Genomic DNA, 55,715 nt, shown 5'->3' with positions numbered 1-55,715 from the left:
TCTCCTGCTCCTGAGCGCGCAACTGCGCCGTGCCCAACGCGATCGCCACCTGCGTCGCCAGCGTCGTCACGAGGCTGACCTCGGCGGCGTCGAACCGGTGCGGTCCGGTGCGGTATCCGTTGAGCGCACCGATCACTTCTCCCGCCCGTCGAAGCGGCACCGAGATCAGCGCGCGGTAGCCCTGCTCGTGGGCGACGCCACCCCAGGGGGTGAAGCCCGGCACCTGTTCGATGTCCTCGAGCGTGACCACCTCGCCGGTGCGGAACGCGATGCTGGTGGGTGCCTCCTGATCGCCGAGGACGCCGAGCAGAACCGGTCGGTCGGCGTTGACCTTGGCGATGTAGTCCGGCGACAGGCCGTGTGAGCCCTGAATCGTCAGCGCCCGTCGCTCGTCGTCGGGCAGGAACACCGCACAGAAGTCGTAGCTGAGCAGCGTGCACGCGGTGCGCGCGACGCGGTCGAGGAGGTCGGCGACCGGTTCGTCACCGCCGACCGCCTCGCCGATGCCGGCGAGGGCGGCCAGCCATCGCTCGAGCGGGGAACCGTCCGTTTCGTATGTCACAGACGACATAGAGACAAGCATAAGTGTGTGTCAAGAGACATTGCCCTGTGGGTTCTCGCAGGCGCATCGTGTTCTGGTGATGACCGTCACAGATTGCTTCTCAACCCACATCCCCAGGAGGCTTCCGGTGGACAGCCCACGCACCCGTCGCACGGCGAAGACCCTCGTGGCCCTCGCGTCCGCGGTGACGATCGCGATCACCACGGCCTGCTCGGCCGGCCTCGGGGGCCCGGCCTCCTCCCGGGCCGCCCAGGACGGCGTCATCCGGTTCACGTTCGCTCCGGATCCGATCTGGGACTACATGAACGAGGCCGGCATCGTCGACGAGTGGCAGCGCGACAGCGGATATGCCATCGAGTCCAGCGCCACCTGGGACGAGTTCGGCCTGTTCGCCGGTGGGCACGCCGACATCATCTCCACCGCCTCGTTCGAGGTTCCCGGACTGGAAGAGCAGACCGAACGCGAGACCGTGATCATCGGTCGCTACAACGCCGAGCGCAGCCGCATCCTGGTCCGCGCCGATGACCCGGCCCAGTCGGTGGCGGATCTGAAGGGCAGACGCGTCGGGGTGTTCACCACGGTGTCGGGCACCCTGGTGTGGAGCGCGCTGATCAAGCAGATGCACGACTTGAACCTGGTGGAGATCGACGGACGCCCGGGCGACTTCGACATCGTGGTCGCCGACATCCAGAACCTGTCCAACCTGCTCGCCCGCGGCGAGATCGACGCGTGCATCTGCTACCCGGACCTGTCCGCCCGCGAACTGCGGGACGGTTCGGTCCGCGCGCTCTACGACGGAAAATCCTCCGCCGACCTGTTCGCCGAACAGGAGGCGCCCGGCCACGACGGCCCGATGGGCAATGTCTTCGTCGCCCGTCAGGACTGGGTGCAGGAGCATCCCGGCGAGGTGTCGGCGTTCCTGGACCTGTGGGACCGCGGCCTGGCCGAGTGGCAGCAGCACCGCGACGAGATGATCGAGCGTTACCCACAGCACTTCGCGGTGTCCACACCCGAGGACATCGCCTTCATGAAAGCGTATGTAGCAGAACATGACTGGGTTGTCGACGAGGTGCGCTTCGACGATCAGTGGGCCGAGGACGAGAGTTCGATCTTCGACCTGATGCGCACCACCGGGGTGATCGGCGACGAGATCACCGATCCGAAGTTCCTGCCCACCCAAGGAGTCCACCAGTGACCCAGACAATGGCAGCGCCTGCGACGCAGCCGCGTGAACCAGTGCCACCGCGAATCCGACCGAGCCGCCCCTTGGCCACCCGACGCTGGCTGGTCTCCGGCCTCGCGATGCTGGCGGCCATCGGGATCTGGGCCGTGGCCGCCGCGCTGGTCGACGATCCGATCCTGCCGCAGCCGAGCGATGTCGCCGACCGTGTCGTCGCGATCGTCGTCTCCGGTGAGGCCCTCACCAACTTCGCCGCGAGCATCGGCAAGATCGTCGCCGGCTTCGCGATCGCGATGGTCGCCGGGCTCGTCATCGGCTTCGCAATGGGCCGCAGCAGATTCATGACGTCCTACTTCTCGCTACCGCTGTTCGTCCTCGGCAACATGCCCGGTCTGACCTACGCGGTGTTCGGCCTGCTGATCTTCGGGGTGGGCGCAGGCGGGCCGATCGTGGTGTCCGCGCTGGTGGCCACCCCGTTCATCGCGATGAACGTCGCCGAGGGGGTGCGGTCGGTGGACGGAAACCTGCTCGCCATGTGCCGGGCCTTCGAACGGGATCGCACCGACATCCTGCGTCACCTCTACCTCCCTGCGCTGACCACCTTCGTCTTCGCCGGCGTGCGATACGGGTTCGCGATGGCGTGGAAGGTGGAGGCGCTCACCGAGGTGTTCGGCGCCAGCAGCGGCGTCGGGTTCATGATCCGCAAGGCCTATCAGGAGTTCCAGGTCGACGACATGCTGGCCTGGACAGCGCTGTTCGTCGTCGCGATGGTGCTCATCGAACGTGGCTTGGCTCACCTGGAGAATCGCTTCTTCGCTTGGCGGAAGGAAATCGCATGACCACCGCGACCACCATGACGGCTTGGCGGACCCAGCTCCGCGGCCAGAGCGTTTCGGCCGCAGCAGTTCTTGCCGCCGTGCTCACGATCTTCGGTGCCTGGCAACTCGCCGTCGTGTTCGGCAACCGGGTGCCCTCGCCTGCCGAGGCCGTGGCCCGCCTGGGTTCGGAGTCGGCCGCCGGGGAACTGTGGCACAACCTCGCGATCAGCATGAACCGATTCCTGCTGGGCTTGGCGCTGGCCCTCGTCATCGGCGCCGTCATCGGTGTGGTGATGGGTCTCTCCCGGGTGGCGGACCTGGCGTTCTCCGACCTCAACGCGGCGGCGCTGGCCATTCCCGCGGTGATCTGGGCGTTGCTGACCACGATGTGGTTCGGCTTCGGCTGGCTGACCCCGGTGGTGACGGTGTTCCTGTCGGGTCTGCCGTTCGTCGTCGTCAACATCGCCAAGGCCACCCGGGCGGTGCCGGCAGATCTGATCCTGATGTCTCGGGCGTTCGGGGTTCCCAGGGAGCGGGTGCTGCGCCAGATCGTTGCCCCCGCCGTCGCCGGATCCACCGTCGCTGCAGTGCGTTTCGCGATCATGAGCGCCTGGAACGGGTTGCTGCTCGCCGAGTGGTTCGGCGCCACCTCCGGCGTCGGGTGGCGGGCGCGTTACTGGTACGACGCCAACCAGCTCGACGGCTTCCTGGCCTGGGTGCTGGTCTTCATCCTGCTGCTGGTCATCGCCGATCTGCTGATCCTCGGCCCCATCGAGCGCTACGCCACCCGCTGGCGCAACGTCTGACATCCCACCACCAACGAGAGCGAGAAGCCATGGCCTCCATCGAGATCAAGAACCTGGTGAAGGAATTCACCGACCGTCGCGGCGAGGTCACACGCGTGATCGACGGCGTCGACCTGACGATCTCCGGCGAGACGTTCGTCTCCGTCGTCGGTCCGTCGGGGAGCGGGAAGACCACCCTGCTCAACATCGTGTCGGGTATCGAGACACACACCTCGGGCAGCGTCAGCCTGAAGTCGGGATCGCGGGATGCCCGGGTCGGGTACGTCTTCCAGGACCCGCGGCTGCTGCCGTGGCGCACGGTGATCGCCAACCTCGGTTTCGTGCAGCACGAGCGCGACGGTTGGCAGGAGCGGGCCCGGCACTACCTGGATCTCGTCGGGTTGAGTCATTGCGCCGACCGCTACCCGGCCCAGTTGTCCGGGGGACAGCAGCAGCGCATCGGCATCGCGAGGGCGTTCGCCGTGGAGCCCGATGTCCTGCTGATGGACGAACCGTTCAGCCACCTCGACGCGATGACCTCGCGCACGCTGCGTGAGCACCTCGAGCGCATCTGGCTGGAGTCACGCAGAACCGTCATGTTCGTCACCCACGACGTGACCGAGGCCGTGCAACTGTCCGACCGCATCGTCGTGCTGGCACCGGGTGGGCAGATCCACGAGATCATCGACGTCGACCTGCCCCGGCCCCGCAAGGCTTCCGACCCCGCCGTCGCGGTGCTGCAGGCCGAAGTGCTCGCCCGGTTCGAGGCACTCGAGGCGATGGGTGCGGCGGTATGAGCCTGCGACCCGGTCCCATCGACGTCCATGCGCACTGGCTGCCGGAGGATCTGTTCGGCCTCGCACCGGGGTCCCCGGTGCCGCCACTTCGTGACCACGAGGGCCAACTGCACCTCGGGGAGCTACCGCTGTCCATCAGGACCGCGGCGATGAGCGACGTGGCTCAGGTGCTCGCCGACACCGATGCGGCTGGGCTGGGCGCACGGGTGCTGTCGGCCCCGCCGTTCGCGTTCCCCGTCGCCGAGGCAGACGGTGTCGACGAATTCGTCGGTTCCTTCAACGAGGCGCTGGACAAGGTCTGCCGGGACAGCGACGGCAGGCTCGTGGGACTGGGTCTGGTCTCGCTGCACGACCCGGTGGCTGCCGGTAAGCAGATGGACGCCATGGCTTCCGAGGCGATCCGGGGTATCAGCTTGCCGCCGTTGCTCGGTGCCACCTCGTTCGACGTCGCACCCATGCGGGAGATCCTCGCCGCCGCAGCCGAACACGACCTCGCCGTGCTGGTACACCCGATGCAGCTGCCCCGACCGGAGTGGACGTCCTACTACCTGGTCAACCTGATCGGCAACCCCGTGGAGTCCGCGACCGCTGCGGCCGCGCTGACCCTCGGCGGGGTGATCGACGAGTTGCCGGGGCTGCGGATCTGCCTGGTGCACGGAGGCGGCTGCGCGCCGGGGTTGGTCGGACGCTGGGAGCATGGCTGGCAGCAGCGTGCCGACGTCCGCGCCGCCGCAACCCGATCTCCACGGGAGATGTTCGCCGAACTGTGGTTCGACACCCTTACCCACGACGTCTCGGCCCTGGAACTCCTTGCTGCACAAGCAGATCCGAGCAGACTGATGTGCGGCAGCGACTATCCGTTCGACATGGGCACCGACGACCCTCTGCACCTACCGCACGCGGCGAACATCGACGACGCCGTACTGGAGACCAACGCCCGGGCATTCCTCGGGCTCGACACAGGAGAAAGCGATGAATGATCTCGCGCGACGTCAGGACTGGAGCGGCCGGCGCGCACTGGTCGTCGGGGGGTCGATCGGTGGCCTCACGACGGCGCTGCTGCTGCGCCGGCTGGGTTTCGACGTCGATGTCTACGAGCGCACGCCCACCGATCTCGACGGGCGGGGCGGTGGCATCGTCCTGCAACCGGACACGCTGCGCTGGTTCGTCGAATGCAGCGATCAGCATCCCGAGAACGTCAGCACATCGACCCATTACGTGCAGTACCTGGGGATGGACAACTCGGTGCTGCATCGCGAGGACGCGCCGTGGAGTTACACGTCGTGGGGCACGTTCTACCGGGCCCTGCTGGCCGACTTCGGTACCGATCACTATCACCTCGGTGAATACGCGTCAGGTTTCGACCAGGACGCCGACGGGGTCGACGTGCGGTTCACCTCGGGCCGCCAGGAACGCGCCGAACTGGTGGTGTTCGCCGACGGTATCGGGTCACCGAGCCGCAAGCGGATCTCACCGGACTCCGAGCTCGAGTACTCCGGGTATGTAGGGTGGCGTGGGACAGTGCCCGAAAGTCAGGTTTCGGCGGAGACCTTTGAGCTGCTGCATGATTCGATCAGTTACAGCGTCGGACCGCACACCCACATCAACGTCTACCCGATCCCCTCGACCGACGGCGGGCTGGCAGTGGGTGAGCGACTGCTGAACTACGTCTGGTACCGCAATGTCGCCGAGGGATACGAGCTCGACGAACTGATGACCGACAAGCGCGGCTTCATCGCCGGTGTGTCCCTGCACCCCGGTCAGGTCCAGGGCCGGTTCGTCGACGAAATGCGTTCGGCAGCTGCTGAAGTGCTGGCCCCCGCCGCCGCCGAGGTGGTGCTGCGCACCGAGCAGCCCTACCTGCAGGCGGTGTACGACCTGGGCGCGCAGCAGATGGCGCTGGGGCGGGTGGCACTCGTCGGTGATGCCGCCAGTGCGGCTCGCCCGCACGCTGCGGCCGGCACCGCGAAGGCCGCGGCGAACGCCTGGGCACTCTACGACGCGCTGTCCGACAGCGCCGACATCACCGAGGCGCTCGCCAAGTGGGAGCCCGGACAGCTCGAGCTCGGCCAGCGACTGCTGCGCCGGGTCAAGGAGATGGGGACCCGCTCCCAGGTCGACTGCACCTGGTGGCCGGGTGACCCGGAGAACCGGTTCGGGCTCTACGGCCCGGGCCGCTAGAGAAACGAGAGGATCGAGATGACCGATACCAGAGACTTTCTCACCGACGCACCGCTGGCGGGCAGCGTCGTCGGCACCGACTTCGACGGGTGGAGCGACGAGCTACGGGCCGAGTTCGAAACCCACTCCCACGACGGGTTCGTCGGCTCGCGACTGCTCAGTGAGAACGACAGGGTGCGGGTGTGGGAGATCCGATTGGCGCCCGGCCAGCGCTGGCATGCCCACCGGCACGTCCTGGACTACTTCTGGACGGCGGTCACGGCGGGCCGCAGCAGACAGCACACCGCTGACGGCACCACCCGGGAGGTGGCCTACGACGCCGGCGAGACACGTCATTTCACCTTCGCAGCAGGCGAGTATCTGCTGCACGACATCGAGAACGTCGGTGCGGACGACCTCGTGTTCACCACGGTCGAGCATCTCGACTCGGCCAACCCGCCCTTGGATCTGTGAGGGCGATCGGCCGCTAGTGTTGGCGCTGTGCAGGACTGGAGCGGACAGCGGGCCGTGGTCGTCGGGGGGTCGATCGGCGGCCTGACCACAGCTCTGCTGCTGCGCAGGCTCGGTTTCGACGTCGAGGTCTTCGAGCGCACCCCGACAGACCTCGACGGCCGGGGCGGAGGGATCGTCCTGCATCCCGAAACGCTGCGCTGGTTCGTCGAGTGCAGCGACCAGCACCCCGAGACCGTCAGCACCTCAACGGATTTCATGCAGTACCTGGGTGAGGGCAATACGGTCCTCTACCGTGAGCCCGCGCTGTGGAGCTTCACGTCGTGGGGCACGTTCCATCGGGCCCTGCTCGCGGATTTCGGCACCGATCACTACCACCTCGGCGAGTACGCGGCGGGGTTCGACCAGGATGCCGAAGGTGTCGAGGTGCGGTTCGCCTCAGGCCGGCGCGAGGTGGCCGACCTGGTGGTCTGCGCCGACGGCGTCGGTTCGCCGAGCCGGCGCCGGATCTCTCCCGACGCCCGCCTCGAGTACGCGGGGTACGTGGGTTGGCGGGGCATGGTTCCCGAAAGTCAGGTTTCAGCAGAAACGTTCGAGTTGTTGCACGACTCGGTCACCTACAGCGTCGCACCGCTCACCCACATGCCCGTCTATCCGATTCCGTCGCCGTCCGGCGGGTTGACCGTGGGCGAGCGATTGCTGAACTACGTGTGGTACCGCAACGTCGCCGAGGGATACGAACTCGACGAGCTGATGACCGACAAGAGCGGGGTGCCGGCCGGTGTCTCACTGCACCCCGGTCACGTCCAGGACCGCTTCATCGACGAAATGCGTTCGGCGGCAAGCGAGCTGTTGGCACCCGCGGCAGCTGAAGTGGTGCTGCGCACCGAGCAGCCGTTCCTGCAGGCTGTCTACGACGTGGGTGCGAGCCGGATGGCCATGGGGCGCGTGGTACTTCTCGGCGATGCCGCCAGCACGGTGCGGCCCCATCCCGCGGCGGGTACGGCGAAGGCGGCCGCGGACGCCTGGGCACTTCACGACGCACTGTCACAGAGTGCGGACATCACCGATGCGCTGTCCCGCTGGGAGCCTGGACAACTCGATCTCGGACAGCGGCTGCTACGGCGGGCCAGAGACATGGGCAACCGCCTGCAGGTCGATTGCACCTGGGTGCCGGGCGATCCCGAGAACAGGTTGGGGCTCGGCGAGTGAGGGACGGCTAGAAACCTCGGCCTCTAGCTCGCTTTGTCGGTGGCTGGTGGTGGTTGTGGTTGGTAGGGGTGGTACCACTTCCATTGGGCGCGTTCGCCGGTGGGTCCGGCGTAGGGAGCTACTGCGGGTGGGGGTGTGGTGGGTGGTCGGGCCAACGATCGGTTGGTCAGTGGTTGGCCGGTGTGGTCGGTGACGACCAGGCGATCGGCGGGTCCGGTGATGGTGATCAGGCCGCGGTGATGGGCGCGGTGGTGGTACGGACAGACGAGAGCCAGGTTGCACAGCTCGGTGAGGCCGCCGTCCTCCCAGTGCCGGAGATGGTGGGCGTGCAGTCCGCGGGTCGCGCCGCAGCCGGGGACCACACAGCAGCGGTCCCGGTGTTCCAGCGCGCGGCGCAACCGGCGGTTGACCGTGCGGGTGGCCCGCCCGGCACCGATTACCTGGCCGTGGCGTTGGAACCAGACTTCGCAGGTCGCATCACAGAGCAGGAATCGGCGGTCATCCTCGGACAGTAAGGGTCCGAGGTGCAGGGCGGCGACGTGGGAGTCGGCGTCGACGTGGATCACCGCGGTGGTGCGCTGCCCGTGCGGGCGGCGGGCGACCTCGGTGTCCCAGCCGGCCTCGATGACGCTCATGAACGCATCGATGGTGCTCGGGAACGGCGGCGCCTGCTCACTGACCGACTCACCGGTGTCGTGGTGGTGTTTCCAGTCGGCGACCAACCCGTCGAGGTGTGAGGCCAGCGCGGCGTCGACCGTCGCGGCCTCGGCGTGGGGGAGCCGGATCCGGTAGGTGGTGTGGGTGTCGTCGCTGGTCTTGCTGATCGACCGTTCGGGTTCGGGTGGGGGCTGCGGTTCGGGTTCACAATCGAATTCAGAATCGGCTTCGGGTTCCGGTGGGGGCTTGGGTTCGGGTCGGGGTTCGGCCTTGGCCGCAATCCGCAGCTGGGAGACCGTGGCGCTCTCGGTCAGCAGCGCGTAGTGGTCATCGGAGCCGTCGGCGGCGCGCTCGGCGATGACACCGACCTGATCCAGGGAGAACCGCCCCTCACGGAGCGCGTCGAGGCAGCGCGGGAAGGTCTCGACCCGTTCGGCGACGGTGACCAGGGTCTCGGCGTTGTGCGGGGAGGTGCCCAGTTTCCAGGCCACCAGCGCAGCGACCGTTTTAGCGCCGGTAGTCGACCACAGCCCGTCTCGGTCGATCTCGGCGACGATATCGACGATGCGCCCGTCGATCGCATTCCGCTGACCTGCCAGCTCCGCCAACTGGTCGAACAGCACCTCCAGTCGCGCCCCCCGGGGCGGGCTCGGGATGAAACACGGTGCAGCCGAAGACATGACACCATCATCACAGAAGGGTCCGACATCACATCCGGCCCGCGAGCCATGGATATTCGAAGCTAAGGAGCAGTCGCCGCGCTGGCCGGGTCGATCATGATCTTGGCGTGCTTCTCGGGGTCGCCGAGCGCCTGGAACGCCGTCTCGACGCCGTCGAGACCGACCGTTCCGGTCACCAGCGCCGAGGCGTCGAGCTTGCCGTCGGCGAGCATGTGCAGCGTGTCGCGGAACTCCAACGGGGTGTAACCGAAGACGAACCGGATGTCGATCTCCTTGCCGATCGCCATCGCCGGACGGAACTTGTCGACTCCCATGCACAATCCGACGACGACGATCCGCGACGCCAGCGGTGCCGCGCCGATAACCCCGTCGATCATTCCCGGCACGCCCACGCACTCGAAGATCACCGGCCGCTTGGGAGCGGTGGCACCGAGGCTGTCCACCGCGCGGTAGAGGTGGGACCAGCCCGGCAGCCGTCGCAGCTTCTCCATCGACCCGACACCGAGCTCGTAGAGCGCGGGCATCGTCGTCATACCCCGCTGTTTGGCCGGCACGGCGTCGTAGGGAGAGTCCACCGCCGGGTCGACGACGATGTCGGCGCCACAGCGCAGGGCCAGGGCCCGACGTCCGGGGGAGAAGTCGCTGGCGACGATCGTGCCGACGCCGCGGGCCTTCAGCTGGCAGATGACTGCCAGCCCCACCGGACCGCACCCGAGCACGACCGCGACGTCCTTGCGGCTGATCTCGCTGCGCCGGATCGCGTGGTAGGCCACCGCCATCGGCTCGGTGAGCGCAGCGGTCGCCGGATCCAGGCCGTTGGGGACCACAAACGTCATGGACGCCTCCGCCAGCACTTGTTCGGCATAGGCGCCGGGCGCCTTGGGGGACAGTCCGGTGAGGTGGACGCCGCCCTGTGCCCTCAGGAGCGGGAACGTCACCACCGTCGTGCCCGGGGCGAACTCCTTGCCGACCTTGCGCCCCCGGTCGGCGACCACGCCGCTGAACTCGTGGCCCATCACCACCGGGGTGTCGCTGCGCACGAAGTCGGTGTAGTCGACGTTGGCGAGCATCTCGGTGAGTTCGTCGGCATGATCCTTGGCGTGCAGGTCCGTTCCGCAGATACCGCAGCGCAGCACGTCGAGCACCAATTGCCCCTCGGCGGGCCTGGGGGAAGGCAGGTCGATGACCTCCAGTGTGCTGTTCAGACAGCTGACGGCTTTCATTCCGCCATCGTCGCACGGTAGAACGGCTTGGTGACCAAACGTCAGATGTGGGCCGGGCTCGCCCTGGCATTCGTGGGCGCGGCGGCCGTGCTGCCCGGCGCGCACGCCCAACCCTCGGACACCGTCCCGGTGATCGAACCGGTCGTGCTCGAGGAGCTCGCCCACGACCCGGAGGCCTTCACCCAAGGATTCGAGATCGACGGGGCGGTTCTCTACGAGGGCACGGGGCTTGCCGGCGCATCCCAGATGCGTGAGCTCGATCCGGTCACCGGCGAGGTGCGCCGGGAGTCCGCAGTCCCCAACGGGTACTTCGGTGAGGGCATCACCGTGGTGGGCGACCGGATCTGGCAGCTCACCTACCGGGACGGGGTCGCAGTCGAATGGGACACCGCGACGTTGGCCCCCGTCCGGGAAGTGCCGCTGGACGGCGAGGGCTGGGGCCTGTGCTTCGACGGCGAACGATTGATCCGCAGCGACGGCACCAACCGGCTGCGCTTCCAGAACTCCGACGATCTCACCGAAACCGGTGGCGTCGACGTGACCCGCGACGGGCGGGCGGTGGACGGCCTCAACGAGTTGGAGTGCGTCGGTGGGCAGGTCTGGGCCAACCTCTGGCCCAGCGACGACATCGTGCGCATCGACCCGCAGACCGGATCGGTCGACCTCGTCGTCAACGCCGCCGGGTTGCGGGCTCGCGGAATCCCGGCCTCGGCCCAGGTGCTCAACGGCATCGCCCACGTCCAGGGCAACGAGTTCCTGCTCACGGGCAAGGACTGGCCAAAAACCTTCCGCGTCCAACTCGGGCAGTAGGCGCCGTGCATGATCAGGCGGTGACAAAAACGCGCTCGTTGGCGATCGTCGGGATCGCCTACGCCGCGGCCATCGCAGTGGCCGCGGCCTGGCTGGTGTGGGGTCCCGGCACTGGCAGGCTGTGGCTCGACACGCTGATCGCCGACATCCTCGCGACGCTGGTGGTGTTCGCGTTCAGCCGCGGGTTCGGCAACTCGAGTTTCTACGACGCGTACTGGAGCGTCGTCCCGCCCCTGCTGCTGCTCTACTGGTGGACCCAGAGCAGCGACGTCGAGCCGTGGCGGTGCTGGCTGCTCGCGGTGGTCGTCGTCGCGTGGGCGGTGCGACTCACCGGCAACTGGCTGTACGCGTTTCCCGGCCTGCACCATGAAGATTGGCGCTACCCGATGTTCCGGGAGCGGGCGGGGCGGTTCGAGTTCGTCGCGGATCTGGTCGCCATCCACCTGATCCCCACCCTGCAGGTCTTTCTCGGCATGCTGCCCGTCTACGTCGCGGTGACGACGCCGGGCACCGGGATGGCGTGGCTGACCGTCATCGCGTTTGTCGTCGGGATGGCCGCTGTCGCACTGGAGTTCGTCGCGGATACGCAGATGCACCGGTTCGTCAGGGACAGACGCCAGGGGGAGGTGATGGACCGCGGCCTGTGGAGTTGGTCGCGGCATCCGAACTACTTCGGCGAGTTCGGCTTCTGGTTCGCGCTGGCGCTGTTCGGGGTGGCCGCATCACCTGCCGACGCGTGGTGGCTGTTCATCGGCGCGGTCGCGATGCTGGCGATGTTCCTGGGTGCGAGCATCCCGATGATGGAGACCCGCAGCCTCGAGCGCCGCCCCGACTACCAGGCGGTCGTCGACCGGGTACCGCGGTTCGTGCCCCGGCCACCCGGGAAGGTCCGCGCGTGAGGTGGAATCGGGTCCGGCGGGCAGGAGCGCAGCGACCGGGGAATCGTGTCGTCATCGCCGGGCTCGGCGACACCGGTGTGCTCACCGCGATCAAACTCGCCAAACATGCTGACGTCGTGGGAATCTCGGCCAAGCCCGGGCTGGTCAGCGGCCAGGAACTGGGATGGCGGTTGGCGCGTCCCGACGACTGGGCCCGCCACAACTGGATCCCCTTCGGCCGGTTCCGCGGCCTCGACCGGGTCCGCGCCGTACACGGCACCCTGACCGCCGTCGACCTCGTCGCCCGCACGGTGGCGGTGCAGTTGCCCGACGGCTCGACGACCGACGTCGGGTACGACACGCTCGTCATCTCCACCGGGGTCACCAACGGCTTCTGGCGGCAACCGACACTGCAGACGGAAGCAGAGATCGGCACGGACCTGCGTGCTCCGCACGAGCGGCTCGCCGCCGCGAAGTCGGTGATCGTCATCGGAGGTGGTGCCGCCGCCGTCAGCAGCGCCGCGAACATCGCGACCACCTGGCCCGACAAGCGCGTTGATCTCTACTACCCCGGCGACCGCGCGCTGGCCGAGCATCATCCCCGCACCTGGGAGAAGGTCCGGCACAGGCTCACCGAAGCCGGTGTCGGACTGCATCCGGGCCACCGGGCCGACCTGCCGCCGGGGTTCACCGGCGACGAGCTGACCGCCGACCCCGTGCAGTGGAGCACCGGTCAGCCGGCCGCCTCCGCCGATGCGGTGCTGTGGGCGATAGGGCGGGTGCGGCCCAACACCGACTGGCTGCCCGCCGTGCTGCTCGACGAGCAGGGCTTCGTCCGCGTCACCCCCGAGCTTCAGGTGCCGGGGCACCCCGAGGTCTTTGCGGTCGGTGACGTCGCCGCCACCGACGCCCTCCGCAGCTCGGCACGCAACCGTGCCGACGGGCTGATCGCTCACAACGTGCTTGCTGCATCCGCCGGGAAAAGTCTGCGTAGCTACCGCCCACCCAGGAGTCGGTGGGGGTCGGTGCTCGGCATCCAGCCCAACGGGCTCGAGGTGTTCGCGCCCAACGGCAAGGCTTTCCGCTTCCCGGCGTGGACCTTCGAGCGGGTGCTGATGCCGTGGATCGTCAAGTGGGGCATCTACCGGGGCGTGCGCGGAGACTAGGCGATCCGGGGAATCTCGGCGTTGATCCGGTCCAGCAGTTGCGGGTAGCGCTTGGCCTCGCGATGCCCGCCGGGTTTGCCGCTGCTGACCACCGCCACCGACAGCGCCCGGGTCGGATCGGCCCACACGGCGATGTCGGTCAACCCGGTGTGGCCGAAGGCGCCTGCCCCGTCACGGCCGAACGGGCCGAAGCGCTTCGATCCGAGCATGTAGCCGGTACCCCATCGCATCGGCGCGAGCCCGGTTGCCAGGTCCGGACGCAGCCGCCGGCACTCTGCGGTCGCGCCGCGCAGCGTCTGCGCGGACAGCACCCGGATGCCGTCGAGTTCTCCACCACGGCAAAGCATTTCGGCGAACCGGGACAGCTCGTTGGCGTTGGAGACGGTGTTGGACGACGGGATGACACCGGTCAGGAAGTGTGGGGTGTTCGAGAACGGGATGATCTGCTGCGGGGTGCCTCCGACCGCGGTCTTGAACGCCTTGGCGATCGGGGCGGGCAGCGGTTTGCCGGTGACGTGACTGGGCGCGACCAGCGGAACGTCAACTGCGGCAACGCCGTAGTTGGTCCACCGGAAGCCCAGCGGTTCCAGGATCTCCTCGCGCAGGATGTCGCGGATGTTGCGGCCCGTTGCGGCGTTGATGATCTCGCGCATCAGCGGACCCCACGTCACACCGTGGTAGATGTGCACCAGGCCCGGCCGGTACACCGGCTTCATCGCGCCGAGCATCTCGCGCGCGTAGTCGCTGTCGTCCATCCGCTTGAGGTCGGGTTTGGGGCCGGTGGCGAACGGGACCCCGGCGCTGTGGGTCATCACATGACGGATGGTGGTGCGGTCCTTGCCGTGGCTGGTGTAGCCGGGCAGGTAGTCGCACACCCGGTCGTCGAGCGAGAACGCGCCGCGTTCGACGAGCATGTGGGCGACGGTCGTGGTGATCGCCTTGGCGGCGGAGTACACGCAGAACGGCGTCGTGGTGGACACCACGATCTTCTCGGCATCGGCCGGATCGGAGGGCCCGTTGCCCCAGCCGTGGCCGATCGCCCGGTCGAGGATCACCCGCCCGTCGCGGCGCAGGCAGACCTGGATCGCGGGCTGCATTCCCGCTGCGTACCAGTGCCGGGCCGCCTGCCAGATCCGGTCCACCGACGCCGGGTCGACACCGGAGTGGTCCTCGTCGCCCGTCGAGGTGACCGCGTCGAGGTCGGAGGGGATGACGATCCTGCCATCGTCGGAGACGACAGTCCGGCCCGTGGTCAGCGCGGACCGCCCGAGAAGAATCCGCTGCCGACCAGGCCGGTCAGCTGGCCCAGCAGGTCGCCGGGGCCCGGTGGGGGCGGCGGGGGGGTGTTGCTGAGCTGCCAGACCTGGCAGTCGCTGGTGGAGAACGTGGTGTCGGTCGGCAGGATCTCGACGAACGCCGGCTTCTTGGTCAGTGCGTTGTCGACGAGTTCGTCGCCGGCGGTGCGCTTCCAGTAGCAGGCACCGTCGTCGACCGGTCCGGCGGACTGGTACACCCCGGGTGCGATGTCCGTGCCGACCGCGTAGGAGCCGTCGGCGTCGATGGTGGTCTTGAGCCCCTCAGCAGGGGCGGGCGCCGGTGCCGGCGGGGGTGGAGCGGGCTGGGCCTGCGCGGGCACAGCGGCGGCCCACCACGTCGTCAGCACCACCGCAGCCATCACGGCTGGTCTTGTCGGCCTCATAGGAAGTCAGTCTAAGTGCCGCGGCGGCGAGAAAGAACCCGCCGCCGCGGCCAGAGATCAGCCGGAGATCAGCCGGCCATGAAGGTGTTGTAGGCCGACACGAGCTCACCGGGGAGAACGGTGATGTTGCAGTTGCGCTGCACGTCGCCGATCGGCGCCAGAATGCCGCGCAACTCGTAGTACTCCCCCGAGTTGGCGGTGAAGTAGCCGCGCAGGTTGGCCTCGGCGTCGGGTCGCGGCTGGTTGAACGCCGCGGTGACGGCCTGGTTCGCGCCCGGGTGCGCATCGAGGTACGCGCGTGCCTGACCCGTGACCGAACTGACGGTGCCGGAGACCGCGCTGGCGCTGCACTGGTCAGCAGGCTGTGCGCCGGCCGCCGGAGCCGCAACGGTTGCGACGGCCAAGCCACCGAAAAGACAAGCCGCCCCGATGCCGGCCACGTTGCGGCGCATGGTGTTACCACTGAGATTCATGTGTTTTGGTCCTTCGAATTGTGAGTCGGTTACTTGCAACCCCGCCCGAAATCCAAGGTAGCCGCGATCCGAAGTGCCCAAACCGAGCGCGATCCGACAAATGTGAAGGGCGGCAAAACGTTACAGCCACACGCCGTGACCTTCGCCTCAGAATCGAGTGAATCGGGTCGAATGAAACGCCTCGTCACAGTGCAGAACGCGAAATCTCTCAGAATTTGCCGGCAACCCTTAATTGATCGTGATCTGCGACGTGACCGAATTGTTATCGACGGGTCTCGCTAGGTTGGCCGCATGCACTCAGAAACCCGCGATGTGTGGGAGACGATGGCCACCGCCCGCACGATCCGCCGCTTCACCGGGGACCCCGTGGACGACACCACACTGCGCCGGTGTCTGGAAGCGGCGACGTGGGCGCCGTCGGGCGCCAATGCCCAGGCGTGGCGGTTCGTCGTGCTGAGGTCGGTCGAGCAGCGCGCAGTCGTCGCGAAGGCCGCAGCGCACGCGCTGGCGGTCATCGAGCCCGTGTACGGCATGAGCCGGCCGGACCCCGACGACCACAGCCCACGGGCCCGTAACAACCGCGCCACCTACGAGCTGCACGATCGGGCCGGTGAGTTCACCTCGGTGTTGTTCACCCAGAAACGCTTTCCGACCGCCTCGGAGCTGCTGCTGGGCGGCTCGATCTTCCCGGCGATGCAGAACTTCCAGCTTGCCGCCCGCGCGCAGGGTCTCGGGGCGTGCCTGACCAGCTGGGCCTCCTACGACGGGGAGCAGGTGCTCCGCGAAGCCGTCGGGGTCCCCGACGACTGGATGCTCGCAGGGCACATCGTGGTCGGCTGGCCCAAAGGCAGGCACGGCCCGGTGCGACGCCGCCCGCTGGCATCAGCGGTCAACCTGGACCGATGGGATGCTCCGGCGACCGAACTGCTGGCGCGATAGCGTGGTGCCCGTGAAGCTCGACTTGCTGATGCCCGGCATCGAGGTGGGTCTCGTCACCACCGACCTCGACGCGATGGTGGCCTTCTACGAGGGGTTCCTCGAACTCGAACCGCAGGGTGAGATCGAGTTTCCCGGCGGCTCGCAGCGCCGGTACTCGCTGGGTAGCAGCGTGGTCAAGCTCGTCACCTACACGCCGGCTCCCGCAGCACCGGCCGCGCCGGGAGGTGGCCGGGCGCAGGCAGGTCTGAGGTACTTCACGATCGGGGTCAACAACCTGCGGGCCGTCGCCGAGGCGTTCGAGGCCTCCGGGTACGAGGTCGTCGAACCGCTGACGGAGTTCGCGCCGGTCCCCGGGATGGGCTGGATGTTCGTCGCCGACCCGGACGGAAACTGGATCGAACTGTTCGGGGTCTTGTGAGCGGGGCGAACGTGGGGCAGAAGTGAGCTACTACCCGAACCCGCCGGGAACCCCACCACAGACACCCACCTGCTACCGGCATCCCGACCGGCCGACCTACGTCCGCTGCACCCGGTGCAACCAGTTCATCTGCCCCGAGTGCATGCACAGCGCCTCGGTCGGTCACCAGTGCCCGGTGTGTTTCGGAGAGGGCGCCCGTTCGGTGCGTCAGGTGACCACGCCGTTCGGTGGCGCCCCGCCGAAGTCCGCGACGCCGCTCGTCACATACGTGCTGATCGGGCTCAACGTGCTGATGTTCGTGCTGCAGATGGCGTCGCCCGGCCTGGAACGGGCCCTGGGCCTGTGGTCACCCGCAGTCGCCGACGGCGAGGTGTACCGGCTGCTGACCTCGGCGTTCCTGCATTTCGGGACGGCCCACATCGCGTTCAACATGCTGGCGCTGTACTTCGTGGGTCCACCGCTGGAGATGGCGCTGGGTCGACTGCGCTTCGTCGGGCTGTACCTGCTCAGCGCGTTGGGCGGGTCGGTGCTGGTGTATCTGCTGACACTGAACGCGTTGACCGCCGGTGCGTCCGGCGCGGTCTTCGGCCTGTTCGGTGCGACGTTCGTGGTCGGGCGCAAATTGCGGATGGACGTCCGCGGGGTGGCCGCGATCATCGTGCTGAACATGGTCTTCACATTCGTCTACCCGTTGATCACGTCGCAGAACATCAGCTGGCAGGGGCACCTCGGCGGGCTCGTCACCGGCGCTGTGGTCGCGGCCGCGTATGTCTACGCGCCCAGACAGCAGCGCAACCTGGTGCAGGCCGGGGCGACCGTGGCGCTGCTGGTGGTCTTCGTCGGGCTGATCGTGTGGCGGACCGCCGACCTGCGGGCGATGTTCGGCGTGGCCTGACTCGGTCCGGCGCTAACCCAGTCCGGCGCCGACTGCGACCGATTCGAGTACCGCCAGATGGTCGTCGACCGAGCGAAGCCCCGCGCCCATCGTGTTCACCGAGAGGTGTGTGGCACCGTGCTCGGCCCACTCGCCGATCTCGGCCGTGACCCGCTCGATGTCGCGCTGCCAGGTCACGCGGCCTTCCATCCCGACGTGTGACGGGTTGCGGCCCGCGTCCCGGGCGGCGGCGTCGACGACGGCCCTGGCCTCGTCGAGGGCGGGTCCAGGCCGCATCATCGGGAACCATCCGTCGGCCAGCCGGCCCGCCCGCGCGTAGCCGGGCGCCGACGCGGCGCCGATCCACAGCGGAATCGGCCGTTGCGCCGGCAGCGGCGCGATACCGGCCCCGGTGACCTGGTGGTAGCGGCCGTCGAAGGTCACGGTGCGCTGCGTCCACAGCAGCCGGAGCAGCTCCATCTGTTCCTCGGAGCGACGCCCCCGGTTGGTGAACTGCTCGCCCAGCGCCTCGTATTCGACGGCGTTCCAGCCGACACCCACGCCGAATCGCAACCGCCCGCCACTGAGAAGGTCGACTTCGGCGGCCTGCTTGGCCACCAGCGCCGTCTGCCGCTGCGGAAGGATGATCACGCCGGTGACCAGCTCCAGCTTTGCCGTGACCGCGGCGAGATAGCCGAACATCACCAACGGCTCGTGAAATGTGGTGTCGATGTCATACGGACCCGACCAGCCCCGATGAACGTCCGGGTCGGCGCCGACGACGTGGTCGTAGGCCAGCACGTGGGCGAATCCGAGTTCTTCGACGCGCTGGCCGTACGCACGGACCGCACCCGGATCGCCGCCGAGTTCCGTCTGGGGAAACACCACACCGATTCGCATACTTTGCTCCAACCCGGCCTTTCCTGGCTTGCATTCCCGGCGCGACGGGGTATGAGTGGGGGATGCTCGGCCTACCCGACCGGATACGCGCCTGTCTCTTCGACCTCGACGGTGTGCTCACCGACACCGCCAGTGTGCACCGGCGGGCGTGGAAGGCGATGTTCGACGAGTACCTGCGCACCCGCAGCGATCAGACCGGTGAGCCGTTCGTGCCGTTCGACGCCGGCGCCGACTACGACTCCTACGTCGACGGGAAACCGCGTGAGGACGGGATCCGGTCGTTTCTGGGTCACCGGGACATCACCGTCGACGACGACACGGTCAGCGATCTCGGCACCCGCAAGAACGATGCGTTCCAGCACACGCTGCGCGCCGACGGGGTGACGGTGTTCGAGGGATCGCGGCGATATCTGGAGGCGACGGCGCGGGCGGGCCTGCGGCGCGCCGTCGTGTCGTCGAGCGCCAACACCGCCGAGGTGCTCGAGATGACCGGGCTGGACACCTACATCGAGCATCGGGTCGACGGCGTCACCCTGCGTACCGAGGGACTGCCGGGCAAGCCCGCGCCGGATTCGTTCCTGCGCGCCGCCCAACTCCTCGACGTCGACCCCGCCGATGCCGCGGTGTTCGAGGACGCGCTGTCCGGGGTGGCCGCCGGCCGAGCCGGGAACTTCGGCCTGGTGGTGGGTGTGGATCGGGTAGGACAGTCAGAAGCGTTGCGGGACAACGGCGCAGATATCGTCGTCACCGACCTGGGGGAGCTGCTCGAGCCATGATGATCACCGACGAGGCGTTCCCGGTCGAGCCGTGGCAGGTCCGGGAAACAGAGTTGAGACTCGACCTGCTGCCGCAGACCGAGTCGCTGTTCGCGCTGTCCAACGGCCATATCGGGTTCCGCGGCAACCTCGACGAGGGCGAGCCGTGGGGACTGCCGGGCACCTACCTCAACGGGTACTACGAGGTGCGCCCGCTGCCGTACGCCGAAGCCGGGTACGGCTATCCCGAGGACGGGCAGTCCGTAGTCAACGTCACCAACGGCAAGTTGATCCGGCTTCTGGTCGAGGACGAACCGTTCGACATCCGCTACGGCGAGTTGCTCTCGCACGAAAGAACTCTCGACATGCGTGCGGGAACCCTGATGCGTACCGCCGAATGGCGCTCGCCCGCCGGCAAGCAGATCCGGATCGTGTCGACGCGCCTGGTCTCGCTGGCGCAACGGGGGCTGGCCGCGATCGAATACGAGGTGGAGGCCGTCGACGACGTGCGGGTCACGCTGCAGTCCGAGTTGGTGGCCAACGAGGACCTGCCCACACCGTCGGACGACCCGCGGGTCGCGGCGGCGCTGGTGAATCCGCTGGAACCGGTGCAGTACGAGGTCAGTGAGCGCGGCGCACTGCTGATCCACCGCACCCGCGGGACAGGCCTGACGATGGCCGCCGCCATGGACCACGTCGTCGAAGCCCCCGGGCGGGTCGAGATCAGCGGTGATGCCGGTGATGACTGGGCCCGCACCACTGTGGTGTGCGGCCTGAAAGCCGGTGAGCGACTGCGCATCGTCAAGTACCTGGCCTATGGGTGGTCGAGTCTGCGATCCCGCCCGGCGTTGCGCGACCAGGCGGCGGCCGCCATCGCCAGCGCGCGCTACACCGGGTGGCAGGGTCTTCTCGATTCGCAGCGCGAGTATCTCGACGACTTCTGGGACTGTGCCGACGTCGAGGTCGACGGCGACCCCGACTGCCAGCAGGCGGTGCGGTTCGGGCTCTTCCACGTCATGCAGGCCACCACTCGCGCAGAACGCCGCGCGATCGCCGGCAAGGGACTCACCGGTAACGGCTATGACGGACATGCCTTCTGGGACACCGAGGGCTATGTGCTCCCGGTCCTCACCTACACCGCACCGCACGCGGCCGCCGACGCCCTGAGGTGGCGGGCGTCGACGCTGGACATGGCGCGCGACCGTGCCGCCGAGCTGGATCTCAAGGGTGCGACCTTTCCGTGGCGGACGATCCACGGCGAGGAGTGCTCGGCGTACTGGCCGGCGGGCACCGCGGCGTTCCATGTCAACGCGGCCATCGCCATGGCATTCGAGCGGTACCGGGTGGTGACCGGCGACGAGTCGCTGGAGCAGGAGTGCGGCCTGGCGGTGCTCGTCGAGACCGCGCGGATGTGGCTGTCGCTCGGGCACCACGACCGCCACGGCGCGTGGCGCATCGACGGGGTGACCGGGCCCGACGAGTACACCGGCATCGTGCGCGACAACGTGTTCACCAACATGATGGCCGCGGCGAACCTGCGCATCGCAGCCGATGCGTGTACCCGGAATCTCGATGCCGCAGCAGAATTGGGGGTGGACACCGAGGAGACCGCGGCGTGGCGCGACGCGGGCGACGCCGTCCACATCCCCTATGACGAGGAGTTGGGTGTCCACCCCCAGTGCGACGGTTTCACGACGCTGCGCGAATGGGACTTCAGTGAGAACACCAAATATCCGCTGCTGCTGCACGAGCCGTACGTGCGGCTCTACCCCGCGCAGGTCATCAAGCAGGCCGATCTGGTGCTGGCGATGCAGTGGCAGAGCCACGCCTTCACCCCGGAGCAGAAGGCCCACAACGTCGACTACTACGAACGGCGCACCACCCGGGACTCGTCGCTGTCGGCGTGCACCCAGGCGGTGATGTGTGCCGAGGTCGGCCATCTGGAACTCGCCCATGACTACGCCTACGAGGCCGCGCTGATCGATCTGCGCAACCTGCACCGCAACACCGGTGACGGCCTGCATCTGGCGTCCCTGGCGGGAAGCTGGACCGCGCTCGTCGGCGGGTTCGGGGGCCTGCGCGACGACGAAGGCCTGCTGGCGCTCGACCCGCGCCTGCCGCCGGGCATCAGCAGACTACGATTCCGGCTGCGGTGGAAGGACTTCCGCGTGACCGTCGAGGTCGACCACGAGGAAGTCACCTACAGCCTGCGCGACGGCCCGCACGGGGCGCTGACCATCCACCATGCGGGCAAGCCGCTCGAGATCACCACCCATTCGCCGACGACGGTGGCGGTGAAACCACTCGAGCCGCTGTTGCCGCCACCGCAGCAGCCGGTCGGCCGCGAGCCGTTCCGCCGGCGATGAGCGACGGTGCGCTCGACGCGCTGTACTCGGCCAGGCCCGAGGACTTCACGTCGCTGCGCACCGAACTCGCGGCCAGGGCAAGGAAGAGCGGTGACACGGCGGCAGCCAAGACCATCACCGCCAGCCGCAAGCCCACGACGGCAGCGTGGGTGGTCAATCTCCTGGTGCTCGACGGGACGGCCAGGGCACAGCTGACCGATCTGGGGTCACGACTGCGTGAGGCGCACGCCGCGATGGACGGCGACGCGATCCGGGTGCTCACCTCCGAACAGCGCCGACTGGTCGACGAACTCGTCCGCAGTGCCTTCCGCGCCGCAGCGCTGGACACACCGTCCGCCGCGTTGCGTGACGACGTCACCGCGACGCTGCAGGCCGCCGTCGCCGACCCGGACGTCGCTGCCCGGCTGGGGCGGCTGACCAAGGCCGAGCGGTGGTCCGGCTTCGGTGACTTCGGTGATACCGCAGCAGTTTCCACTGTCGCGAAGAAGGCCGTACCCGCACCGCGCGCCGCTGCGAAGTCGGCGGCGCCGGAGAAACCCTCGCCTCGGGACCGGCGCGTCCAGCAGGCCCGGGCAGCAGTGGTCGCCGCGGAGCGCACGAAGTCCGAGGCGGACGCGGCGCTCACCGAACTGCAGGCCGACCTCGCCACCGCCAGGCTCCGCCACCAGGACGCCCGCCGCAGGCTGGACGAGGCAGAGCACGCGATGACCGCCGCGGAGGACGCCTATGACGCGGCCAAGCGGGCCGGCCGCGAGGCTGCCGCCGCCGTCAGGAGTGCCAAGCAGGCACTGAAGGAAGCACGCGGCTAGGCATCGCCGGCTCCGGCCGACACGATATGTTGCTCCGAATACCGGAGACGCCACCTCGCGATAAGCGAAATGCTCAGCGCCCCGCTTACTTTCGGGAGGATCGACATGCAGTCCGACATCCGCCGGGCCATCACCGGAGCGTCGATCGGCAACGCCGTCGAGTGGTTCGACTTCGCCATCTACGGTTTCCTCGCGACGTTCATCGCCGTCCACTTCTTTCCCGCCGGCAACGACACCGCCGCGTTGCTCAACACGTTCGCGATCTTCGCCGCGGCGTTCTTCATGCGCCCACTCGGCGGTTTCTTCTTCGGCCCACTCGGAGACCGCATCGGCCGGCAACGGGTGCTGGCTGTGGTGATCCTGCTGATGTCGGCGGCCACGCTGTGCATCGGATTGCTTCCGACCTACGACACCATCGGCGTGGCCGCCCCGCTGCTGCTGTTGTTCTTCCGCTGCCTGCAAGGGTTCTCGGCGGGCGGCGAATACGGCGGCGGGGCGGTCTACCTCGCCGAGTACGCGACAGATGAACGCCGCGGCGTGACCATCACCTTCATGGCGTGGTCGGGGGTGCTGGGCTTCCTGATGGGTTCGGTGACGGTGACCCTGTTGCAGGCCCTGCTCCCCGCCGAGGCGATGGACAGTTACGGCTGGCGGATACCGTTCCTGATCGCGGGACCCCTGGGGCTGGTCGGGCTCTACATCCGCTTGCGCCTTGCCGACACCCCGCATTTCGCGGCCTTGGACGAGGCGGACCAGACCTCCGAATCGCCGCTGCGGGAGGCTGTCTCGACCTCGTGGCGGCAGATCGCCCAGGTGATCGGTGTCTTCATCGTGTTCAACATCGGCTACTACGTCGTGTTCACCTTCCTGCCGACGTACTTCATCAGGACGCTGAACTTCTCGAAGACCGATGCGTTCACCTCGATGACGCTGGCGTCCCTGGTGGCGCTGATCCTGATCCTCCCGCTGGCGGTGCTGTCCGACAGGATCGGACGGCGGCCGCTGCTGATCGGCGGCGCGGTGGCGTTCGCGGTGCTCGGCTACCCACTGTTCGTGCTGCTGAACTCCGGTTCGTTGGCCGCGGCCATCGCTGCGCACTGCGCTCTGGCCGCCATCGAGTCGGTGTATGTGTCGACTGCCGTGTCGGCCGGTGTGGAGCTGTTCGCCACCCGGGTCCGGTTCAGCGGATTCTCGGTCGGCTACAACGTGTGCGTCGCGGTCTTCGGCGGCACCACGCCGTATGTCGTCACCTGGCTGACCGCGGCGACCGGCAATCCGATCGCGCCCGCCTACTACCTGGTGGTCGCGGCGGTCATCTCGCTGGCGACGGTGTTGACGCTGCGGGAGTCGGCGGGCCGGCCGCTGACGCAGGTGGGGGTCCGATCCCGGCCCCATTAGGCTGGTACCACCACATGTCCGTCCGACAGGAACCAAGGGAAACTCAGTCATGAAGCTTCGAGTACTGCCCTATGTCACCGTCGAGGTCGACGACCAAGTTCGGCGCAGGCTGCGGTTGCGCGCCGAGCGGTTGCGCGTCAGCCTGCGCGCCTACCTGCTCAGCGCGGCCGACGACGTCGACGCCGCAGGTGACCGGGTACGCGGGACGATCGATCGCGCAGTGAACCGGGTCGACTCCGCGGTGGCCACGGTCAACGACAAGATCGGTCCGACCGAGACCACCACCCGACCTCACCTGCGCCTCGTCGACGAGGCGAGCTAGGGGTTCAGACCCGCGCGCGACGATCCGCGGCCACGCCCGGGCGGGTTCGGCGGTCCGCGGCGAAATGTGCTGTCCTTGTCGAGGGACCGAGAGCTGAAGGGAGCCCGTCGCTGTGGGAGGCCCAGTCTTCGGCCATGGCCTGACCGTGCTGCTCGCGGTGCTCGCCGCGGTGTTCCTCGCGATCGGGATCGTGGTGCGCCAGCGGGCCACCGTCGACGTGCCCGCCGAGCACGGCATCAGCCCCGTGATGTTCCGGACGCTGATCCGCAGCAGGCTCTGGTGGGCAGGCACCGGAGCGGCGATCGCCGGCTTCGGTTTCCAGGCGCTGGCGCTGGCCGAGGGCTCGCTGCTGCTGGTGCAGCCCATTCTGACCTCGGCTCTGTTGTTCGCTCTGCCGCTGAGCGCCCGGTTGGCGCACCGCAAGGTGACCAGGGGCGAGTGGGCGTGGGCGATGCTGCTGACCGTCGCGCTCGCGGTGTTCGTGGTGCTGGCCAAGGCGCGGCCGGGGGATTACACAGCGTCACTGTCGACCTCCGCGGTGGTCGCGGTGGTCTGCACGGTGGCGGTGGCTGCCTGCGTGATCGTTGCGACGAGGACCGTCGGCTGGCGGCGCGCGGTCCTGCTGGCCGTTGCGGTGGGCGTGCTGTTCGGGGTCGTCGCGGTGCTCACCAAGCTCGTCATGCACCTGCTGACCCACCAGGGTGTCGTTGCAGTGCTGACCACGCCCGTGCTGTACCTGCTGGTGCTGCTCGGGGTGCTGGGGATGCTGGTGCAGCAGTCGGCGTTCCATGCCGGATCCCTGCAGACCTCGGTGCCGACGATGCTGGTGCTCGAACCTGTGGTCGCGGTGCTGCTCGGCGCGGTGGTCCTCGGTGAGCACCTGGACGTGGGGCGCTGGGATGCCGTCGCACTTGCGGTGTCGACGCTGGCGATGGCAGCCGGGACCATCGCGTTGGGGCGCGATGAGGGCGCCTACGAGGAGGAACTCAGCGCTCCGACGACGGCGCCGCCTGCCACGACGACCACCGGCGGATCTGCACGCTGACGACCGGTCCGTCGAGTTCCACCCTGCTGTACTGGGGGTATTTGGCGCGCAGCAGCGCATATCCGGTCGCCATCTCCTCGCCGCTGTGATGAACGGCCGCGTCGCCGTCGGCGCGGACCCACCACAGCCGGGTCCAGTCCTCGTCGTAGTGGTCGACCAGGAGGCTCACCGCGGGGTTCTGCGCGATGTTGGCAAGCCGGCGCAAGCGCCGGGTCGACTTGGGTTTGGCGTCGACGGCCGTGTAGAGCACGTCGCTGCGGCCTTCGGGCATCGCGAACACCACGGGTACCAGGTGTGGCGCACCGTCTTCTCCCGTCGTGGCCAACACGGCAACAGGCGAGCCTGTGAATGCGGTCGCAGCATCAAAATCCGGCATCCCTCCACGGTAAGGTGCCAACGGCCCGCTGATTCGTTCACCGCGGAGTCGTCGCACGGAAACTGTGGAGCCACCGCGCGGCCTCCTGCACATCGGAAGGTTCGGCATGACCATTTCGCGGCACACGGCACCGCTGCTGTCCAGAGTCCTCGCATTCGCGGCGTCCGCACTGCTCGCGGGCGGCGCTGTGGCCTGCGCTCCGCCCGAGCAGGACAACTCGGGCGCCGAGACGGCGTCGGGGGTGATGGCCGCGGAGGCCACCTCCGCCGAGGACTTCGGCGGTATGGACGGGCTCATCGAGGCGGCCAAGGCCGAAGGTGAACTCAATGTGATTGCGCTGCCCCCGGATTGGGCCAACTACGGGGCGATCATCACGGCCTTCTCGGACAAGTACGGCATCAAGGTCAACTCGGCACAGCCCGACGCGTCCAGTCAGGACGAGATCAACGCCGCCAACCAGCAGAAGGGCCGAAGCAGCGCGCCCGACGTATTCGACCTGGGCCAGTCGGTGGCTCTGGCGAACACCTCGATGTTCGCGCCGTACAAGGTCGCGACGTTCGACGACATCCCGGCCGCGTTCAAGGATCCCGACGGCACCTGGGTCAACGACTACGGCGGCTACATGTCGATCGGATTCGATTCGGCCGCGGTCCCCCCGGTCACCGGTATCGACGACCTGCTCAAACCCGAGTACCAGGGCAAGGTGGCACTCAACGGCGATCCGACCCAGGCCGGTGCGGCGTTCTCCGGTGTCCTGATGGTCGCGCTGTCGCAGGGCGGTTCGGTCGACGACATCGCGCCCGGCGTCGAGTTCTTCCGCAAGCTCAACGAGGCGGGCAACTTCCTGCCCGTCGACCCGACGCCGGCGACCATCGAGTCCGGACAGACCCCGGTCGTCATCGACTGGAACTACACCAACGCCAGCGAGACCAAGAAGCTGCCCAGCTGGCAGGTCGTGGTGCCGTCGGAGTATCCGGTGGCCGGCTACTACTACCAGGCCATCAGCAAGGATGCCCCGCACCCGGCGGCCGCTCGACTGTGGCAGGAGTTCCTGTACAGCGATGAGGGCCAGAACCTGTTCGCCCAGGGCGGGGTGCGACCGGTGCGGGCCGACAACATGATGGCCGACGGCACCCTCCAGGACTCGGTCGCGAACTCGATGCCCGTCGTCGACGGACCAGTGACCGTGCCGACCCCCGAGCAGACCGAGGCCGCCTCGAAGTACCTCGCGGAGAACTGGGCCGCGGCGGTGGGCTGACATGCCGACGCTGGGTCGGCGCATCCGGGAGTTGTTGCCGCTGCTGCCCTTCCTGACCGTCGTCGTGATCTTCCTGATCATCCCGACGGTCACCGTCGTGGTGAGCTCGGTGTACGCCGACGGGGTCTTCACGACGGAGCGCATCGCGGCGCTGTTCACCGGCACCGCGCTGTCGGCGCTGGCCAGCAGCGTCGTGCTCTCGGGCGCCACCGCATTGCTGGGTGCCGTGTTCGGTGCGGTGATGGCCTGGCTCATCGTCAGCAGCCCCCCGGAGTCGATGGTGCGCCGCGCGGTGCTCTCGCTGTGCAGCGTGCTCGCCCAGTTCGGCGGCGTCGCACTGGCTTTCGCTTTCCTGGCGACCGTCGGCCTCAACGGCGTGCTCACGCTGTGGGTGCAGCAGATGTTCGGCTGGAACCTGGCCGGATCGGGTTGGCTGTACAGCCTGGGTGGGCTGATCCTCGTCTACACCTACTTCCAGATCCCGTTGATGGTGATCGTGTTCATCCCGGCGCTGGAGGGACTGCGTGACCAGTGGCGCGAGGCCGCGGTCAGCCTCGGCGCATCCACCTGGGCGTACTGGCGCGAGGTGGCCATTCCGCTGCTCACCCCGGCGTTCCTCGGATCGGCACTGTTGTTGTTCGCCAACGCTTTCGCCGCGTACGCGACCGCCGCGGCGCTGGTCAGCCAGGGCAGCCCGATCGTGCCGTTGCTGATCCGCGCGTCTCTGGTCAGCGAGGTGGTGTTGGGGCAACAGGGCTTCGCCTACGCGTTGGCACTGGAGATGATCGTGGTGGTCGCCGTGGTCATGGTCGCCTACTCGCTGCTGGTGCGGCGCACTGCGCGGTGGCTGTCATGAGGGCCACGGTGTATGTGCGCGGCGGATTGTGGGTGCTGTTCGGTCTGTTCTTCCTCTTCCCGCTGTACGCGATGGCCGACTTCTCCACCCGCAACCTTCTCGCGGGTGGGCGCACGATGCAGGCGTGGGCGAATCTGGTCACCGACGATGCGCTGTACCAGTCGATCGTGATCTCGCTCCTGCTGGCCGTGTTCACTGTGGTGACGATGCTGGTGGTGTTGGTGCCGACCATGATCTGGGTGCGGTTGCGGGCTCCGTGGGCGAAGGGACTGGTGGAATTCCTGTGCCTGTTGCCTCTGACCATCCCCGCGCTGGTCATCGTGGTGGGACTTCGCAACGTGTACCTGTGGGTGACATACCTGCTGGGCGAATCGGCCCTGACGTTGACCTTCGTCTACGTGGTCGTGGTGTTGCCGTTCGCCTACCGCGCACTCGATGCCGCGCTGTCGGCCATCGACCTGCAGACACTGTCGGAGGCCGCCCGATCCCTCGGCGCCGGTTGGACATCGACGATCCTGCGCGTGGTGGTCCCCAACATCTGGTCGGGGATCCTGTCCGCGGCGTTCATCTCGATCGCGGTGGTGCTCGGTGAGTACACCATCGCGTCGTTGAGCGGATACGAGACACTGCAGGTCCAGATCGTGTTGATCGGCAAGAGCGACGGTCCGACGTCGGTGGCGGCGTCACTGGCCACGCTGCTGTTCGGGTTCGCGCTGCTGCTGGTCCTGTCGTTGGTGACCCGCGGACGGAGCCGCCGAACCTTGGGAGCAACGCTATGAGAAACGGTGGCACTGTCCACGCCGCCGGCGTGGCCGTGGAACTCGACGATCTCACCCGGGTGTACGGCAGCACCAGGGCACTCGACGGGTTCACGCTGCACATCAAGCCGGGGGAACTGGTGGCGCTGCTGGGGCCCTCGGGGTGCGGCAAGACCACCGCGCTGAGGATTCTCGCGGGTCTGGACGAGGCGACATCGGGAACGGTGTCGGTCGCCGGAATCGACGTCAGCAGGGTGCCCGCCAACAAACGGGACATGGGCATGGTGTTTCAGGCCTACAGCCTGTTCCCGCATCTGACCGTGCTCGACAACGTCGCCTTCGGGTTGAAGATGCGCGGGAAAGGCAAGGGCGTCAGGCAGTCTCGCGCGGCCGAGATGCTCGAGCTGGTGGGTCTGTCGGCGCACACCGACAAGTACGCCGGCGAGCTCTCGGGCGGGCAGCAGCAGCGGGTGGCGCTGGCACGCGCGCTCGCCATCGAACCGCGGGTGCTGCTGCTCGACGAGCCACTGTCGGCGCTGGATGCCAAGGTGCGCACGCAGTTACGCGACGAGATCCGCCGGGTGCAGCTGGAGGTGGGCACGACGACGCTGTTCGTCACCCACGACCAGGAGGAGGCGCTGGCCGTCGCCGACCGGGTCGGGGTGATGAGCCAGGGCAGGCTCGAACAGCTCGCCGCACCGGCCGACGTCTACGCCAATCCGGCTTCGCCGTTCGTCGCGGACTTCGTGGGCCTGAACAACAAGGTGCCGGCCCGGGTCTCCGGTGGCCGCGCGGAGTTGCTGGGTGTCTCGGTGCCGGCGTTGGCCGGCTCGGTGGCCTCGGGAACCGGCATGGCCATGGTGCGCCCGGAGTCGGTCACCGTCACCGCCGATCGTGCCGGCACGGCCAAGGTCGGTGCGGTGTCGTTCCTGGGCGCGATCTCGCGGGTGACGGCGTTTCTGGCCGACGGTTCGACGATCAACGCACAGATGGCCAGTTCCGCCGCGCGGGCGTTTGCCCCGGGCGACCCCGTGACCGTCGGCATCGAACCGGGCGGCGTCCTCGTCGTCGCCCGGTGATTCACACGTCGGCGACCGGGTCGATGCCCAGGTCGCGGTAGCTCACCAGTGCGAAGAAGGGCACCCCGTGCCGGGCGAACCGCCGGGCCGCGACGTCGCCGCGGTCGACCATCGGGATGACGCCGGTCGCCACCGCGCCGACCGCGTTGATCCGCTCCAGCGCGATCTCGGTGGAGCCACCGGTGCTGATGACATCGTCGACCAGCAGAACCCGGGTGCCGGGCTGCAGCCTGGTGCCCTCGATCCACTGCTCACGGCCGCGCGACTTCTGTTCCTTGCGGACCGAGAACCATGCCTTACCGGTCACCATGGCGACCCCGTGCGCGAGCGGGTCGGCGCCCATCGTCAGACCGCCGACCGCGTCGAACCCGATGCCGTTGAGCGCCGCGAGGTCCGCGACCGCCCTGGACACGATGGCCAGGCGCTCACCGGTGTCGACGGCGTACTTCCCGTCGATGTAGTCGTGGCTGAGCTGGCCGCTGGCGAGCCGGAACGGCTCCTCGCGGCGCTCGTAGCCCCGGGTGCGGACCAGATCGAATGCTGCCTGCCAGGTGTCGGGTCGCTGCTGCTCAGCCATACCCGCGATGGTATTGCACGGTGGGGGCGGCTCAGCCCTCGCGTGCCCGACGCGTCAACTCGACTGCAGCCGAACGCAATTGGTCGATGGAGTCGATGGGCGCGGCGTAGCCGACACGTGTGTAGGCCAGGCCCCGATCGGTGGTCAGCCGCAGGTCCAGGCCGTACCGGTCGGCACCGGTGCACACGGCCGCGGTGGTGTCGGGGTATCCGCCGAGTGTCCTGGCCATCGCCGCGAGCGCTTCGGCGTGGTCCGCGTTGAGGTGCGCCACCGCACCCGCCGAGAACGGCGTCACCGGGTCGGGCTGCGCTTCGGCGTAGGCCTGGCCGCTGGTCGAGTCCATCCGTCCGTACCCGCCGACCCAGCGCACCCGGGCCACCCGCAGCACCCACAGCGAGAAATCGCTGTAGTCGATGTAGTACTTGGCGGCATCCACCGCGGCGAGGTGCGCCTCCCGCGCGGCGACCCTTTCGTCACCGACGGGTGCCTCGACATGCCCGGCCAGGGTGATGCGACCGCTGGCCAGCGGATCGTCCTGGGTGCCCGGTGCCACGATCGCGATGCTCGCGCGCTGGTCGCCGGAGAGGTTGCGGCCATGTTCGGCGAGGTTGGACACACACAGCACCGGCGCACCGCCGAGCAGGCCGAAGGTCACGAACGACGCCCACGGATCACCGTCGGCGGTCAGCGACGCCAGCGTGCCGGTGTTCGTCGACGCGGCGATGGTGCGCGCCTCCTCGGCCGCTGACGGGCGGACCGCGTTGACCGGAGCGGTCAGCGGGGGAGGCACACTCGGGGCATCTCCCGGGTCGCCATGATCACGTGTCGAGCCGCCGGACGTCACGTCGGCACAGTAGCGCTTATCCGCCGACGCGGGGGCTACCGGGCACGCTCGGGTGGTTGACCCGCCGCCGTCCTGGGTAGCTTTGAGAACTGTATGGACCACAGCGAGCACACACGTTCCGACGGCAGCGCTCCGGCGACGGCCCCGGTGAGGACACTGCCGTTCGGCGAGTGGATCACCCACCAGCGCTGGTACGCCGGTCGGAGTCGTGAACAGGTGTCGGCACAACCGGTGACGGTGACGTCGTTGCGCGGTGATTCCGGGGACGACCTCGACCTGGTGCTACTCGACGTCGCCTACGGCGACGGCTCCGCGGAGCGGTACCAGGTGCTCGTCCGTTCGGGCAGCGCTCAGTCCGGTGAGCGCGGCGCCGTCGCCACCATCGGTTCCGGTGCCGACGGAGACCACGTTGCCTACGACGCCCTCTACGATCCCGCTGCCGCGAGTCACCTGCTCTCGCTGATCGACTCGTCGGCCACCGTCGCGGAACTGCGATTCGCCAAAGAGCCAGGCGTGTCCCTGCCGCTGGACGCCCCGGGGCGGGTGTCCGGCGCCGAGCAGAGCAACACCAGCGTCATCTTCGGCCACCACGCCGTCCTCAAGGTGTTCCGGCGGGTCACCCCGGGGATCAACCCCGACATCGAACTGAACAGGGTGCTGGCACGCGCGGGCAACCCGCACGTCGCCCATCTGCTCGGTTCGTACGAAACAGATTGGGAAGGAACGGGATCCGAGCCGTGCGCGCTCGGCATGGTGACCGCGTTCGCCGCCGACAGCACCGAGGGCTGGGAGATGGCGACGGCAAGCACCGGTGAGCTGTTCGCCGGCGGGGCCGGCGGCGATTTCGAGGCCGAGTCCTACCGGTTGGGTGAAGCCGTCGCGTCCGTGCACGCCACCCTTGCCGAGCAGTTGGGATCGTCCACCGAGGCGTTCCCGCTGGACACCGTGCTGGAGCGGCTCAATGCGGCCACCCTCGCGGCGCCCGAACTGCGGGAGCACGCCCCGCTGATCGAACAGCGCTACCGCGCGTTCGCCGGCGAGTCGATCACCGTGCAGCGGGTACACGGCGACCTGCACCTCGGTCAGGTGCTCCGCACGTCGGAGGGCTGGCTGCTGATCGATTTCGAGGGCGAGCCGGGTCAGCCGCTCGAAGAGCGCCGCCGGCCCGATTCGCCGCTGCGTGACGTGGCCGGAGTGCTGCGCTCCTATGAGTACGCCGCCTACCAGCGGCTGGTGGCGGGCGACGCCGATGCCGACGGGCGGCTCGTGGAACGCGCGCGGGAGTGGGTCGACCGCAACAGCGCGGCGTTCTGCAGCGGCTACGCCGCGGTGGCCGGGGCGGACCCACGCGATTCGGGTCCGGAGTTGGCCGCCTACGAACTGGACAAGGCGGTGTACGAGGCCGCATATGAAGCCCGCTTCCGGCCGTCGTGGCTGCCGATCCCGATGAGGTCGATCGCCCGCATCCTGGGCTGAGGTCAGGGCGTGACGGCGTCCGGGGACTCTGGCAGCACCTGTCCGCCGTCCACCGCGATCGACTGACCGGTGAGGTACCCGGCCTCGTCGCTGGCCAGGAACGCCGCGGTGTAACCGATGTCGGCGGGCGTGCCCAGCGAACCCGCCGGAATCGACTTGGCCATCCCGCTCAGGTAGTCCTCGCCGAGGTCTTTGAGGCCTTCGGTCAGGATGTTGCCCGGCAGCACGGCGTTGACGGTGATCTTGTGCGGTGCCAGCTCGATCGCCGCGGTCCGCATGAACCCCAGCTGCGCGGCCTTCGACGCGCCGTAATGGGTCCAGCCGGGGAACCCGGTGATCGGACCGGTGATCGACGACGTGAGCACGATGCGCCCTCGGCCGGAGGCGATCAGCGCGTCCAGACATGCCTGCACGCTGAAGACGGTGCCCTTGACGTTGACGTCGAGCACGCCGGAGAGCTGATCGGGTGTCATGGTCCGCAGCGGCGCCTCCGGGAAGATTCCCGCGTTGGCGCACAGCACGTCGATACCCCCGAACGCGGCGACGACGGCTTCGGCCATCGCGGTGCAGGAGTCGCGATCGGACACGTCGGTCTCGACACCGATCACCCGGCCGGTGCCGAGCTCGTCGAGTTCTGCGACCGCGGAGTCGAGGTCGGCGCGCGAGCGCGCCGCGATCGCCACGTGCGCGTCCGCCGAGGCGAACACCGACGCGATGCCCAGGCCGATTCCCTTGCTACCACCGGTGACGACGACTGATCTGTCAGCTAAGGAGAACATGGCGTCCAGTCTCGGGCATGGGCGCAACCACCGCAGGCTGGCAACCGTGGCCACCAGGGTAGGGCACCGCCGCTCTACGGCTCCTACGTCCGGCCCGCCCGGCCGGAGGCAATCGGACAGCTCCGATGCCGGCTCGGTGACCACGGTTGCAACAGCATTGCCAAGCTAACACACAGACTCAGGAAAGTGCCTGAACTTGGCGCTTAAGCGTGATGGCGCGCAACGTGTTTGGAGTGCAGTCCCCGAGACGGCCCGTTTTCCGCGTCAGAGTTCGGTGGCCCGCAGCACCAGCACCGCCCTGGCCTCGACCGTCACCGACTTGTCGACCGGCTTGGGCTCGGCGCCCGACGCGGCCGCGGTGTCGACCGCGACCTCCCATGACGCCGCGAACTTCTTCGGCGGCAGCTTGAACTCGAGCGGTTCGTAGTGTGCGTTGAACAGGAGCACGAACGAGTCGTCGATGATCCGCTGTCCGCGGGCGTCCGGGTCGGGGATGCCGTGGCCGTTGAGGTACACCGCCAGCGATTTCGCGAAACCCGACCCCCAGTCCTCGCCGGTCATCTCGGTGCCGTCGGGTGTGAACCAGGCGATGTCCGGAAGGCCGGCCTGGCCGCGTCGGCCCACGGGTTTGCCGCTGAAGAACCGACGCCTCCGGAACACCGGGTGCGCGGCGCGCAGCGCCGACACCGTCTTGGTGAACTCGAGCAACTCGGTGTCCGCGTTGGCCCAGTCGATCCAGGTGATCTCGTTGTCCTGGCAGTAACCGTTGTTGTTACCGCCCTGGGTGCGACCGAGTTCGTCGCCATGGCAGATCATCGGGACACCTTGCGACAACAGCAGGGTCGTCAGGAAGTTGCGTTCCTGACGCGATCGCAGCGCGTTCACCTCGGGGTCGTCGGTGGGGCCTTCCACGCCGCAGTTCCAGGACCGGTTGTGGCTCTCGCCGTCGTTGTTGTCCTCGCCGTTGGCGTCGTTGTGCTTCTCGTTGTAGGACACCAGGTCACGCAGCGTGAACCCGTCGTGGGCGATGACGAAGTTGATCGACGCCACCGGCCGTCGCGCCGTGTTCTCGTAGAGGTCCGCCGACCCGGTGAGCCGGTAGGCGAACTCGTCGAGGGTGGCGGGCTCGCCGCGCCAGAAATCGCGCACGGTGTCGCGGTACTTGCCGTTCCACTCCGTCCACTGCGGCGGGAAGTTGCCGACCTGGTAACCGCCAGGGCCGACGTCCCACGGTTCGGCGATCAGCTTGACCTGGCTGACGGTCGGATCCTGCTGCACCAGTTCGAAGAACGTCGACAGCTTGTCGACGTCGTAGAACTCTCGGGCCAGCGTGGAGGCCAGGTCGAAGCGGAATCCGTCGACGTGCATCTCGGTCACCCAGTAGCGCAGCGAGTCCATGATCAGCTGCAGCGAGTGCGGGTGGCCGACGTTGAGGCTGTTGCCGGTGCCGGTGTAGTCCATGTAGTAGCGCAGGTCGTCGTCGACGAGCCGGTAGTAGGCCGCGTTGTCGATGCCGCGCATCGAGACCGTCGGCCCGAGGTGGTTGCCCTCGGCGGTGTGGTTGTACACCACGTCGAGGATGACCTCGATGCCCGCTTCGTGCAGGCTGCGCACCATCGCCTTGAATTCCTGCACCTGGCCGCCGGGGGTGCCGCTGCTGCTGTACTTCGGGTCCGGAGCCAGGAACCCGATGGTGTTGTAGCCCCAGTAGTTCGACAGGCCCTTGTCGATCAACGTCGAGTCGTTGGCGAAATGGTGCACTGGCATCAGCTCGATCGCCGTGACGCCCATCTCCTGGAGGTGCTCGATGATCGCCGGGTGTGCGACCGCGGCGTACGTGCCGCGCATCTGCTCGGGAATGTCGGGGTGGGTCTCGGTCAGCCCCTTGACATGGGCTTCGTAGATGACGGTGTCGGCGTACTCGTGCTTGGGCGGACGGTCGACGCCCCAGTCGAAGTACGGGTTGATCACCACCGACTTGGGCATGCTGGCAGCGGAGTCGTCGTCGTTGCGGCTGTCCTCGTCACCGAAGTTGTAGCCGAACAGCGACTGGTTCCAGTCGAAAGTGCCGTCGATCGCCTTGGCGTACGGGTCGAGCAGCAGCTTGTTCGGGTTGCAGCGGTGGCCGGCCGCCGGATCGTAGGGACCGTACACGCGGTATCCGTAGCGTTGGCCGGGCTCGATGTTGGGCAGGAACCCGTGCCAGACGAAAGCGTCCACCTCGGGCAGGGTGATCCTGGTTTCCACCCCGTCCGCGTCGAACAGGCACAACTCGACTCGCTCGGCGACCTCGCTGAACAACGCGAAGTTCGTGCCGGAGCCGTCGTAGGACGCCCCCAGCGGGTAGGCCTTGCCGCGCCATACTTCCTGCGGGACGGCATTGGGATTCGAGACTTGGGTCAAGGGGCACTCTTCTTCTGGCTGACGGGGCGTGAGGCGAACACAACGACGATACGGTGCGCCCAGGCGGTCGGGCATGCTGGACGAACCGCTCGGACCTGGGATGGAACGTTGATGTGTACCCGCTGAACTGCCCGTTCACGCCATGGCGCAAACCAGGGCCGAAGCCGATGTGGCCACTCTCACCGCGGCGGGCGCCCGGAAATCAGTCCTGCACGGCCACCCCTGCGGCGCGCAACGCGTCGATGGCGTCCGTGGTCGTCGTCGGCGACACCCCAGCCGTCAGTCTCAGCAGCACCCTGGTGGTGAACCCCTCGCCGGCCGCATCGGCCGCTGTCGCCTTCACACAGTGGTCGGTCGCGATGCCGACGACGTCCACCGCGTCCACGTCCCGCCCGCGCAGCCAGTCGGTCAACGTGGTCCCGTCCTCGTCAGCGCCTTCGAACCCGCTGTAGGCCGCCGAGTAATGCCCCTTGTAGAACACCGCTTCGACTGCGCTCGGGTCGAACACCGGATGGAACTCGGCTCCCGGGGTCCCGACAACGCAGTGCCGCGGCCACGACGACACATAGTCGGGGTTCTCGGAGAAATGGTCGCCGGGGTCGATGTGGAAGTCCTTGGTGGCAACCACGTGGGCGTATCCGTGGTCGGTGGCCAGCAGTTCGGTGATGCCCTGCGCCACCCCCGCGCCACCGTCGACGGCCAGCGAGCCGCCCTCGCAGAAGTCGTTCTGCACGTCGACGACGATGAGTGCGGTCTTCGATCCCGTCATCGCTCCCACGGTATCGTCACCCGCCGAACAACAGGTAGAGCCCGGTGAACGTGTAGCCGACCATCACCAGCATCATCATCAGCTGCCCGGTGAGCTGGTGGCTTCTGGGCAGCAGCGCCAGCGACCCGTCGTGCGCGGCGATCACCCCGGCCACGTGTCCGGCGACGACGAAGCCCACCTTGAGCGAGGCCAGCAGGCCCGGATGCATCGACAGCACGTAGGTCACCTCGGCCTGCGACAACCAGAACAGATTCCATCCGCGGTCGAGCGGGTCCGCGAGCCGGATGATCGTCTCCTGGCCGCGCTCCACCAGGTAGGTCAGGTAGTGGGCGAAGACGTAGCCGAGCACGATCGGGATCAGCGAGTGCGCCATCAGGCCGGGCAGCTCGCGGCGCCGTTGCGCGTCGACCCCACCCGTGCAGCGGGCCGCGAACGAGAACGTGCCCGCAACCACTCCGGCGAACAGGAGCAGGCCGCCGGTGCGCACCAGCGTCGCGGTCAGCGTCGAGGACGACCCGAAAAGAGTCACCGAGTCGACGAACTCGCGCCACTGCGGCATGGCCGAGAAGCTGTCGAACGCCGTCGAGCCCAGCAGCACCGACAGCACCGCGACGGTCCCCGGCCGCACCGGCATCGACAGCAGGTGATCGAACGGGTTGCCGATCGCGACGCGGCCGTCGGGGTTGCGGCGCATCGGTGACAGTCGTGAGGCCACCATGCTGTAGACCTCGAACGGGTCGGCGCGCGCGCTCCACCGGGTGCCGCACCACAGCGTTCCGGCCATCGTGAGCACGAGATAGGCGATCAGCCAGGCGCGGATCGCCCCGACCGACCCGGGGTCGGGGCTGGCGAGCTCGAGCCAGACGAAGGCGAACAGACCGACGGCCGCGGGCCAGTACCCGAGCGCCGTCGGGTAGTCACCGCCGAATGTGCGTCCCCCCGCGAGCCGGGCCACTGTGCGCACGGGCGAGATCAGCCGCCACACGGGGCCGACTGCCAGCGACAGTGCGGGAAGGCCCACCCACAGCAGCACGTAGAACACCCCGGGCAGCGGGTTCTCCGCGCTGTTCGGACCGAGGAAGGCGGCCATCCCCACCCACACCGTCAACAGCAACGCCACCTCCGCGACCGTCCACCGGACGGCGGGGCTGTCCACCGCTGTGGTCACCCACTGCGGCAGCGCCAGGCCCGGTCGGTCCGCGTCGAACCGCGGCCGCTTCCACGCCAGCGCGACTGCGGCGAACGTGAACGTCAATGCCCATGCGGCGCCGATCAGCGCGTACGTGTACGGAATGGGCAGGTCGGCGGAACCGCCGAGGCCGTGTGCCAGTACGGCGGTGGACGGATCCGACGTCATCGCACCTGGATGGTGGCGATCGTCCTGGGCAGCTCGTGCAGCTCCACGTCCACGCGACCGGGTATCTCGACGGTGAACTCGAATGATTGCGCGGGTCCGACGCCGACGTCGAAGGTGTGCTCCGGGGTCGAGTGCACGTGCAGTTCGTCGGTGCTGTCGCTGTCGACCCGGATCACGATCGGTTGACCGACGGCAGCCTGCAGCACAGCGTTGCTCGGGCGGACCTCGCCGCCCTCGATCGTGACGTCGATGACGAGCGGCGCAGGCCGGCCCGGATCGGCCGTGGCGCCGGGGCTGACGCTCGCAGCCGACGGACTGCCCGTCGGGACGTCGGCGGTGCCGGTGTCCTCACCGCCGCTTCCGCCGCACCCGGCGAGCACGACCACCGCCGCGGTCAGCGCCAGGACTCTGTCACGAACTGCCACTGTCCGGCTTCTCTCCTCGTCTGCGGTTCTTGACTGCGATGAAGACCACCACGCCGGCGACCACGATCGCCGGGGCGAACGCGGGTACGGCGATCCAGATCGGATGGTCGGCCAGTATCTGGACCTCGGGGGTCATGACTGGGCCGACGGCTGCAACTCCGCGTCGCTGCCACTGGGTTCACTGCTGTTGATCCGGCCACCACCCCAGGCGATCCCGGAGATCATGGCCAGCGTGCAGAACAGCACCACCAGACATCCGATCAGCCACAGCGACTGGGGGATGTCGGGGCTGCGCTCCCGCTGCAGAATGGTGATCTCCGAGACCAGCGGACGGGTGAACTGCGCCTCGGCCGGCACCTCCTCGGCGCCGATGCCGGGATCGCCGGCGAGATAGATCGGCACCGCCGCCAGAGTCCTGCCGTCGTGCACGCGCAGCAGGGTCTTCCAGGTGCCCGACACCGGCAGCGGGGTGGTCGACCGGTAGTGGCCGGGGCCGACGTTCTCGAGGGTGTCGACGAACTGACCGCGTTCGTTCCCCAGGCCGCCCTGCCAGCCCAGGATCGCCAGCCAGTTGGGGTCGTCACTGATGACATCCGGCGGGTTGAGGCGGATGTCGGCCGTCACGTAGCGCTGACCGTCGACGGCGGGTGCCTCGGTCAGCGTGACCGCCGCGGTCGCGTTCTGCGGCACGTCGTAGCGCAGTCCGTTGGCGGCGGCCGCCCCGATGGCGACCACAGTCAGTGCGACCAGGCTGACGCTGACAGCACGCCGGGGCAGGCGCTGACCGGTCAGGACCATGCCCACCATCGCGCCGCACGCACCGGTCAGGACGGCCACCGGCACCGCCATCGCCAGCGCTTCCGGCCAGATGCTCGTCGGCCACGGCAGGTGGTAGACCGAGTTGACCCACAGCGATTCCAGCCACAGGCCCAGGGTCGCGATACCCAGGCCGGCGACCAGGCCGAGCACGACCGGTCGTTTGAGCAGCGGGGTCAGCGCCAGGAGTTCGACGACGACCGCCGCGCCCAGATAGAGCGGGAACCAGTTGATCGGCGCATCGAGAACCGGGCCGACGATCAGTGCGACCGCGCCCCGCAACCCGATCGCAATGCCGGCGGCGATCAGGGCGGCGCCGCGGCCCATGAAGATCCGGGCCGCCACCAGCGCGAGCGCCGCCGCCGCGGCGATCAGCATCGGCTGGAACACCTGACGGAACTGCGGCACCCCGAAGTCGAATTCGATCTGGTAGACCGACGCGCCGATCAGCACCCCGGCGAAGGCCAGATACTGGACCAGCTTGAGACCGATGCCGTCCTTCGGGACGTCGTCGGTGCGGGCCCGCCGACCCTCGTGCTCGAGGTAGAGCGCAGCCAGTGTCGAGAAACCCGCCCCGCCGATCATCATCAGGTGGGTGGGTCCCCACAGGGTCACGTCCTGGCCGAAGATGCGGTGCCAGACGTCGTCGAGGGGGAAACCCAATAGCGCGTAGAGGCCGCAACCCGCCATCACGATGCCGCCCACCGGGGCGTGCCAGTCGTCGGTGATGCGGACAGCGGACGGCCCGGGCTTGTCGAAGGGCAGGACCATCGCGGTGCAGCCCGCGACGAAGATGCCGAAAAGCCCGATGAGGATGAAGTAGTGCGCCGGGTTGGCCAGCGCGCCGTCGTCGCGGCCGTTGCCGATGTGCAGGCTGACGTCCCAGATGAAGCCGAACAGCGCGCAGATGATCGACGAGACGAACATCGCGACGGGCAGAGCCACCCACGGCGGGCGTTTGAACCGGCGCCCGGACCAGTCGGCCAGCGACGTCAGCCAGCTGATCTTGTGGTTGCGGTGCAGGTAGCCGATCCACAGCAGCACAGCCGTGACGACAGCCCCGGCGACCGATAGCCCGATGATCTCGCTGAGCGCTGCGCCGCCGCCCTCGTCGCCCTGTGCCAGCACCGAGAGTTGTTGCTGAGCGAACTCCATCGTGTCCCCACCCGCCGTTTGCCAGAGCCTTATGTGACTGGCGAGTAATATTGCCAGAACGAACCCAGGTGAAACCAGGGGTACCGGGTAAATCTACTTCCGCGGCGGACGGGATCTATTTCCGCGGCGGACGGAGCACCTTCATCGCCAGCCCCATGACGGGCGCCGGGACGCGGTCCTTCATCGACAGCGCGGTGTTGGCGGCCCGGGTGCGCACTGGAGTGCCGCGGCCCAGCACCCGGTTGAGCGGCCCACCGGTCGGTTCGAGGTCGAAGTGCAGCGGCGGCTTCCCGTCCGCCGCACCGAGGGCGTTCGAGATGACGATGCGCTGGATCTCGCTGGTGCCCTCGAAGATGGTGTAGAGCTTGGCGTCCCGGTACCACTTCTCGACGGGGTGATCCTTGATGTATCCCCAGCCGCCCATCGTCTGGATGGCCCGTTCGGTGGCGCGGACCGCGACCTCGCTGGCGGCCAGTTTGGACATCGAGCCTTCGCCCCGCTCGAACGGGACACCGGTCGCGGCCATCCACGAAGCCCGCCACGTCAGCAGGCGTGCGCCGTCGATGGAGGTGGCGAGGTCTGCCAGCGGGAAGGCGATGCCCTGGTTGTCGATGATCGGTGCGCCGAAGGCCTCCCGCCGGTTCGCGTACTCGGTGGCGTATTCCACTGCGGCCCTGGCGATTCCGAGTGCCTGCGCGGCGACCATCGGGCGGGTCTGCTCGAAGGTGCCCATGGTGGCCGAGCCGGAGTGTCTGGCGCCGGCGACGGCCTCACGGGCGCGGGCCAGCTTGTGCTCGAGCTTGTCCTGCCCGCCGAGCAGATGATCGGCGGGCACGCGGACGCTGTTGAGTTTCAACTCGGCGGTGTGCGAGGCGCGGCAGCCGAGTTTGTCGAGCTTGCGGACCATGTCCAGTCCCGGGGTTCCGCCGGGAACGATGAACAGTGCCTGCCCGCGATGGCCCAGCTCGTCGTCCACCACCGCATTGACCACGTGGACGTTGGCGATGCCGCCGTTGCCGATCCACATCTTGTGACCGTCGATGATCCAGTCGTCCCCATCCCGGTGCGCCCGGGTGCGCAGGTTGCGGACGTCGCTGCCGCCCTCGGGTTCGGAGATCGCCAGGGCGGCCAGCTTCAGATCGCCGGGGGTGCCGAAGCACTCCGGCGCCCACTGCAGCATCTGTTCGGGGGAGGCCGCCTGCCCGATCGCCGACAGCGCCAGCGCGGGCATCACCACCGCCAGTCCGATGCCGGCGCAACCCCAGAACAGTTCTTCCATGAACATCGGCAGGGACAGTCCGGTCGGGTCGCCGATCAGGTCGCGGTAGAACAGCGGACTGTAAAAGCCCTGGGCAGCCGCCTCTTCCAGAACGGGCCACGGGAATTCCTGGCGCTCGTCGTACTCGGCGGCGACCGGGCGGACCACCTGCTCGGCGAACTCGTGGGCGCGGCGCGCCAGATCGTGCTGCGCCGCGGTCGGCGTCAGGTCGAAGGTCACAGGGACACCACCGGGATCGACATTCGAACCATCACCACCTTCAATCGGCCTAGGGTTGTTTCAGTACCCAGACCGGTCGAGAAATCCACGGTGGAGGAATGCAGCAGATGCTGTCGTACACGTCCGGAGTCGACCAGCCGGCCCTGTTGACCGACACGATCGGCGCCAATCTGGCGGGCACCGTCGAGCGTTTCGGCGACCGCGACGCGCTGGTCGAATGCACCACCGGGCGTCGGTGGACCTACTCCGAATTCCACGAGGCCACCCGGCGCATCGCGACCGCGCTGCTGCAGCGTGGTGTCGGCCCCGGCGACCGGGTCGGCATCTGGTCACCCAACACCGCCGAGTGGGCACTCATCCAGTACGCCACCGCGCAGATCGGTGCCATCCTCGTCACCGTCAACCCGGCCTACCGGACCGACGAGCTGCAGTACGTGCTCAACCAGTCGTCGATCTCGATGGTGCTGTCGGCGGCGTCGTTCAAGACCTCCGACTACGTCGCGATGCTCGAGTCGGTGCGCGGCAGCTGTCCGCAGCTCGACTCGGTCGTCATCGTCGGATCGCCGGAATGGTCGGCGATCGCCGGGACCGACATCGACGCCGGTGCGCTGGCCGACGTGCAGACGGGTCTGCGCGCGTCGGATCCGATCAACATCCAGTACACGTCGGGAACCACCGGATTCCCCAAGGGCGCCACGCTGACCCACACCAACATCCTCAACAACGGCTACCTCGTCGGGGAGGGCCTCGGGTACACCGAGGAGGACCGGGTCTGCATCCCGGTGCCGTTCTATCACTGCTTCGGCATGGTGATGGGCAATCTGGCGTGCACCACCCACGGCGCCGCCATGGTCATCCCCGCGCCGGGTTTCGATCCAGAGGAGACCCTCAAAGCTGTTGCAGCGCAATGCTGTACATCGCTGTACGGGGTCCCCACGATGTTCATCGCGGAGCTGTCGCTGCCGAATTTCGACACGTTCGATCTGTCGAGCCTGCGCACCGGGATCATGGCGGGATCACCCTGCCCGGAGCAGGTGATGCGCAACGTCATCGATCGGATGCACATGCGTGAGGTGGCGATCTGCTACGGCATGACCGAGACCTCGTTAGTCTTAGTTATACACTCGGTATATGAGCACGCCACTGAGGGTTTTGGGCCGGATTCGGCTGTCGCGAGATGCCGACGAGTCGGGCACCTCGGTAGAGCGCCAGCGCGAGTCGGTAGAGCAGTGGGCCGCTATGCACGGGCACACCGTGGTCGCTTGGGCTGTCGACATCGGAGTCTCGGGAGCGGTAGACCCGTTCACCGCACCTGAGTTAGGCCAGTGGCTCACTCCGCAGAAGCTTCCGGAATGGGATGCTTTGGTTGCTTATCGGCTCGACAGGTTGTCGCGCCAGGTGATCCCGCTGAACAAGCTTTTCGGCTTCATCCTGGACAACGGCAAAACGCTTGCGTCGGTCAACGAACAGCTAGACCTAAGCACGTGGATGGGCAGGCTCGTTGCCAACGTCATCGGAGGCGTGGCCGAAGGTGAGCTTGAAGCGATCCGAGAGCGCAACCTAGGCAGCCAACAGAAAGTCCGTCAGCTCGGACGCTGGCACGGTGGAACGACCCCTTACGGATACGAAGCAGTCCAACGCTCTGACGGTTGGTACCTCGTCCCGGACGATGATGAGGTCCACGTCATTCGCGAAGAGATCCTGCCTCGGGTGCTAGCCCACGAATCGACCAACTCGATTGCTGCGGAACTGAACCGGCTCAAGGTGCCGGCTCGCAAAGGCGGTGCGTGGTCCGGTGCTGTTCTGCGGACGCTGCTCCGTAGCCGAGCTCTGCTCGGGCAGCACGAATACAAAGGCAAGCTGGTCACCGACGAAGACGGAATGCCGGTCCAACGGGCTGAGCCGATCCTTACCGCTGATGAGTTCAAAAAGGTTCAGGCCGCGCTAGACGCTCGGACGGTTCGCGCAGGGGAGCGGAACGACAACCCGCTAGCGGGAGTTCTGTTCTGCTACAACTGCGATGCTCCGATGTATTCACAAGCCATGTCCGGTCGGGATTACGCCTACTACCGGTGTTCGAGCCGTAACGGCAGGCGTCGAACTGAAGAGTCCGAACCCCTGTGCAACTCGCAGAGCGTGCGAACCGACATCGCCCTAGAACTCGTCGAAGATCAGATCCTCCGCGAGATCGGCGACGTAGAGCGCCGCGAGCGCGTCTACACCTCCGGAACGGATCACCACGACGACCTGGCCGCTGTCACAGCAGCTATAGAGGCGACTCGTCGGGAGAAGGATCTCGGTCTCTACGACGGCGACGACGCCGGTTATTTCGAGCGGTTGGAGAGGCTGACGGCCCGACGCCGCGAACTAGAACAGCTTCCGTCCAGACCTGCCGGATTCGAATGGATCGGGCTAGGTGAGACCTACGGACAGGCTTGGCAACGGATGACCGTTGCCGAGCGTCGAACACTCCTGCTCGATTCAGGGCTTCGAGCCACCATCACGAGCGGTCCCGGTCACACGCTGCGCTTCAACCTCGACATCCCCGAAGACATCCGAGAGCGGATCGAAAAGTAAGTCCGCTCGTTCGATGTCAAATACTCGTCCGTTCGATGTCAAGCAAACAAATACAGCGACCAATTCCTGAGTTTCGATAGCCGTTCGATGTCAAGTAACTACCAGCTCAGACACAGTTTCGGTGTAGACATCAGCGTCGTGGTGTGCGATGCTCTGCGTAGCCTGTGGCAAACTCAGGCACAACCAGAGCAAGGAGACCCACCATGACCACAACGACGACAGATGAAGAGCTCTACATCCTCGACCCAGACTGGCTGATAGCCAGTTCGCTTCGGTTGCCTGAAGGCTTAGCGGTGTGTGTATACCGATCAGCTTGGATGAAAGACACCCACCGGAGCTACCGGCCAGTACGAGAGTTTGTCGAGAAGAACGGTCTGGGGCTCCTGTACCAGGAGCTCGGGCCGAAAGATCGTTCGATGATCTTCAACCGAGGCGAGTACCTGGTGTACGGAGACGAGGACGCCGACCCCGAGAAGATCGTGGCGGCGTTACTGAATCACCGACACCCCAACGTGCCGCCGTCATAGAGTCCCCTGCGGGAGGGGAAGACAATGGACAACAACAAAACCGCTGAGTGGCTGACATTGATGCGGAAGCACGCGCCACCCGAGGACGTCGCGACAGCGGAATTAGTACTTCAGTATGAGGTGCTTCCCGCTGAGGTGAGATTCTCTGAGCCCGTCGAACGATTCATTCAGCGCAAGTTGCTAGAGGTGAAACCGTCAGCGACCGGCGATGGTTTCGACTATCGGACGATCATCGATCACGAGATCTGGCACGAGGTCGATCTCACGGTTCGTACCGAAGCCAACTTCCCAGGTGATTCCACTGCGTGAACTGAGTCACACAGTTCAAACAATTCCGGATATTTGCACCCATATACAAGTGAGAGGGTAAAGAGATCCGAGGCTTTATCCTCCTGTGAAGTGCGTCACAAATAGCCTTTGACGCCGAGAATTCGCGCCTACTTACTAGGTAGAGGGATGCAGCGATAACGCCGTCCCAGGCCGGTATCTGTAGATAACGGACAGGTAACAGGTTCATAACAGATCGGCCTACCAGGTGTGTCGCACTCAAAAAAGACGCGTACTTAAAGGGTGTAGGGGATAGAGCCCGCAGCCTCTCCCGGATTTGTGAGGTCGGTCACATTCGATCCGATTCGTTGATCGCAGACGCCTATATACAGAGTGAGGGAGTAGAGCCCTCTCCGCCGTGTTCTCTGTTAGGTGCGTCACACCTACGGGGGAAACGGTGAAACCCGAACCTACTACCTTAGGGGTGGGTAACGCCCCGCTGACCTGCGCGTAGGTAGGAATCCGAAAACATACACCTACTACTGGGTAGAGGGGTAAGCCACCTGCGGCTTACCTCCTGTAGGGGAAATCCGAAAAAGTACACCTACTACATCAGGGGTGGGTAACGCGTTCCGCGACCTCCCCTCAAGAACTTCCTTCGGGTCTGGACACCCGAGGAGGAAAGACAGCCGGCCAATCAGAGTTGCCACCGGCTGTCGCTCCTTATCCGGAGAACTCTTCGTTCTCCGGTGTTGTGGTTAGAGGAACGCTGCCCCGGCCCACTGTTGCGTGACGGTGGGTCGGGGTTCCTCTATTTCCCTAAATCGGATCGACTACGGCGCGTCAGCGGCGCGCCTCCCTTCCTGAAATTCGGGCTGTCTGTGGCAGCTCTGGAAAGAGATCAACATGCACGGAAACTCTTGTACTCGGCATACCCGGGGGCCGGGAGATTACCGGCAGGGCCGGTGCATCTTCTGCCGACGCGAATCCGCCCGTGTGTACCAAGCCAAGTGCCGAGCCGAACTCCGACAGTTCCGCGAGATAAAGCGGATGTTGGCCGAGTAGCGGCCTTGATGGCCTGAGAGCGGATAGAACCCGCCACCCATAAAGACCACCGGCGATTACTCAGATCGCCGGTCAGCGGCGCTTATAAGCCGCAGTACGAAGACAGCCAGAGGAGCTGTCTCCAACCCTAGGAGGTTATCGAAGTGATTCCACAAAGTGCCCGGCTCGGTGAGCTGCCCGAGTACTGGCAGCACGAGATCCGCAAGCTTCGGCAAGAGAGTGCCAAACTGCGCCGAGAGCGCAACGAGGCCAGAGAAGCAATGACCGCTCTCGCTTTGCGAGTAGCGAAGTGAGTGGCTTGATGGGTGAGCAGACACGGCCCGAACCAAGGATAACGACCACGACCGGCAAGCGCGCCGGTCGGTACCACACCATCTACGTAGGCAGCGTCAAGCTGTACGTGGACGACTCCCAGCTAGGCGACATCGTGAAGCTGGCGACGACCATTCTCGCTGCGCCGGTAGGCAACGATGACCGACTTCGAACCTGATTCGGTCACTCTCGCGCTGCGGGATCGGCTACCACAGCAGGCGTTGGATCTGCTCGACTGCAAAGACGGGCGCTACTCCGAGTGGGCGACAGCTTGCTCTGTCGCCACCTACGCGATGAACGCAGGATTCACCGAAGACGAGTTCGTCGCGGTCGCTGCTGCTTCTGACTTCGCCTACGAGTTCGCCACCGAGAACGGACGGGACCGCTCTACGCGGCTGGAATCACGCCTGTCGAAGGCGTGGGGGAAAGTCGAAGACGCATGGAACCCGCCGCTCGGGTCAGCCGAAGAGGTGCGCCACAAGTTGGAGGCGCTGTCCCAACGGTTAGAGGCGCACAAGTGGTCCGGTCGAACCGGCGGGTCTGACCGGGCCGTCGCACTCGCTGTCGTGCAATGGGGTCACGAAGTCGGCGTCTGGACCCTCGGGGCGTCCAGCCGGGAGTTAAGCGTCCGCGCTGGTGTGGCGCGGACTACCGCCGAGAAAGCACTGGTACGACTCGTGGCACTCGGTGTCCTCCGAAAGGACACCGGTACCGAGCGGGAGAGAACCCACGCTCAACGGTGGGTGATCCAACTCGGATGGAACCAAAAGTGCATAACTAGTCCACATGGTTCTTCCCTAGGGGGGAAAGGTTCATATGGACTAGGTACGCACACTCAGCACCCGGTGTTCCTGCGGGCGGCGTTGGGCCAGACCGCCGAGCGGGTCTGGCTCGACCTGATCGACCACCCCGACTCCTCGGTCGGGGATGTGGCGGAACGGTTGGGCGTAGCGGTCACCACTGTGCGTCGGACGTTGGACGGAAAGCTGGTCACGAACCAGCTCGCAGTCCGCAGCGACGGACGACCGTCGACGTACCGGATCGACCCCTCATCAGACCTTGACCGTGTGGCAGCCGGCTACGGCGTCACCGACTGGTACGAGAGAACCGCTGAGCGATACGACCGCGAACGCGCAGCGTTCACCGAGCTGAACCGCATGAAGGAGACCGCCGTGAAAGACGACCAGAACTCAGGTGGCGAATTTTCGCCACCTGAGCCCAAACCGGTCATCGGACAGGACGACGAGACGTATCCCGATCCGTTCGCGTCGGCACCGGAGTGGTTCACCCAGGAGCGAGAACGCCAGAGCGCCGTCATCGAGACGGCGGTAGAGATTCTCGACCCGTTCGACGACCGCGTCTCAGAGACCGCCTGAGACGCACACAACCGAATACCGACCGCCCGCCAGCCTTCGGGCTGAGCGGGTTTTCTCATTTCACGCCAAAGGAGAAACCACCATGCACGACGACCTCAACCCCGACCCTGATGTCTGGACCGTTCCGACCGAAGTCCTCGAAGCGCTTAAGGCACCGAAGCCGACCACCGAAGCCGATCAGTTGATCGCCTCGGCTGGTCTGGAGTGGCCTGTCCGCATCGTCACGTTCACCGAGGCGCTCTGATGCTCATTACCGATAGGGCGGCACAGCGCGAGGCCGCGTTCCAGCACTGGCTGGAAAAGCACGGCGAGCCCTACGCCGCGAAAGTCGTGGAGAACGGAAACGTGCCGTGGCACGACGGCGACGTAGAGAGCCGACGTGATCTCTGGATGCGCCGCTACGAGCGGCCCGAGCCGCCCACGTTCCTCCCGCCGACTCTCTCGCTGCGCGAGATCAACTCCGCAGCCAACCCGACCGAACTAAGGACCGCCGCATGACCGATGACATCCCCGCGCTGATGACTGTTGAGGAAGTTGCCGAGTACAGAGGGGTTACGAAACCCGCAGCATCAGCCCTCTGTAAGGGGCTGGAAGTTGCCGGGTGGTACACGCACCCCGGTAGGCAGCCCATCGCGCTGTATTCGTCTACAGACGCAGATGTGACCTGCGAGAACGGTCACTTAAAAGCCAAGAGATCTAGGGGCGTGTGCCGGTCGTGCCGGTACGAGGCCAAGTACGGAGTTGCAGCATGAGCGAGATCGACACAGAGACGATTGACGCGGCGATCCCAGAGAGCGCCGTTGACGAACCGGTAGACGCACCCGAAGGTGACGACGCCGCAGAGACCCCGAAGGCCAACCGAGAGGCCCGGTACCGCGTGGAGAGAAACCAAGCCCGCGATGAACGGAACGCTCTGGCCGCACGGCTGGAGCAGCTTCAGACCGCCGAGCTTCACCGGCTGGCCGGTGAGCATCTCGCCGCGCCAGAGGACATCTCACTGTCGGGTAAGCCGCTGTCTGAGTTCCTCACCCCCGAGGGTTGGGTTGATCACCAGGCGGTCGAAGCCGCCGCTAAATCGGTCATCGGTTCCCGTCCCGGTCTGTCGAAGCATTCTCCCGCTACCGACCGTTCCCAAGGGCACGGCTTCGCGGCTGCGACTGCGCAGCCGTCGTTTAGTGACCTACTCAAGTCTTGAGCACTCATCAGCCGTCTGTGACGGCTCGGTGCTCACGTAAGCCTCTGTGAGGCATCGGGAATCAGCTAGTGGCTGACTCCCTGTCAATCACTCACCAGGCCGCTGGCAGCAAGCTGGCGGCCTTTGTCGTTCCTTAGGAGGAACACCACATGGCAGTAACTAACTCCAGTCTTCATGCGGCGTGGACGCCGGAAGACTACGGCGCGTTGATCGACCTCGTGATCGCTGAGAAGTCGGTCGCCTTCCGCGCCGGAACCGTCATTGCGACGGGGTCGGAAACGATCCGGTTCCCGATGCTCACCGCTGACCCGGCCACCGGCTGGTACGCGGAGAACACCCAGATCTCGCTTACGGACCCGACGACCAACGAGCTCGTCGTCACTCCGAAGAAGGTCGCCGGTCTTAATCAGACGAGCAACGAGGCAGCCGAGGACTCCAATCCTGCTGTCGCAGATCGGATCGGCAGGAGCATCGCCCGGTCCATCGCCAAGAAGATCGACGCAGCGTTCTTCGCCAACACCACGACCAACGGCCCTTCGGGCCTACTGTCGCTGTCCGGTATCAACGTTGTCGATACCGGCACCGTGACGCTGGATTCGCTGGACGCATTCCACGATGCCAAGGCCGCAGCCCTCGCAGACGGTGCCGAGGTGTCGGTGTGGATCTTGGCTCCCGACGTGGCGCTGACTCTGTCGAAAGCCAAGCAGTTGACCACCGGTTCCAACGTCGGCCTACTCGACTCCACCGGAGTCGCTGACGGTGTGACTCTGGCCGGCGTTCCGGTCTTGGTCTCCACCGACGTTGCCGCTGGCAACGCGTGGGGTCTCGATAGCGATCAGGTGTACGTCGTCCAGCGCACCGGGACTCGGGTGACCAAGTCTGCTGACGCTGCGTTCGACTACGACGCCGTTCAGATCCGTGGAACCGCTCGCGTCGGATTCGGGTTCGCCAACCCCGCTGGGATCGTAAGGCTTTATGACGCCGCTTAATACGCAGTAGCCACAACAGAGTTCGGCCCTCGCCCCTTACCCGGGCGGGGGCCGTTCTCGTCCCACAACACAAGGTAGAGAGCCCGCCATGAAGACATGTACCGCGTGCAACATCACACAGCCACTATCTGAGTTCTATGGCGATAAGCGCCGAGCGGACGGTAAACAGTCGCACTGCAAGAGCTGCAAGGCATCTCGCTATGGCGACTCCGCTAAGGAGCGGTCCCGCAAATGGTGCCGCAACAACCCCGACCGCAAGCGAGAGCAGACACGTAAGTGGCGCGAGGAGAACCGTGGCCACTACTTGGAGACCACCCGGAGCTATCACCGCAAAAGGCTCGGTAACCGAGATCCGCTCAAGGCATGGCCTACCACCGAGTGCAGCTACAACGCTGCACATCTCCGAGTGAAGGCTGTGCGAGGACGTGCTCATACGCACTCATGCATCGACTGCGGAGGTTCAGCACAAGAGTGGAGCTATCGAGGTGGATCAGACCTAGAGCTTATGGAGCCGAGGGATCTGCCCCGTGGTCGCTTCTCGCTGGTTGCCTACTCGCCTGACCCAGCGGACTACGACCCCCGTTGCAAGTCCTGCCACACAAAGTTCGACTTGAGAGAACGGGTGAGTGCGTGACCGCCGAACGCTGCTGTTCAAGAGAGAGTTGCGAACGGCGCACGACGTTCCGCACCGGCAAGGAACGGTACTGCTCTGCGGTATGCCGATCCGTCGACATCGAACTCACTCGCACCCAACGAGTGTGCGAAGCCGTGGGTTCACAGTCCGTCGACTTGTGGTGTGCCGCCGTCGCTATGTCGGATGCGGTCACCGAGTACCTGCTACTGGATGAACAACTCCATCAGGCCGCGACCGAAGTCGGCATCACCGACGAGCGATGGCTCGCGATCAAATACGGGCACCGCTGCGGCTGATTGTCTCAGGATGAAGATCACCGGGTCGCATCCACGTATCTGCGCGGGGCACTTGGTTCTGGTCAGGCTCGGTCCTTCTCAGGCGAGCGATGCTGTGTGGGTCCAGCCTCCCCGGTGATCCTCTGTTCTGTTGTGATACCCACGGTACACGTGTGAGCGTGTACGCACAAGTGTAATCCGTTGGCAGACAATGGGATTGAGTGCATCAGCACATACTGCGATCTGTTGCTCAGCTACCGCACAGCCGTGTGTGTGAGTACGCACTGCGGTACGCAGCACACCGCAGGTGTGGTGTGTGCGTGTGGGGCTGCTCCCTGCTGCTGGCCTCCTGCCTGCTGCGCCTGCCCCCGCTGCTCGGCTTTGCGTGTGTGCGTGGCCGCGTGCGTCTGGCACCGGCCTCCGCCTGCGCCTCTGGTGTGTGGCCGCTCGCTCGTCGGGGTGCCTCGGCACCCCCTGGGGATACCACCCCAGCCCCCCTCGCAAGACCGGACTGTAATGCGCCTCTGACATCGCGAGCGATCAAAAGCTGGATTTTTCCGAGAAACCCCAGCTCAGCGCACAAATACCTACCGCAGAACTCGACTTTGAACGAGGAGAAACGTGCCTGAACGTAAGGCGACTGTTCCACGCGCCCCGAACGGGCTGGGACGCCGTGGAAAGGCGTTCTGGCACCAGCTACACGCCGAGGTCGGCTTCTTCTCGTGTGAGCCGCACCGGCTCCTGCTTATCGAAGACGCCTGCCGCGAAGCCGACCTGGTCGACCGACTGCAACGCGCTGTCGACAAGAACGAATTGAGAGTCAATGGCTCGCAACAGCAGCCTGTTTCGGCTCCAGAGCTCGCAGAGATCCGATTGCACCGCAAGGCGTTGGTCGACATCTTGAAGGCGCTAGCCATCCCAGAACCCGAGGCCGATTCCTGATGCCCTACCTGAAGAAACAACGAGACCAGAAGCCGACACCGACAGCGACTATGGCCGACTACTTCAAAGCCCAGCTCGGCTGGGTGCCATCCACCAGGCCGTTCACCACGACCGCCAACGTCAAGTGCGGTCGGTGTCTGGAGATCAAATCCGGCTGCGAGTTCCAACAGCCGATCACACCGGGCCGCATGTGCGTCTGTGCGTCGTGCTCGACCAAACCGAAAGCCACAAAATGAGTTATGCCAGTCCATCCGATGTATCCGACCGCTTAGGACGACCGCTCTCAACCGACGAAGCGTCTCAGGTAGAGGCGCTGTTGTCGGACGCCGAACTACTGATCACGACGAGAATCCCGGATCTCGACGCCAAGATCACCGCTGACGAACTCAGTGAGCAGATCGTCATCATGGTCGAGTCGAACGCTGTTGTGCGGCTTATCCGCAACCCTGCCGGATACACCTCCGAGACAGACGGCGAGTACACCTATCAAGTCAATTGGCGGTTGGCTTCTGGCTCGCTGATGATCACCGACCACGAATGGTCGCTTCTCGGTGCGTCTAGCGGAGCGTTCGCGATCGATGTCAGACCTCGAACATGGTTCGAGCGGTACTACGCCGACGCACCGCAGGGTGTCCACCCGTTCATGTGGGGTGGTTGAGCGTGCGAATCCTCCGCAGCCGGAAAGCGTTCATCAGCCAACCGGTACGCAATCCCGACCCGTTCGTCACCGTTAGAGGGGGTCGGGGTGTCTTTACTCGATGCCGGGACTGAGACCGTGACGGTGTACCCCGAAGAGGAGTACACCGACGAGGACGGCACCACCATCCGTACCCGACCATCGGCCACCGGCATTCCGGCACTGGCCCGTATAGAGCCGGCGAACCAATCGGGTACGTCGGCTCGCAGAGCCGAGCAGGCGAACGTAGGGTTTCAGACCGAAGAGGTCTACTCGCTGAAGTTCCCTCGGTCATTCCCACACGTCTTGGGACTGCGGTCCCAGGTGGAGTGGAGAGGTCAACGGTGGTCGGTATTCGGCTTCCCGGTGTACCGCACGAGATCGCGATCGACTGCTCACCTCTCGTACACGATCAAGCGCTACTAGTCGCTCCAGCGGCTTGGGGGAGTTGGTCACCGCCTCCGAGTGGAAGCGTGCCGCTGTTGTGTGGGCCTTCACCCGAGGGGCTGTGAAGGGTCATAAGTCCACATCTGGACTTACGTCAATACGTTCTTCGTCGTGCTCTGCTACGAACTTGGCATCGCGAACCGATCTACCTGATACAGAAAAAAGTTCACCGGCTTCGTCAGAAGCCTGTCCAGTTTCGGAAGCTTCAGGAAAGTTTTCCTTAAGCTCTCCAGCAATTCTCTGACGTCTCCTGGCTTCCTCGGCAAATGTCTGCTCGTACTGCACCGCGATAGCGGCTCTTTGGCCTTTCTCCAGGTTCGTGCTTCGGCTCTGGCTTCGGTTTCGGCGTGTACGTCTTACCGTCTTGGCCTATGACCGGTTTGGGTTTAGGTGCAACATTTGTTGCACCTGCTAGATCTCTTCCCACTGTCATGTCGGTGACGCCCACTGCATCGGCTATCGCCCTGTTGGACATCCCCGCTTCGGACAGTTCGGCCACGACCTCGCGGCGATCTACAGCCGTCCGTTTCGATTCAGGACGCTGACTCAGGAACACCCCAGCGCTGCCGATGCTCCTTCGGTACGCGCCCTGTCTGCTGATCCCACACACTCGGTTCCGCTTGATGCCTACCATTGGCTGAAACCGTGGGAGGTGTCACCAGGCTTGTGTATCTCTGGAATACTTGAGACCTCGCCGGTGTCCACACAGACACTGCCGACGGACTCGCTGGACCGCCGCGTCAGCACCGTCGGCCGGGTCGGACCGCACCTGGAGATCCAGATCATCGACGAGGCCGGCGCCCAGGTGCCGCGGGGCACCCCCGGCGAACTGTGCACGCGCGGCTACAGCGTGATGGCCGGCTACTGGGACGATCCCGCCAAGACCGCCGAGGCCGTCGACGCCGACGGGTGGATGCACACCGGCGACATCGCGGTGATGGACGACGAGGGCTACCTCAGTGTCACCGGACGCATCAAGGACATGGTGATCCGCGGCGGGGAGAACATCTATCCGCGCGAAGTGGAGGAGTTCCTCTACACCCATCCCGACATCGTCGACGCCCAGGTCGTGGGGGTGCCGGACGAGAAGTACGGCGAGGAACTGATGGCGTGGATCCGGGTCGCCGACGGGGCGCAGCCGCCCACCACCGACAGTCTGCGCGACTTCTGCGCCGGGCGGATCGCACACCAGAAGATCCCGCGCTACGTGCAGGTCATCGACGAGTTCCCGATGACCGTGACCGGCAAGGTGCGCAAGGTCGATCTGCGTGCCCGCGGAGAGGAACTCCTCGGCGGTGCCGGGTGAGGATCGCCGCGCTCCGGCTTCGACAGCGGGACGGCAGGACCTGCGGTCCCAGCGTGGCCGTCGTCGCGGGCGCACTGCTGGACCCCGGATACCGGTCGGGGCTCTCGGGTGGCGACGCCGGCCGCGCCTGGTTCTCCGCGGAGCAGCTCCGGGTGCACTCGATGGTGAACCGGGTGTGGCCCCGCGCGCTGGGAACCACACCCCTGGGAATGGCTCGCGCGCTGAATGTCCAGTCGAGAGGTGTCGGAGTGCGCTACCGGTGGCGGCTGTGGTGGGGTCGGCGCGACCGGTTGGCCGACGTCCTCGCCGCGGCCGGGTCGCGGCGTCCGGTGCCGATGTTGATCGGCCGTTACATCCCCAGGCACTGGGTGTTGATCGTGGACGCCTCCGAGGAACGGTTGCACTGTTACGAACCGTCCTCGGGGGAGATGCGCAGCGTCGGGGTCGACGCGGTCCGGTGGGCCAGGCTCAGTGGGCTGGGCTACCCGAGGCCGTTCGCATTCGTGGTGCCCAGGTCCGAGACACGTTCTGCCACAGCATGATCGGTAGATGAATCGGAGTCGCGAAGACCGGCTACCACGCCGTCTCGGTTGCGTTCGGGTTGGTTCTGGGACATCTTCGCCTTGCCTTGCACCGACGTGATCGTCAGCTCGATGCCGACGATGGCCTTCAGCTGGCCGCCGATGTAGGCCTCCGGTGCGTCGGTGACCTGCCAGGGCTCGGCCCGGCTCTGCTCGTGGTGGTCGGTCAGGCGGGTGACGAGAGCGCGAAGCCAGTTGGGGTCGTCGTGCGCGACGAGGTGGCCGTGAACGGTGAGGACGTCGTAGTTCCACGTCGGCACGACCCTGCCGGTCTCCTGTTTGGTGGCGTAGAAGCTCGGTGAGATGTAGGCGTGCGGACCGGGGAAGATCGCGACCGAGTCGCCTCCCGCCGTCTGCCAGTGGGGATTCGCGCGGGCGACGTGCCCGATCATCGAGTGCCGATCGGGGTCGTAGAGCAGCGGCAGCGCAGTGACCAGCAGTCCGTCGGCGGTATGGGTGACGAGGTGGGCGAACCCCGCCCGGGTGAGTGCGTCCCGGGTGTCCACGTCCGACAGTGCGAACTTCGGCGGGATGTACATGGTCGATCCAGACTAGAACCCGGCTATGGCGCGGGTTCCGTGCCGGTGGCAACCGCAGGTTGCGCGTCCACGGTCCAGTCGGGGGGCGCCTTCAGGCTCGCGAGAAGCAGACTGCTCGCACCCATCAGGATCATGGTGAGGATCAGGAAGTTCGAGTAGCCGCCGAAGTGATCGGAGGTGGCTC

At 66.6% G+C, this 55,715-nt stretch carries 60 protein-coding genes and 1 pseudogene (2 of these 61 running past the window's edge); 40 read left to right on the top strand and 21 right to left on the bottom strand.

Annotated elements, in window-relative coordinates; translation table 11 throughout:
• Positions 1-571: the 5' portion of a GAF domain-containing protein gene (locus tag ABDC78_RS27985; protein ID WP_178358239.1), read on the bottom strand. The gene continues 1,193 nt to the left of window position 1, outside the view; the window shows 571 of its 1,764 coding nt (coding positions 1-571); it begins with the start codon at positions 569-571; its stop codon lies beyond the left edge, outside the window.
• Between the two features lie 118 nt (positions 572-689).
• Here ABDC78_RS27985 and ABDC78_RS27980 point away from each other — a divergent pair, with 118 nt between their 5' ends.
• The 8 genes from ABDC78_RS27980 to ABDC78_RS27945 all read left to right on the top strand — a co-directional run bounded on the left by ABDC78_RS27980 (position 690) and on the right by ABDC78_RS27945 (position 7,985).
• Entirely contained in the window at positions 690-1,757 is a 1,068-nt protein-coding gene (locus ABDC78_RS27980) for an ABC transporter substrate-binding protein (protein ID WP_347133253.1), read from the top strand.
• Between the two features lie 71 nt (positions 1,758-1,828).
• Positions 1,829-2,581 carry an ABC transporter permease gene (locus tag ABDC78_RS27975; protein ID WP_256735976.1) on the top strand — a complete coding sequence of 251 codons (753 nt, stop codon included), beginning with the start codon at positions 1,829-1,831 and terminating at the stop codon, positions 2,579-2,581.
• Positions 2,578-3,366, top strand: a complete 789-nt coding sequence (locus ABDC78_RS27970; RefSeq protein ID WP_256735977.1) for an ABC transporter permease subunit — start codon at positions 2,578-2,580, stop codon at positions 3,364-3,366. Before ABDC78_RS27975 ends, ABDC78_RS27970 begins: the two co-directional genes overlap by 4 nt.
• 29 nt (positions 3,367-3,395) lie before the next feature.
• Positions 3,396-4,142, top strand: a complete 747-nt coding sequence (locus ABDC78_RS27965) for an ABC transporter ATP-binding protein (protein WP_178358241.1) — start codon at positions 3,396-3,398, stop codon at positions 4,140-4,142.
• Positions 4,139-5,122 carry an amidohydrolase family protein gene (locus ABDC78_RS27960; RefSeq protein WP_178358242.1) on the top strand — a complete coding sequence of 328 codons (984 nt, stop codon included), beginning with the start codon at positions 4,139-4,141 and terminating at the stop codon, positions 5,120-5,122. The genes ABDC78_RS27965 and ABDC78_RS27960 overlap by 4 nt, the downstream gene beginning before the upstream one ends.
• Positions 5,115-6,323 (top strand): FAD-dependent monooxygenase, encoded by a 1,209-nt coding sequence (locus tag ABDC78_RS27955; RefSeq protein WP_178358243.1) that lies wholly within the window; start codon positions 5,115-5,117, stop codon positions 6,321-6,323. Before ABDC78_RS27960 ends, ABDC78_RS27955 begins: the two co-directional genes overlap by 8 nt.
• Before the next feature lie 18 nt (positions 6,324-6,341).
• Positions 6,342-6,776, top strand: coding sequence for a hypothetical protein (locus ABDC78_RS27950; protein ID WP_178358244.1), 435 nt, complete (start codon positions 6,342-6,344; stop codon positions 6,774-6,776).
• A gap of 27 nt (positions 6,777-6,803) precedes the next feature.
• On the top strand, positions 6,804-7,985 hold the full coding sequence (locus tag ABDC78_RS27945; RefSeq protein WP_178358245.1) for an FAD-dependent monooxygenase: 1,182 nt from the start codon (positions 6,804-6,806) through the stop codon (positions 7,983-7,985).
• 23 nt (positions 7,986-8,008) lie between these two features.
• Here the strand turns inward: ABDC78_RS27945 and ABDC78_RS27940 are convergent, their stop codons facing one another.
• The gene (locus ABDC78_RS27940) at positions 8,009-9,322 is read right to left on the bottom strand and encodes an HNH endonuclease signature motif containing protein (protein WP_178358246.1); all 1,314 of its coding nucleotides are present in this window, start codon (positions 9,320-9,322) and stop codon (positions 8,009-8,011) included.
• A gap of 62 nt (positions 9,323-9,384) precedes the next feature.
• Positions 9,385-10,545, bottom strand: a complete 1,161-nt coding sequence (locus tag ABDC78_RS27935) for a zinc-binding dehydrogenase (RefSeq protein ID WP_178358247.1) — start codon at positions 10,543-10,545, stop codon at positions 9,385-9,387.
• Positions 10,546-10,575: 30 nt separating this feature from the next.
• Here ABDC78_RS27935 and ABDC78_RS27930 point away from each other — a divergent pair, with 30 nt between their 5' ends.
• Genes ABDC78_RS27930 through ABDC78_RS27920 form a run of 3 tightly spaced genes read left to right on the top strand, consistent with a single transcriptional unit; the run spans position 10,576 to position 13,399 of the window.
• Positions 10,576-11,355, top strand: coding sequence for a glutaminyl-peptide cyclotransferase (locus tag ABDC78_RS27930; protein WP_178358248.1), 780 nt, complete (start codon positions 10,576-10,578; stop codon positions 11,353-11,355).
• A 20-nt stretch (positions 11,356-11,375) separates the two neighbouring features.
• Positions 11,376-12,254, top strand: a complete 879-nt coding sequence (locus tag ABDC78_RS27925) for a DUF1295 domain-containing protein (protein WP_347133252.1) — start codon at positions 11,376-11,378, stop codon at positions 12,252-12,254.
• Entirely contained in the window at positions 12,251-13,399 is a 1,149-nt protein-coding gene (locus tag ABDC78_RS27920; RefSeq protein WP_178358250.1) for an FAD-dependent oxidoreductase, read from the top strand. Before ABDC78_RS27925 ends, ABDC78_RS27920 begins: the two co-directional genes overlap by 4 nt.
• On the opposite strand, the gene lipE is transcribed toward ABDC78_RS27920, so the two are convergent.
• From lipE to ABDC78_RS27905, 3 genes are all read right to left on the bottom strand, one after another.
• Positions 13,396-14,655: a lipase LipE gene (gene lipE / locus ABDC78_RS27915; protein ID WP_178358278.1), complete on the bottom strand. Its 1,260-nt coding sequence runs from the start codon at positions 14,653-14,655 to the stop codon at positions 13,396-13,398. The genes ABDC78_RS27920 and lipE overlap by 4 nt on opposite strands.
• The gene (locus ABDC78_RS27910; RefSeq protein ID WP_347133251.1) at positions 14,652-15,098 is read right to left on the bottom strand and encodes a hypothetical protein; all 447 of its coding nucleotides are present in this window, start codon (positions 15,096-15,098) and stop codon (positions 14,652-14,654) included. Before ABDC78_RS27910 ends, lipE begins: the two co-directional genes overlap by 4 nt.
• 68 nt (positions 15,099-15,166) lie before the next feature.
• Positions 15,167-15,571, bottom strand: a complete 405-nt coding sequence (locus tag ABDC78_RS27905; RefSeq protein WP_178359609.1) for a heme-binding protein — start codon at positions 15,569-15,571, stop codon at positions 15,167-15,169.
• Between the two features lie 291 nt (positions 15,572-15,862).
• On the opposite strand from ABDC78_RS27905, the gene ABDC78_RS27900 reads away from it, so the two are divergent.
• From ABDC78_RS27900 to ABDC78_RS27890, 3 genes are read left to right on the top strand one after another with little or no spacing between them, the layout of a single operon-like run.
• The gene (locus tag ABDC78_RS27900; protein ID WP_178359610.1) at positions 15,863-16,510 is read left to right on the top strand and encodes a nitroreductase family protein; all 648 of its coding nucleotides are present in this window, start codon (positions 15,863-15,865) and stop codon (positions 16,508-16,510) included.
• A 4-nt stretch (positions 16,511-16,514) separates the two neighbouring features.
• Complete coding sequence (locus ABDC78_RS27895; RefSeq protein WP_178359611.1) at positions 16,515-16,928, top strand: VOC family protein; 414 nt, start codon at positions 16,515-16,517, stop codon at positions 16,926-16,928.
• A gap of 22 nt (positions 16,929-16,950) precedes the next feature.
• A complete protein-coding gene (locus ABDC78_RS27890) occupies positions 16,951-17,823 on the top strand; it encodes a rhomboid family intramembrane serine protease (RefSeq protein ID WP_178359612.1) in 873 nt (290 codons plus the stop codon).
• 12 nt (positions 17,824-17,835) lie between these two features.
• On the opposite strand, the gene ABDC78_RS27885 is transcribed toward ABDC78_RS27890, so the two are convergent.
• The gene (locus ABDC78_RS27885; protein WP_178359613.1) at positions 17,836-18,702 is read right to left on the bottom strand and encodes an LLM class F420-dependent oxidoreductase; all 867 of its coding nucleotides are present in this window, start codon (positions 18,700-18,702) and stop codon (positions 17,836-17,838) included.
• 62 nt (positions 18,703-18,764) lie between these two features.
• Between ABDC78_RS27885 and ABDC78_RS27880 the strand changes: the two genes are divergently transcribed.
• The 6 genes from ABDC78_RS27880 (at position 18,765) to ABDC78_RS27855 (ending at position 25,397) form a co-directional block, all read left to right on the top strand.
• Positions 18,765-19,478, top strand: coding sequence for a beta-phosphoglucomutase family hydrolase (locus ABDC78_RS27880; RefSeq protein WP_178359614.1), 714 nt, complete (start codon positions 18,765-18,767; stop codon positions 19,476-19,478).
• Positions 19,478-21,823: a glycoside hydrolase family 65 protein gene (locus ABDC78_RS27875; protein WP_178359733.1), complete on the top strand. Its 2,346-nt coding sequence runs from the start codon at positions 19,478-19,480 to the stop codon at positions 21,821-21,823. Before ABDC78_RS27880 ends, ABDC78_RS27875 begins: the two co-directional genes overlap by 1 nt.
• On the top strand, positions 21,820-22,632 hold the full coding sequence (locus tag ABDC78_RS27870) for a hypothetical protein (protein ID WP_178359615.1): 813 nt from the start codon (positions 21,820-21,822) through the stop codon (positions 22,630-22,632). The genes ABDC78_RS27875 and ABDC78_RS27870 overlap by 4 nt, the downstream gene beginning before the upstream one ends.
• A 105-nt stretch (positions 22,633-22,737) precedes the next feature.
• Complete coding sequence (locus tag ABDC78_RS27865; protein ID WP_178359616.1) at positions 22,738-24,030, top strand: MFS transporter; 1,293 nt, start codon at positions 22,738-22,740, stop codon at positions 24,028-24,030.
• 49 nt (positions 24,031-24,079) lie between these two features.
• Complete coding sequence (locus ABDC78_RS27860; protein ID WP_178359617.1) at positions 24,080-24,352, top strand: hypothetical protein; 273 nt, start codon at positions 24,080-24,082, stop codon at positions 24,350-24,352.
• Positions 24,353-24,464: 112 nt separating this feature from the next.
• Positions 24,465-25,397 carry a DMT family transporter gene (locus ABDC78_RS27855; RefSeq protein ID WP_347133250.1) on the top strand — a complete coding sequence of 311 codons (933 nt, stop codon included), beginning with the start codon at positions 24,465-24,467 and terminating at the stop codon, positions 25,395-25,397.
• Here ABDC78_RS27855 and ABDC78_RS27850 read toward each other — a convergent pair.
• Positions 25,339-25,773 carry a TIGR03668 family PPOX class F420-dependent oxidoreductase gene (locus tag ABDC78_RS27850; protein ID WP_178359618.1) on the bottom strand — a complete coding sequence of 145 codons (435 nt, stop codon included), beginning with the start codon at positions 25,771-25,773 and terminating at the stop codon, positions 25,339-25,341. The genes ABDC78_RS27855 and ABDC78_RS27850 overlap by 59 nt on opposite strands.
• A 106-nt stretch (positions 25,774-25,879) precedes the next feature.
• Between ABDC78_RS27850 and ABDC78_RS27845 the strand changes: the two genes are divergently transcribed.
• From ABDC78_RS27845 to ABDC78_RS27830, 4 genes are read left to right on the top strand one after another with little or no spacing between them, the layout of a single operon-like run.
• Positions 25,880-27,031 carry an ABC transporter substrate-binding protein gene (locus ABDC78_RS27845; RefSeq protein WP_178359619.1) on the top strand — a complete coding sequence of 384 codons (1,152 nt, stop codon included), beginning with the start codon at positions 25,880-25,882 and terminating at the stop codon, positions 27,029-27,031.
• 1 nt (position 27,032) lies between these two features.
• Positions 27,033-27,887, top strand: a complete 855-nt coding sequence (locus ABDC78_RS27840) for an ABC transporter permease subunit (RefSeq protein WP_178359620.1) — start codon at positions 27,033-27,035, stop codon at positions 27,885-27,887.
• Complete coding sequence (locus tag ABDC78_RS27835; RefSeq protein ID WP_178359621.1) at positions 27,884-28,666, top strand: ABC transporter permease subunit; 783 nt, start codon at positions 27,884-27,886, stop codon at positions 28,664-28,666. The genes ABDC78_RS27840 and ABDC78_RS27835 overlap by 4 nt, the downstream gene beginning before the upstream one ends.
• The gene (locus tag ABDC78_RS27830; RefSeq protein ID WP_178359622.1) at positions 28,663-29,724 is read left to right on the top strand and encodes an ABC transporter ATP-binding protein; all 1,062 of its coding nucleotides are present in this window, start codon (positions 28,663-28,665) and stop codon (positions 29,722-29,724) included. The genes ABDC78_RS27835 and ABDC78_RS27830 overlap by 4 nt, the downstream gene beginning before the upstream one ends.
• A 1-nt stretch (position 29,725) precedes the next feature.
• Here the strand turns inward: ABDC78_RS27830 and ABDC78_RS27825 are convergent, their stop codons facing one another.
• Both ABDC78_RS27825 and ABDC78_RS27820 read right to left on the bottom strand, forming a co-directional pair.
• Complete coding sequence (locus ABDC78_RS27825; protein WP_178359623.1) at positions 29,726-30,301, bottom strand: orotate phosphoribosyltransferase; 576 nt, start codon at positions 30,299-30,301, stop codon at positions 29,726-29,728.
• A 31-nt stretch (positions 30,302-30,332) separates the two neighbouring features.
• Positions 30,333-31,145 carry a DUF2470 domain-containing protein gene (locus tag ABDC78_RS27820; protein ID WP_178359624.1) on the bottom strand — a complete coding sequence of 271 codons (813 nt, stop codon included), beginning with the start codon at positions 31,143-31,145 and terminating at the stop codon, positions 30,333-30,335.
• A 93-nt stretch (positions 31,146-31,238) separates the two neighbouring features.
• Here ABDC78_RS27820 and ABDC78_RS27815 point away from each other — a divergent pair, with 93 nt between their 5' ends.
• A complete protein-coding gene (locus tag ABDC78_RS27815; protein WP_178359625.1) occupies positions 31,239-32,621 on the top strand; it encodes a phosphotransferase in 1,383 nt (460 codons plus the stop codon).
• A 2-nt stretch (positions 32,622-32,623) separates the two neighbouring features.
• Here the strand turns inward: ABDC78_RS27815 and fabG are convergent, their stop codons facing one another.
• The 8 genes from fabG to ABDC78_RS27775 all read right to left on the bottom strand — a co-directional run bounded on the left by fabG (position 32,624) and on the right by ABDC78_RS27775 (position 41,823).
• On the bottom strand, positions 32,624-33,400 hold the full coding sequence (fabG, locus tag ABDC78_RS27810) for a 3-oxoacyl-ACP reductase FabG (protein ID WP_178359626.1): 777 nt from the start codon (positions 33,398-33,400) through the stop codon (positions 32,624-32,626).
• Between the two features lie 264 nt (positions 33,401-33,664).
• Entirely contained in the window at positions 33,665-35,803 is a 2,139-nt protein-coding gene (gene glgX, locus ABDC78_RS27805) for a glycogen debranching protein GlgX (protein WP_256736148.1), read from the bottom strand.
• 202 nt (positions 35,804-36,005) lie between these two features.
• Complete coding sequence (locus ABDC78_RS27800) at positions 36,006-36,572, bottom strand: isochorismatase family protein (protein ID WP_178359628.1); 567 nt, start codon at positions 36,570-36,572, stop codon at positions 36,006-36,008.
• Positions 36,573-36,588: 16 nt separating this feature from the next.
• Entirely contained in the window at positions 36,589-37,929 is a 1,341-nt protein-coding gene (locus ABDC78_RS27795; protein WP_178359629.1) for a hypothetical protein, read from the bottom strand.
• Entirely contained in the window at positions 37,926-38,354 is a 429-nt protein-coding gene (locus tag ABDC78_RS27790; protein ID WP_178359630.1) for a hypothetical protein, read from the bottom strand. Before ABDC78_RS27790 ends, ABDC78_RS27795 begins: the two co-directional genes overlap by 4 nt.
• Positions 38,341-38,490 (bottom strand): hypothetical protein, encoded by a 150-nt coding sequence (locus ABDC78_RS27785; RefSeq protein WP_178359631.1) that lies wholly within the window; start codon positions 38,488-38,490, stop codon positions 38,341-38,343. Before ABDC78_RS27785 ends, ABDC78_RS27790 begins: the two co-directional genes overlap by 14 nt.
• The gene (locus ABDC78_RS27780) at positions 38,487-40,325 is read right to left on the bottom strand and encodes a hypothetical protein (protein WP_178359632.1); all 1,839 of its coding nucleotides are present in this window, start codon (positions 40,323-40,325) and stop codon (positions 38,487-38,489) included. The genes ABDC78_RS27785 and ABDC78_RS27780 overlap by 4 nt, the downstream gene beginning before the upstream one ends.
• 115 nt (positions 40,326-40,440) lie before the next feature.
• On the bottom strand, positions 40,441-41,823 hold the full coding sequence (locus ABDC78_RS27775) for an acyl-CoA dehydrogenase family protein (protein ID WP_178359633.1): 1,383 nt from the start codon (positions 41,821-41,823) through the stop codon (positions 40,441-40,443).
• A gap of 98 nt (positions 41,824-41,921) precedes the next feature.
• On the opposite strand from ABDC78_RS27775, the pseudogene ABDC78_RS27770 reads away from it, so the two are divergent.
• The 13 genes and pseudogenes from ABDC78_RS27770 to ABDC78_RS27710 all read left to right on the top strand — a co-directional run.
• Positions 41,922-42,935 (top strand): annotated as a pseudogene (locus ABDC78_RS27770) (AMP-binding protein); the annotation flags it as partial.
• A 19-nt stretch (positions 42,936-42,954) separates the two neighbouring features.
• Entirely contained in the window at positions 42,955-44,400 is a 1,446-nt protein-coding gene (locus tag ABDC78_RS27765; RefSeq protein ID WP_178359634.1) for a recombinase family protein, read from the top strand.
• Positions 44,401-44,603: 203 nt separating this feature from the next.
• The gene (locus tag ABDC78_RS27760) at positions 44,604-44,927 is read left to right on the top strand and encodes a hypothetical protein (protein WP_178359635.1); all 324 of its coding nucleotides are present in this window, start codon (positions 44,604-44,606) and stop codon (positions 44,925-44,927) included.
• Positions 44,928-44,951: 24 nt separating this feature from the next.
• Positions 44,952-45,236 carry a hypothetical protein gene (locus tag ABDC78_RS27755; protein WP_178359636.1) on the top strand — a complete coding sequence of 95 codons (285 nt, stop codon included), beginning with the start codon at positions 44,952-44,954 and terminating at the stop codon, positions 45,234-45,236.
• A 1,493-nt stretch (positions 45,237-46,729) separates the two neighbouring features.
• Positions 46,730-47,947, top strand: coding sequence for a hypothetical protein (locus tag ABDC78_RS27750; protein WP_178359637.1), 1,218 nt, complete (start codon positions 46,730-46,732; stop codon positions 47,945-47,947).
• A gap of 82 nt (positions 47,948-48,029) precedes the next feature.
• A complete protein-coding gene (locus ABDC78_RS27745) occupies positions 48,030-48,191 on the top strand; it encodes a hypothetical protein (RefSeq protein WP_178359638.1) in 162 nt (53 codons plus the stop codon).
• Complete coding sequence (locus ABDC78_RS27740) at positions 48,191-48,445, top strand: hypothetical protein (RefSeq protein ID WP_178359639.1); 255 nt, start codon at positions 48,191-48,193, stop codon at positions 48,443-48,445. The genes ABDC78_RS27745 and ABDC78_RS27740 overlap by 1 nt, the downstream gene beginning before the upstream one ends.
• Positions 48,442-48,699, top strand: a complete 258-nt coding sequence (locus ABDC78_RS27735) for a helix-turn-helix domain-containing protein (RefSeq protein ID WP_178359640.1) — start codon at positions 48,442-48,444, stop codon at positions 48,697-48,699. The genes ABDC78_RS27740 and ABDC78_RS27735 overlap by 4 nt, the downstream gene beginning before the upstream one ends.
• Positions 48,696-49,142, top strand: a complete 447-nt coding sequence (locus tag ABDC78_RS27730; protein ID WP_256736149.1) for a hypothetical protein — start codon at positions 48,696-48,698, stop codon at positions 49,140-49,142. Before ABDC78_RS27735 ends, ABDC78_RS27730 begins: the two co-directional genes overlap by 4 nt.
• Positions 49,143-49,291: 149 nt before the next feature.
• The gene (locus ABDC78_RS27725; RefSeq protein WP_178359641.1) at positions 49,292-50,131 is read left to right on the top strand and encodes a phage major capsid protein; all 840 of its coding nucleotides are present in this window, start codon (positions 49,292-49,294) and stop codon (positions 50,129-50,131) included.
• Between the two features lie 768 nt (positions 50,132-50,899).
• Positions 50,900-51,061 carry a hypothetical protein gene (locus ABDC78_RS27720; RefSeq protein WP_178359642.1) on the top strand — a complete coding sequence of 54 codons (162 nt, stop codon included), beginning with the start codon at positions 50,900-50,902 and terminating at the stop codon, positions 51,059-51,061.
• Between the two features lie 600 nt (positions 51,062-51,661).
• Positions 51,662-51,982 (top strand): hypothetical protein, encoded by a 321-nt coding sequence (locus ABDC78_RS27715; protein ID WP_178359643.1) that lies wholly within the window; start codon positions 51,662-51,664, stop codon positions 51,980-51,982.
• Positions 51,983-52,187: 205 nt separating this feature from the next.
• Positions 52,188-52,640: a Gp19/Gp15/Gp42 family protein gene (locus ABDC78_RS27710; RefSeq protein WP_347133249.1), complete on the top strand. Its 453-nt coding sequence runs from the start codon at positions 52,188-52,190 to the stop codon at positions 52,638-52,640.
• A gap of 534 nt (positions 52,641-53,174) precedes the next feature.
• On the opposite strand, the gene ABDC78_RS27705 is transcribed toward ABDC78_RS27710, so the two are convergent.
• Positions 53,175-53,390, bottom strand: coding sequence for a hypothetical protein (locus tag ABDC78_RS27705; protein ID WP_178359645.1), 216 nt, complete (start codon positions 53,388-53,390; stop codon positions 53,175-53,177).
• 130 nt (positions 53,391-53,520) lie between these two features.
• On the opposite strand from ABDC78_RS27705, the gene ABDC78_RS27700 reads away from it, so the two are divergent.
• Both ABDC78_RS27700 and ABDC78_RS27695 read left to right on the top strand, forming a co-directional pair.
• Complete coding sequence (locus ABDC78_RS27700) at positions 53,521-54,411, top strand: AMP-binding protein (RefSeq protein WP_178359736.1); 891 nt, start codon at positions 53,521-53,523, stop codon at positions 54,409-54,411.
• Positions 54,408-54,953 (top strand): hypothetical protein, encoded by a 546-nt coding sequence (locus ABDC78_RS27695; RefSeq protein WP_178359646.1) that lies wholly within the window; start codon positions 54,408-54,410, stop codon positions 54,951-54,953. Before ABDC78_RS27700 ends, ABDC78_RS27695 begins: the two co-directional genes overlap by 4 nt.
• Here the strand turns inward: ABDC78_RS27695 and ABDC78_RS27690 are convergent.
• Together ABDC78_RS27690 and ABDC78_RS27685 are read right to left on the bottom strand one after the other, a co-directional pair.
• Positions 54,893-55,531, bottom strand: a complete 639-nt coding sequence (locus ABDC78_RS27690) for an FMN-binding negative transcriptional regulator (RefSeq protein WP_178359647.1) — start codon at positions 55,529-55,531, stop codon at positions 54,893-54,895. The two genes, ABDC78_RS27695 and ABDC78_RS27690, sit on opposite strands and share 61 nt — an antisense overlap.
• 23 nt (positions 55,532-55,554) lie before the next feature.
• Positions 55,555-55,715, bottom strand: partial view of an MFS transporter gene (locus ABDC78_RS27685; protein WP_178359648.1) — the final stretch only. It continues 1,129 nt past the right edge of the window; the window shows 161 of its 1,290 coding nt (coding positions 1,130-1,290); its start codon lies beyond the right edge, outside the window; it ends in the stop codon at positions 55,555-55,557.

The sequence above is a fragment of the Mycobacterium sp. DL genome (genome assembly GCF_039729195.1).
In the GTDB taxonomy this organism is placed as follows: domain Bacteria; phylum Actinomycetota; class Actinomycetes; order Mycobacteriales; family Mycobacteriaceae; genus Mycobacterium; species Mycobacterium hippocampi_A.
Note: the sequence above shows the minus strand (reverse complement) of the source record. Positions and strands in the feature narration are given on the sequence as shown.

Coding starts and splice junctions, on each gene's coding strand:
- ABDC78_RS27970 (WP_256735977.1), top strand. CDS start 2,578: ATGACCACCGCGACCACCATGACGGCTTGGCGGACCCAGCTCCGCGGC.
- ABDC78_RS27965 (WP_178358241.1), top strand. CDS start 3,396: ATGGCCTCCATCGAGATCAAGAACCTGGTGAAGGAATTCACCGACCGT.
- ABDC78_RS27960 (WP_178358242.1), top strand. CDS start 4,139: ATGAGCCTGCGACCCGGTCCCATCGACGTCCATGCGCACTGGCTGCCG.
- ABDC78_RS27955 (WP_178358243.1), top strand. CDS start 5,115: ATGAATGATCTCGCGCGACGTCAGGACTGGAGCGGCCGGCGCGCACTG.
- ABDC78_RS27950 (WP_178358244.1), top strand. CDS start 6,342: ATGACCGATACCAGAGACTTTCTCACCGACGCACCGCTGGCGGGCAGC.
- ABDC78_RS27940 (WP_178358246.1), bottom strand. CDS start 9,322: ATGTCTTCGGCTGCACCGTGTTTCATCCCGAGCCCGCCCCGGGGGGCG.
- ABDC78_RS27935 (WP_178358247.1), bottom strand. CDS start 10,545: ATGAAAGCCGTCAGCTGTCTGAACAGCACACTGGAGGTCATCGACCTG.
- ABDC78_RS27910 (WP_347133251.1), bottom strand. CDS start 15,098: ATGAGGCCGACAAGACCAGCCGTGATGGCTGCGGTGGTGCTGACGACG.
- ABDC78_RS27905 (WP_178359609.1), bottom strand. CDS start 15,571: ATGAATCTCAGTGGTAACACCATGCGCCGCAACGTGGCCGGCATCGGG.
- ABDC78_RS27900 (WP_178359610.1), top strand. CDS start 15,863: ATGCACTCAGAAACCCGCGATGTGTGGGAGACGATGGCCACCGCCCGC.
- ABDC78_RS27885 (WP_178359613.1), bottom strand. CDS start 18,702: ATGCGAATCGGTGTGGTGTTTCCCCAGACGGAACTCGGCGGCGATCCG.
- ABDC78_RS27880 (WP_178359614.1), top strand. CDS start 18,765: ATGCTCGGCCTACCCGACCGGATACGCGCCTGTCTCTTCGACCTCGAC.
- ABDC78_RS27875 (WP_178359733.1), top strand. CDS start 19,478: ATGATCACCGACGAGGCGTTCCCGGTCGAGCCGTGGCAGGTCCGGGAA.
- ABDC78_RS27870 (WP_178359615.1), top strand. CDS start 21,820: ATGAGCGACGGTGCGCTCGACGCGCTGTACTCGGCCAGGCCCGAGGAC.
- ABDC78_RS27865 (WP_178359616.1), top strand. CDS start 22,738: ATGCAGTCCGACATCCGCCGGGCCATCACCGGAGCGTCGATCGGCAAC.
- ABDC78_RS27860 (WP_178359617.1), top strand. CDS start 24,080: ATGAAGCTTCGAGTACTGCCCTATGTCACCGTCGAGGTCGACGACCAA.
- ABDC78_RS27850 (WP_178359618.1), bottom strand. CDS start 25,773: ATGCCGGATTTTGATGCTGCGACCGCATTCACAGGCTCGCCTGTTGCC.
- ABDC78_RS27845 (WP_178359619.1), top strand. CDS start 25,880: ATGACCATTTCGCGGCACACGGCACCGCTGCTGTCCAGAGTCCTCGCA.
- ABDC78_RS27840 (WP_178359620.1), top strand. CDS start 27,033: ATGCCGACGCTGGGTCGGCGCATCCGGGAGTTGTTGCCGCTGCTGCCC.
- ABDC78_RS27835 (WP_178359621.1), top strand. CDS start 27,884: ATGAGGGCCACGGTGTATGTGCGCGGCGGATTGTGGGTGCTGTTCGGT.
- ABDC78_RS27830 (WP_178359622.1), top strand. CDS start 28,663: ATGAGAAACGGTGGCACTGTCCACGCCGCCGGCGTGGCCGTGGAACTC.
- ABDC78_RS27825 (WP_178359623.1), bottom strand. CDS start 30,301: ATGGCTGAGCAGCAGCGACCCGACACCTGGCAGGCAGCATTCGATCTG.
- ABDC78_RS27815 (WP_178359625.1), top strand. CDS start 31,239: ATGGACCACAGCGAGCACACACGTTCCGACGGCAGCGCTCCGGCGACG.
- fabG (WP_178359626.1), bottom strand. CDS start 33,400: ATGTTCTCCTTAGCTGACAGATCAGTCGTCGTCACCGGTGGTAGCAAG.
- ABDC78_RS27800 (WP_178359628.1), bottom strand. CDS start 36,572: ATGACGGGATCGAAGACCGCACTCATCGTCGTCGACGTGCAGAACGAC.
- ABDC78_RS27795 (WP_178359629.1), bottom strand. CDS start 37,929: ATGACGTCGGATCCGTCCACCGCCGTACTGGCACACGGCCTCGGCGGT.
- ABDC78_RS27785 (WP_178359631.1), bottom strand. CDS start 38,490: ATGACCCCCGAGGTCCAGATACTGGCCGACCATCCGATCTGGATCGCC.
- ABDC78_RS27780 (WP_178359632.1), bottom strand. CDS start 40,325: ATGGAGTTCGCTCAGCAACAACTCTCGGTGCTGGCACAGGGCGACGAG.
- ABDC78_RS27765 (WP_178359634.1), top strand. CDS start 42,955: ATGAGCACGCCACTGAGGGTTTTGGGCCGGATTCGGCTGTCGCGAGAT.
- ABDC78_RS27760 (WP_178359635.1), top strand. CDS start 44,604: ATGACCACAACGACGACAGATGAAGAGCTCTACATCCTCGACCCAGAC.
- ABDC78_RS27755 (WP_178359636.1), top strand. CDS start 44,952: ATGGACAACAACAAAACCGCTGAGTGGCTGACATTGATGCGGAAGCAC.
- ABDC78_RS27750 (WP_178359637.1), top strand. CDS start 46,730: ATGACCGACTTCGAACCTGATTCGGTCACTCTCGCGCTGCGGGATCGG.
- ABDC78_RS27745 (WP_178359638.1), top strand. CDS start 48,030: ATGCACGACGACCTCAACCCCGACCCTGATGTCTGGACCGTTCCGACC.
- ABDC78_RS27740 (WP_178359639.1), top strand. CDS start 48,191: ATGCTCATTACCGATAGGGCGGCACAGCGCGAGGCCGCGTTCCAGCAC.
- ABDC78_RS27735 (WP_178359640.1), top strand. CDS start 48,442: ATGACCGATGACATCCCCGCGCTGATGACTGTTGAGGAAGTTGCCGAG.
- ABDC78_RS27730 (WP_256736149.1), top strand. CDS start 48,696: ATGAGCGAGATCGACACAGAGACGATTGACGCGGCGATCCCAGAGAGC.
- ABDC78_RS27725 (WP_178359641.1), top strand. CDS start 49,292: ATGGCAGTAACTAACTCCAGTCTTCATGCGGCGTGGACGCCGGAAGAC.
- ABDC78_RS27690 (WP_178359647.1), bottom strand. CDS start 55,531: ATGTACATCCCGCCGAAGTTCGCACTGTCGGACGTGGACACCCGGGAC.